This window comes from Rheinheimera sp. UJ63 (assembly GCF_021568285.1).
Classification (GTDB): Bacteria; Pseudomonadota; Gammaproteobacteria; order Enterobacterales; family Alteromonadaceae; genus Alishewanella; species Alishewanella maricola.
Genome location: NZ_JAKGTQ010000002.1, coordinates 576,717 through 633,975, shown reverse-complemented (window position 1 = coordinate 633,975; position 57,259 = coordinate 576,717). Strand labels below are relative to the sequence as shown.

The 57,259-nt window shown below is 46.1% G+C and carries 63 protein-coding genes and 3 pseudogenes (2 of these 66 only partly in view); 7 read left to right on the top strand and 59 right to left on the bottom strand.

The window, feature by feature from the left end; translation table 11 throughout:
* The 23 genes and pseudogenes from L1N97_RS09010 to L1N97_RS08900 all read right to left on the bottom strand — a co-directional run.
* A protein-coding gene (locus L1N97_RS09010; RefSeq protein ID WP_236129546.1) for a GNAT family N-acetyltransferase crosses the window boundary here: on the bottom strand, positions 1-311 show its 5' portion. It extends 202 nt beyond the left edge of the window; 311 of the gene's 513 nt are visible here — the first part of the coding sequence; the start codon lies at positions 309-311; the stop codon falls past the left edge of the window.
* A 59-nt stretch (positions 312-370) separates the two neighbouring features.
* The gene (locus tag L1N97_RS09005) at positions 371-616 is read right to left on the bottom strand and encodes a DUF6868 family protein (protein WP_236129545.1); all 246 of its coding nucleotides are present in this window, start codon (positions 614-616) and stop codon (positions 371-373) included.
* A gap of 121 nt (positions 617-737) precedes the next feature.
* Complete coding sequence (locus tag L1N97_RS09000; protein WP_236129544.1) at positions 738-1,133, bottom strand: ACT domain-containing protein; 396 nt, start codon at positions 1,131-1,133, stop codon at positions 738-740.
* Positions 1,134-1,343: 210 nt separating this feature from the next.
* Positions 1,344-2,273 carry an exopolyphosphatase gene (locus L1N97_RS08995; protein WP_226752120.1) on the bottom strand — a complete coding sequence of 310 codons (930 nt, stop codon included), beginning with the start codon at positions 2,271-2,273 and terminating at the stop codon, positions 1,344-1,346.
* A gap of 482 nt (positions 2,274-2,755) precedes the next feature.
* A pseudogene (locus L1N97_RS08990) lies at positions 2,756-3,828 on the bottom strand (cation:proton antiporter).
* Positions 3,829-4,051: 223 nt separating this feature from the next.
* Positions 4,052-4,282 carry a lipopolysaccharide assembly protein LapA domain-containing protein gene (locus tag L1N97_RS08985; protein WP_236129543.1) on the bottom strand — a complete coding sequence of 77 codons (231 nt, stop codon included), beginning with the start codon at positions 4,280-4,282 and terminating at the stop codon, positions 4,052-4,054.
* Positions 4,283-4,366: 84 nt separating this feature from the next.
* A complete protein-coding gene (locus L1N97_RS08980; protein WP_236129542.1) occupies positions 4,367-4,705 on the bottom strand; it encodes a zinc ribbon domain-containing protein YjdM in 339 nt (112 codons plus the stop codon).
* Between the two features lie 215 nt (positions 4,706-4,920).
* On the bottom strand, positions 4,921-5,337 hold the full coding sequence (locus tag L1N97_RS08975) for a VOC family protein (protein ID WP_229585759.1): 417 nt from the start codon (positions 5,335-5,337) through the stop codon (positions 4,921-4,923).
* A gap of 110 nt (positions 5,338-5,447) precedes the next feature.
* The gene (locus L1N97_RS08970; protein ID WP_229585760.1) at positions 5,448-6,044 is read right to left on the bottom strand and encodes a glutathione S-transferase family protein; all 597 of its coding nucleotides are present in this window, start codon (positions 6,042-6,044) and stop codon (positions 5,448-5,450) included.
* 2 nt (positions 6,045-6,046) lie between these two features.
* Complete coding sequence (locus tag L1N97_RS08965) at positions 6,047-7,276, bottom strand: serine hydrolase domain-containing protein (RefSeq protein ID WP_236129541.1); 1,230 nt, start codon at positions 7,274-7,276, stop codon at positions 6,047-6,049.
* Between the two features lie 65 nt (positions 7,277-7,341).
* Positions 7,342-7,836 (bottom strand): nuclear transport factor 2 family protein, encoded by a 495-nt coding sequence (locus L1N97_RS08960; RefSeq protein WP_236129540.1) that lies wholly within the window; start codon positions 7,834-7,836, stop codon positions 7,342-7,344.
* Positions 7,837-8,079: 243 nt separating this feature from the next.
* On the bottom strand, positions 8,080-9,450 hold the full coding sequence (locus L1N97_RS08955; protein WP_236129539.1) for a DEAD/DEAH box helicase: 1,371 nt from the start codon (positions 9,448-9,450) through the stop codon (positions 8,080-8,082).
* Between the two features lie 286 nt (positions 9,451-9,736).
* Positions 9,737-10,039 carry a DUF6172 family protein gene (locus L1N97_RS08950; protein WP_229585763.1) on the bottom strand — a complete coding sequence of 101 codons (303 nt, stop codon included), beginning with the start codon at positions 10,037-10,039 and terminating at the stop codon, positions 9,737-9,739.
* 222 nt (positions 10,040-10,261) lie between these two features.
* The gene (locus L1N97_RS08945; RefSeq protein WP_236129538.1) at positions 10,262-10,693 is read right to left on the bottom strand and encodes a PH domain-containing protein; all 432 of its coding nucleotides are present in this window, start codon (positions 10,691-10,693) and stop codon (positions 10,262-10,264) included.
* Between the two features lie 85 nt (positions 10,694-10,778).
* Positions 10,779-11,096, bottom strand: coding sequence for a quaternary ammonium compound efflux SMR transporter SugE (sugE, locus tag L1N97_RS08940; RefSeq protein ID WP_226752129.1), 318 nt, complete (start codon positions 11,094-11,096; stop codon positions 10,779-10,781).
* A 541-nt stretch (positions 11,097-11,637) separates the two neighbouring features.
* Positions 11,638-12,264: a hypothetical protein gene (locus L1N97_RS08935; protein ID WP_236129537.1), complete on the bottom strand. Its 627-nt coding sequence runs from the start codon at positions 12,262-12,264 to the stop codon at positions 11,638-11,640.
* A gap of 143 nt (positions 12,265-12,407) precedes the next feature.
* The gene (gene map / locus L1N97_RS08930; RefSeq protein WP_442967228.1) at positions 12,408-13,190 is read right to left on the bottom strand and encodes a type I methionyl aminopeptidase; all 783 of its coding nucleotides are present in this window, start codon (positions 13,188-13,190) and stop codon (positions 12,408-12,410) included.
* Positions 13,183-13,389, bottom strand: a complete 207-nt coding sequence (locus L1N97_RS08925) for a ParD-like family protein (protein ID WP_229585769.1) — start codon at positions 13,387-13,389, stop codon at positions 13,183-13,185. Before L1N97_RS08925 ends, map begins: the two co-directional genes overlap by 8 nt.
* A gap of 331 nt (positions 13,390-13,720) precedes the next feature.
* Positions 13,721-14,161 carry a GNAT family N-acetyltransferase gene (locus L1N97_RS08920; protein WP_236129536.1) on the bottom strand — a complete coding sequence of 147 codons (441 nt, stop codon included), beginning with the start codon at positions 14,159-14,161 and terminating at the stop codon, positions 13,721-13,723.
* A gap of 121 nt (positions 14,162-14,282) precedes the next feature.
* Positions 14,283-14,621: a hypothetical protein gene (locus tag L1N97_RS08915; protein ID WP_236129535.1), complete on the bottom strand. Its 339-nt coding sequence runs from the start codon at positions 14,619-14,621 to the stop codon at positions 14,283-14,285.
* A 105-nt stretch (positions 14,622-14,726) separates the two neighbouring features.
* Positions 14,727-14,935 (bottom strand): annotated as a pseudogene (locus tag L1N97_RS08910) (Txe/YoeB family addiction module toxin).
* A 45-nt stretch (positions 14,936-14,980) separates the two neighbouring features.
* Positions 14,981-15,103 (bottom strand): annotated as a pseudogene (locus tag L1N97_RS08905) (type II toxin-antitoxin system Phd/YefM family antitoxin); the annotation flags it as partial.
* Positions 15,104-15,130: 27 nt separating this feature from the next.
* Positions 15,131-15,310 carry a hypothetical protein gene (locus tag L1N97_RS08900; RefSeq protein WP_229585772.1) on the bottom strand — a complete coding sequence of 60 codons (180 nt, stop codon included), beginning with the start codon at positions 15,308-15,310 and terminating at the stop codon, positions 15,131-15,133.
* A gap of 189 nt (positions 15,311-15,499) precedes the next feature.
* On the opposite strand from L1N97_RS08900, the gene L1N97_RS08895 reads away from it, so the two are divergent.
* Complete coding sequence (locus tag L1N97_RS08895; protein ID WP_229585775.1) at positions 15,500-15,745, top strand: type II toxin-antitoxin system CcdA family antitoxin; 246 nt, start codon at positions 15,500-15,502, stop codon at positions 15,743-15,745.
* The gene (locus L1N97_RS08890; protein ID WP_236129534.1) at positions 15,745-16,062 is read left to right on the top strand and encodes a CcdB family protein; all 318 of its coding nucleotides are present in this window, start codon (positions 15,745-15,747) and stop codon (positions 16,060-16,062) included. The genes L1N97_RS08895 and L1N97_RS08890 overlap by 1 nt, the downstream gene beginning before the upstream one ends.
* 66 nt (positions 16,063-16,128) lie before the next feature.
* Here the strand turns inward: L1N97_RS08890 and L1N97_RS08885 are convergent, their stop codons facing one another.
* Both L1N97_RS08885 and L1N97_RS08880 read right to left on the bottom strand, forming a co-directional pair.
* Positions 16,129-16,854 (bottom strand): hypothetical protein, encoded by a 726-nt coding sequence (locus L1N97_RS08885; protein ID WP_236129533.1) that lies wholly within the window; start codon positions 16,852-16,854, stop codon positions 16,129-16,131.
* A 162-nt stretch (positions 16,855-17,016) separates the two neighbouring features.
* A complete protein-coding gene (locus tag L1N97_RS08880; RefSeq protein WP_236129532.1) occupies positions 17,017-17,526 on the bottom strand; it encodes a hypothetical protein in 510 nt (169 codons plus the stop codon).
* Positions 17,527-18,135: 609 nt separating this feature from the next.
* Between L1N97_RS08880 and L1N97_RS08875 the strand changes: the two genes are divergently transcribed.
* Positions 18,136-19,290 (top strand): IS110 family transposase, encoded by a 1,155-nt coding sequence (locus L1N97_RS08875; RefSeq protein ID WP_226752477.1) that lies wholly within the window; start codon positions 18,136-18,138, stop codon positions 19,288-19,290.
* Between the two features lie 574 nt (positions 19,291-19,864).
* Here L1N97_RS08875 and L1N97_RS08870 read toward each other — a convergent pair.
* From L1N97_RS08870 to L1N97_RS08835, 8 genes are all read right to left on the bottom strand, one after another.
* Entirely contained in the window at positions 19,865-20,389 is a 525-nt protein-coding gene (locus L1N97_RS08870; RefSeq protein WP_236129531.1) for a hypothetical protein, read from the bottom strand.
* A gap of 181 nt (positions 20,390-20,570) precedes the next feature.
* Positions 20,571-20,834 (bottom strand): Txe/YoeB family addiction module toxin, encoded by a 264-nt coding sequence (locus L1N97_RS08865; protein ID WP_236129530.1) that lies wholly within the window; start codon positions 20,832-20,834, stop codon positions 20,571-20,573.
* On the bottom strand, positions 20,827-21,081 hold the full coding sequence (locus L1N97_RS08860) for a type II toxin-antitoxin system Phd/YefM family antitoxin (protein WP_236129529.1): 255 nt from the start codon (positions 21,079-21,081) through the stop codon (positions 20,827-20,829). The genes L1N97_RS08865 and L1N97_RS08860 overlap by 8 nt, the downstream gene beginning before the upstream one ends.
* A gap of 164 nt (positions 21,082-21,245) precedes the next feature.
* Complete coding sequence (locus L1N97_RS08855) at positions 21,246-21,680, bottom strand: hypothetical protein (protein WP_236129528.1); 435 nt, start codon at positions 21,678-21,680, stop codon at positions 21,246-21,248.
* Between the two features lie 87 nt (positions 21,681-21,767).
* Positions 21,768-22,160: a hypothetical protein gene (locus L1N97_RS08850; protein WP_236129527.1), complete on the bottom strand. Its 393-nt coding sequence runs from the start codon at positions 22,158-22,160 to the stop codon at positions 21,768-21,770.
* A gap of 147 nt (positions 22,161-22,307) precedes the next feature.
* Complete coding sequence (locus L1N97_RS08845; protein ID WP_236129526.1) at positions 22,308-22,514, bottom strand: hypothetical protein; 207 nt, start codon at positions 22,512-22,514, stop codon at positions 22,308-22,310.
* Between the two features lie 100 nt (positions 22,515-22,614).
* Positions 22,615-23,013: a hypothetical protein gene (locus L1N97_RS08840; RefSeq protein ID WP_236129525.1), complete on the bottom strand. Its 399-nt coding sequence runs from the start codon at positions 23,011-23,013 to the stop codon at positions 22,615-22,617.
* A 96-nt stretch (positions 23,014-23,109) separates the two neighbouring features.
* Positions 23,110-23,556, bottom strand: coding sequence for a hypothetical protein (locus tag L1N97_RS08835; protein WP_229585786.1), 447 nt, complete (start codon positions 23,554-23,556; stop codon positions 23,110-23,112).
* Between the two features lie 65 nt (positions 23,557-23,621).
* Between L1N97_RS08835 and L1N97_RS08830 the strand changes: the two genes are divergently transcribed.
* Positions 23,622-23,801 (top strand): hypothetical protein, encoded by a 180-nt coding sequence (locus L1N97_RS08830; RefSeq protein WP_236129524.1) that lies wholly within the window; start codon positions 23,622-23,624, stop codon positions 23,799-23,801.
* Between the two features lie 2,265 nt (positions 23,802-26,066).
* On the opposite strand, the gene L1N97_RS08825 is transcribed toward L1N97_RS08830, so the two are convergent.
* The 4 genes from L1N97_RS08825 to L1N97_RS08810 all read right to left on the bottom strand — a co-directional run bounded on the left by L1N97_RS08825 (position 26,067) and on the right by L1N97_RS08810 (position 28,598).
* The gene (locus tag L1N97_RS08825; RefSeq protein WP_236129523.1) at positions 26,067-26,594 is read right to left on the bottom strand and encodes a GNAT family N-acetyltransferase; all 528 of its coding nucleotides are present in this window, start codon (positions 26,592-26,594) and stop codon (positions 26,067-26,069) included.
* Positions 26,595-26,698: 104 nt separating this feature from the next.
* A complete protein-coding gene (locus L1N97_RS08820) occupies positions 26,699-27,235 on the bottom strand; it encodes a hypothetical protein (protein ID WP_236129522.1) in 537 nt (178 codons plus the stop codon).
* Positions 27,236-27,342: 107 nt separating this feature from the next.
* Positions 27,343-27,819, bottom strand: coding sequence for a DUF4265 domain-containing protein (locus L1N97_RS08815; RefSeq protein WP_236129521.1), 477 nt, complete (start codon positions 27,817-27,819; stop codon positions 27,343-27,345).
* A 458-nt stretch (positions 27,820-28,277) separates the two neighbouring features.
* Positions 28,278-28,598: a hypothetical protein gene (locus L1N97_RS08810; protein WP_236129520.1), complete on the bottom strand. Its 321-nt coding sequence runs from the start codon at positions 28,596-28,598 to the stop codon at positions 28,278-28,280.
* Between the two features lie 236 nt (positions 28,599-28,834).
* On the opposite strand from L1N97_RS08810, the gene L1N97_RS08805 reads away from it, so the two are divergent.
* Positions 28,835-29,806: an integron integrase gene (locus L1N97_RS08805; RefSeq protein ID WP_329605545.1), complete on the top strand. Its 972-nt coding sequence runs from the start codon at positions 28,835-28,837 to the stop codon at positions 29,804-29,806.
* A 337-nt stretch (positions 29,807-30,143) separates the two neighbouring features.
* On the opposite strand, the gene prpF is transcribed toward L1N97_RS08805, so the two are convergent.
* The 19 genes from prpF to yceD form a co-directional block, all read right to left on the bottom strand.
* Positions 30,144-31,334 carry a 2-methylaconitate cis-trans isomerase PrpF gene (gene prpF, locus L1N97_RS08800; RefSeq protein WP_236129713.1) on the bottom strand — a complete coding sequence of 397 codons (1,191 nt, stop codon included), beginning with the start codon at positions 31,332-31,334 and terminating at the stop codon, positions 30,144-30,146.
* Between the two features lie 265 nt (positions 31,335-31,599).
* Positions 31,600-34,185 (bottom strand): Fe/S-dependent 2-methylisocitrate dehydratase AcnD, encoded by a 2,586-nt coding sequence (acnD, locus tag L1N97_RS08795; protein WP_236129519.1) that lies wholly within the window; start codon positions 34,183-34,185, stop codon positions 31,600-31,602.
* Positions 34,186-34,372: 187 nt separating this feature from the next.
* Positions 34,373-35,500, bottom strand: a complete 1,128-nt coding sequence (gene prpC / locus L1N97_RS08790) for a bifunctional 2-methylcitrate synthase/citrate synthase (RefSeq protein WP_236129518.1) — start codon at positions 35,498-35,500, stop codon at positions 34,373-34,375.
* 40 nt (positions 35,501-35,540) lie between these two features.
* Entirely contained in the window at positions 35,541-36,422 is an 882-nt protein-coding gene (prpB, locus tag L1N97_RS08785) for a methylisocitrate lyase (RefSeq protein WP_236129517.1), read from the bottom strand.
* Position 36,423: 1 nt separating this feature from the next.
* Positions 36,424-37,110, bottom strand: a complete 687-nt coding sequence (locus L1N97_RS08780) for a GntR family transcriptional regulator (protein WP_236129712.1) — start codon at positions 37,108-37,110, stop codon at positions 36,424-36,426.
* A gap of 508 nt (positions 37,111-37,618) precedes the next feature.
* Complete coding sequence (locus L1N97_RS08775; RefSeq protein WP_236129516.1) at positions 37,619-38,410, bottom strand: TatD family hydrolase; 792 nt, start codon at positions 38,408-38,410, stop codon at positions 37,619-37,621.
* A gap of 40 nt (positions 38,411-38,450) precedes the next feature.
* A complete protein-coding gene (locus tag L1N97_RS08770; RefSeq protein WP_236129515.1) occupies positions 38,451-38,777 on the bottom strand; it encodes a PilZ domain-containing protein in 327 nt (108 codons plus the stop codon).
* 257 nt (positions 38,778-39,034) lie between these two features.
* Positions 39,035-39,958 (bottom strand): DNA polymerase III subunit delta', encoded by a 924-nt coding sequence (holB, locus tag L1N97_RS08765; RefSeq protein ID WP_236129514.1) that lies wholly within the window; start codon positions 39,956-39,958, stop codon positions 39,035-39,037.
* Complete coding sequence (gene tmk, locus L1N97_RS08760) at positions 39,955-40,581, bottom strand: dTMP kinase (RefSeq protein WP_236129513.1); 627 nt, start codon at positions 40,579-40,581, stop codon at positions 39,955-39,957. The genes holB and tmk overlap by 4 nt, the downstream gene beginning before the upstream one ends.
* A gap of 1 nt (position 40,582) precedes the next feature.
* Positions 40,583-41,620, bottom strand: a complete 1,038-nt coding sequence (gene mltG, locus L1N97_RS08755; protein WP_236129512.1) for an endolytic transglycosylase MltG — start codon at positions 41,618-41,620, stop codon at positions 40,583-40,585.
* Positions 41,614-42,414 carry an aminodeoxychorismate lyase gene (gene pabC, locus L1N97_RS08750; protein ID WP_236129511.1) on the bottom strand — a complete coding sequence of 267 codons (801 nt, stop codon included), beginning with the start codon at positions 42,412-42,414 and terminating at the stop codon, positions 41,614-41,616. The genes mltG and pabC overlap by 7 nt, the downstream gene beginning before the upstream one ends.
* Positions 42,415-43,336: 922 nt before the next feature.
* Entirely contained in the window at positions 43,337-44,575 is a 1,239-nt protein-coding gene (gene fabF, locus L1N97_RS08745; RefSeq protein WP_236129510.1) for a beta-ketoacyl-ACP synthase II, read from the bottom strand.
* An 81-nt stretch (positions 44,576-44,656) separates the two neighbouring features.
* Entirely contained in the window at positions 44,657-44,893 is a 237-nt protein-coding gene (gene acpP, locus L1N97_RS08740; protein ID WP_027670184.1) for an acyl carrier protein, read from the bottom strand.
* Between the two features lie 127 nt (positions 44,894-45,020).
* On the bottom strand, positions 45,021-45,767 hold the full coding sequence (fabG, locus tag L1N97_RS08735) for a 3-oxoacyl-ACP reductase FabG (RefSeq protein WP_226749978.1): 747 nt from the start codon (positions 45,765-45,767) through the stop codon (positions 45,021-45,023).
* Between the two features lie 10 nt (positions 45,768-45,777).
* Positions 45,778-46,713, bottom strand: a complete 936-nt coding sequence (fabD, locus tag L1N97_RS08730; protein WP_236129509.1) for an ACP S-malonyltransferase — start codon at positions 46,711-46,713, stop codon at positions 45,778-45,780.
* Between the two features lie 15 nt (positions 46,714-46,728).
* Positions 46,729-47,688, bottom strand: a complete 960-nt coding sequence (locus L1N97_RS08725) for a beta-ketoacyl-ACP synthase III (RefSeq protein WP_229588012.1) — start codon at positions 47,686-47,688, stop codon at positions 46,729-46,731.
* Positions 47,689-47,694: 6 nt separating this feature from the next.
* Positions 47,695-48,693, bottom strand: a complete 999-nt coding sequence (gene plsX, locus L1N97_RS08720) for a phosphate acyltransferase PlsX (RefSeq protein ID WP_229588036.1) — start codon at positions 48,691-48,693, stop codon at positions 47,695-47,697.
* 65 nt (positions 48,694-48,758) lie between these two features.
* Entirely contained in the window at positions 48,759-48,923 is a 165-nt protein-coding gene (rpmF, locus tag L1N97_RS08715; RefSeq protein WP_226749982.1) for a 50S ribosomal protein L32, read from the bottom strand.
* 15 nt (positions 48,924-48,938) lie between these two features.
* Positions 48,939-49,466: a 23S rRNA accumulation protein YceD gene (gene yceD, locus L1N97_RS08710; protein ID WP_236129508.1), complete on the bottom strand. Its 528-nt coding sequence runs from the start codon at positions 49,464-49,466 to the stop codon at positions 48,939-48,941.
* Between the two features lie 117 nt (positions 49,467-49,583).
* On the opposite strand from yceD, the gene L1N97_RS08705 reads away from it, so the two are divergent.
* Positions 49,584-50,186, top strand: a complete 603-nt coding sequence (locus L1N97_RS08705; protein ID WP_236129507.1) for a Maf family protein — start codon at positions 49,584-49,586, stop codon at positions 50,184-50,186.
* Between the two features lie 6 nt (positions 50,187-50,192).
* On the opposite strand, the gene L1N97_RS08700 is transcribed toward L1N97_RS08705, so the two are convergent.
* Together L1N97_RS08700 and rluC are read right to left on the bottom strand one after the other, a co-directional pair.
* Positions 50,193-50,840, bottom strand: coding sequence for an HAD family hydrolase (locus L1N97_RS08700; protein WP_236129506.1), 648 nt, complete (start codon positions 50,838-50,840; stop codon positions 50,193-50,195).
* A gap of 1 nt (position 50,841) precedes the next feature.
* A complete protein-coding gene (gene rluC, locus L1N97_RS08695; protein WP_229588006.1) occupies positions 50,842-51,795 on the bottom strand; it encodes a 23S rRNA pseudouridine(955/2504/2580) synthase RluC in 954 nt (317 codons plus the stop codon).
* 511 nt (positions 51,796-52,306) lie between these two features.
* Between rluC and rne the strand changes: the two genes are divergently transcribed.
* Positions 52,307-55,702 (top strand): ribonuclease E, encoded by a 3,396-nt coding sequence (gene rne / locus L1N97_RS08690; protein WP_236129505.1) that lies wholly within the window; start codon positions 52,307-52,309, stop codon positions 55,700-55,702.
* Between the two features lie 467 nt (positions 55,703-56,169).
* On the opposite strand, the gene L1N97_RS08685 is transcribed toward rne, so the two are convergent.
* A protein-coding gene (locus tag L1N97_RS08685) for a DcaP family trimeric outer membrane transporter (RefSeq protein WP_236129504.1) crosses the window boundary here: on the bottom strand, positions 56,170-57,259 show its 3' portion. 80 nt of this gene lie beyond the right edge of the window; the window shows 1,090 of its 1,170 coding nt (coding positions 81-1,170); its start codon lies beyond the right edge, outside the window — the gene reads right to left on this strand; it ends in the stop codon at positions 56,170-56,172.

Below are 57,259 nucleotides of genomic sequence, written 5' to 3'. Positions count from 1 at the left end.
AGCGAAGCATCTAACCAAAACGACTCTAAATAAAACCAATTGCCAAAAGTGCGACCGGCTAACGCCGCTAATAACTCGCCGTTACGGCCAACCTGCTTTAAACCCAGCGGTTGCCGCTGACTGGCATCCCAATGCAGCGCGTTAAATTCAATAATTTTTTGTTTTGCGATTTCAGCAAAGGCATCGTTGTGTTCACAAATAAAGGACATAGGTTCTGATATTCGTTCAGTAGGATTATGACTGCAGTATGCCAAGGCTGCCGCTTTTAGCAAAGTGGCACAGCGGCTGATCATCAAATTATGTTGCTGCAATCAGCCGATACACCTTGCGATGTATTCATTATCAAGCCGCAACGAATGCGTGTTGGCCCCTAAAAACCCATAGTTTTTAACGCCAGATAAGGGGCAACGAAAAACGTCAGCGTTATCACCTTATAGTGGCTTAAAAAAGCATAAAATTTGAGTTGTAAAGCGGCGGCATCTAAATCAAAGAACTTTTGATGTAGGGCGATGGCAAGATTGCGACCTAACATCAGCATCAATGAAACGAAGGTTAAATAGGCCAAATTCAGCAAAGCTGCCCAACCGAGCAACTCTGTAAGCTGGGATAACGTCATACCAATGCTCCTTGTTAACGACAATGATCGGGCGTTACCCCCTCAACCTGAGCAAGCAGCCCGAAGTCAAAAACGGTGTTGAGGGATCTCAAGCATAAGTCATTTTATGCAAACCGCCAGCTTAAACCGTTAATTCGTTTAAAGCCGCTAAAGCCGCTGTCGCTTTGCTGGTTGGCACAAAAATATGATCATGGTAATAAGCCGCCATAACATTAGCGCTAATGTCTTTTTCGGTTAATTTGGCGGCAACGGCAGCGGTAAGCCCCACCGCGTCTAAACTGGAATGCACCGTTAGAGTAATTTGTTTAAAACTACCGCTGTAGGCTAAACCGGCTTGATCTGCCGTCGTTTTTTTTAACACTAAGGTTAAGCCTTCAGGTTCCAGAAAGGTCGCAAGGGGTTCGAGCGTCAAGAAATGGGCTAAAGGTTGCGTCACCGTACAAAACACCCATTCATCAGCCATAAGCTGAGGTTTCAATCCGGCCAATAATTGTTTTAATTCGACAATAGCAGTCATATATTACCTTTAAAAATAGGGAGTTATGACAATAAGCGACACCTTAGAGGCGCAGAATATCCCAATCAGGGATCAGGTAAGCAAGGGACAATCGCTTGTAAAAACGGGCGATACAAAACCACGTTTTTTGTATCACCCTTGATGAGCACTTAAACGCTGACACAACCCAGAGGAAGAACCAGCGTTGTTGCAGCTCAGTTTGTAACCCGTTTAGCCATCAGCATTAATTTGTTTAATTAACGCTTGTAAAGTAGTGAGCGCTTCATTTTGTGGGATCTGGCAAGTCCCCGCAGCCTGATGCCCCCCACCGCCGTATTTCAACATTAACTCACCCACATTGGTTTTTGAGCTACGATCGAAAATGGATTTACCGGTAGCGAACACAATATTTTGCTTTTTAAAGCCCCACATGACATGAATAGAAATATTGCATTCAGGGTATAAAGCATAAATCACAAACCGGTTACCGGCATGAATGATCTCTTCGTCTCTTAAATCCAGCACCACCAAGTTTTTGTGCACTTTAGCACAACGACGTAACTGTTCTTTGAACAAGACATCTTGTTCAAAATACAGCTCTACCCGCTCATACACGTCAGGTAACGCCATGATTTCAGTAATAGTATGGGTTTTGCAGTAATCAATCAGATCTAACATTAAGTTGTAGTTAGAGATGCGGAATTCACGGAAACGACCCAAACCAGTACGGGCATCCATTAAGAAATTAAGTAAATCCCAACCTTGTGGATTTAACACTTGTTGCTTGGTAAATTGCGCCGAATCTCCGCGATCTACCGCTTCCATCATATCATCCCACTCTGCAGGAAAAGCATCATGCCCGCCATAATAATTCCACACGACACGCGCGGCGGAGGGGGCATCCGGCTCAATAATATGATTATCCATTTTTTCATTACGGATAGTTTCAGAAAGGTGGTGATCAAATGCCAGATGAATACCGGGTACAAATGGCAAATTGGTTGAAATATCATTGCTGGAGACTTCAATTTTGCCATCTTGCATATCTTTAGGATGTACGAAGGTAATGTCGTTAATCATATTGAGATGCTTTAACAGCACGGCACATACCAAGCCATCAAAATCACTTCTCGTGATTAAACGGTATTGTTTTTCTGACATATTTTCCTCTTCGATCTCGAATAAACGGACTAATTCTGATTAGCGCCAAAATTGTTCGGCATCCCCGCAGGCATGTTTTTTTAAAGCTCAGGTCGGGGCATTGAATCGTAAACACTTTATGCTGTTCTCTATCATTACACACTGGGCGAAAAAAGCCATGCTATAAACCCGTGTAATACAAAACTTCTTTAATTTGTCAGTGAGGTTGCTGCAGTTTTAAACGATACGGACAAGTTCACAGGCCGAGCCTTGCCGTTCAATTTACTTGAATAGGACAACAAGCTGCAAGTTTTGCGCTTACCATCACTAAAAAGTATTAAGTACAGCCTATTGTTGTCAGCCACGCTGAAAACGCAGCCCTAACCTCTCATGCAATATATTACATATCAACGGCGGTTTGCACGCTGATAACAACGGGCTTATTAACAACAGAGTCAACGCTACCAAGCCGCGTATAACGCTTAGCCTAAATGCTGGCGTGTTTATTTTGCTAAAGGGATACGCCGAAGTAACACAGGTAAACCCAGCATCGTAAATAACACCGTCATAAAACAGGCTAAAATCATAGCGCTAAACACGCTTTGGCTGACACCCGCCTCTAAGCCTTTTTGCATCACTACCATCGCAATCTCCATGCGTGGCACCATACTTACGCCAAGTAACAAGGCGGCGCCAAAGCCCAAGCGAGGCCAGGCAGGTAACATCACCCCGAGTATTTTACCCAGTATGGCAAACAACACTAACACCGCCGCAGGCCAGATCAGGCCATCGAGACTACTGATATCAAACAACATACCGAGACTGATAAAGAAAAACGGCGTTAAAAAATCGTATAAGCCATTTAATACCGGCTGCTCATGCATGGCACTGGGATCACGTGAAAATGCTAACCCCGCAATAAAAGCCCCCACTGCCAGCGATAAACCCGACACTTCAGCTAATGCCGCAACAATAAAGCCTACGGCAACCATAAAGACCACTAATTCATGCGACAAGGCATTGCGCACAATCACGCGGGTTAGCCGTGGTTCAATGCGCAATGAAAAAAACCACGCTACCACGGCAAATGCGGTTAATAACAGCACGATATACCCAAGATTAAGGACCACATCCAAGGGTTGAATAGCGGTGCCACTAACATAGCCACTAAACAAATGGTACTAAGATCATCTAACTCTGCAACATCGAGTAGCAAGGTACCTTGTGGCGTAGTTAACTTACCGGCATCAGACCATAAACTCACCGTCACGCCAACACTGGTTGCGGTAAATGCAATGGCGATAAATAAACTGGTCACTGCATCTAACGACAGGATCCAATAAGCAGCAAGAAAACCTAAAGCACCACTGACAACCACATTCCAAAGCCAGATCCAAGAGGCATTAGGAAGTTGCGTACGCAAACCTTTTAAATCGGCATTAATACCGACTTTAAACAGCAGCATAATCAACCCGGCTTCACCTAGCACGCTCAAAATAGCGCGCATTGACAGATGGCTAGTCGCCATATTGCCATTCACCACTTGTCCCACCACGATACCAATCAGCATAAACATTAACATCGGTGGGCACCATCGACGGTTCACAAACAAGCGCACCAGCAATATCGCCAAGAAGATGACTCCAAGCACAAAGATGGCGTAAAAAGTATGTTGTTGCTCCATCAGCGGGCGATCCTTTTCATTGGCGAGTGCGGCGAAGTAACGCTTCGTTAAGTAAAACGGTTTAGCGCTAAAAGCGAATATACTTGGCTTGCAGACAAAATTAAGCCGAATAAATTTAGTCGGCTGTAGTCAAATCAGTGGTTTTTTTGCCCTTGCGCATAAACCAACGCGTAACCAAAACACCCAAAACAAAACCCATCAGTAATAAGAATAACATCATGAAGATACGTGACAGCGCAAAGCGCCAAAACAAGAAACTGATCTCCACAGTTTCAGTATTTTGCATCACAAATATCACGGTGCAACTAAGCAAGATCAATAACATTATCGCTTTAAATTTTGACATAAACAGGCCATTCCTTATGATAGAACCTAATGAGGTTTGTACTGGGCTGAACCTTTGCTCATCAATGGCTGAGCCAGGTTAACCCTAAGCTTTTTTCACAAACTCTGACTTTAATTTCATGGCACCAATACCCTCTATTTTGCAATCAATGTCATGATCGCCACTCACCAGTTTAATATTTTTTACTTTCGTACCTACCTTAACCACTAACGATGTGCCCTTCACTTTCAAATCTTTAATAACGGTAATGGTATCGCCGTCTACTAACTTATTACCATGTGCATCTTTAATATCAAGCTCATCCAACACGGCAATATCATCACGGGTTTGCCATTCATGTGCACACTCAGGACAAATGAAGAAGCCTGCATCTTCATAGGTATAAGGGGAATCACACGTCGGGCAGTTGGGTAAATCACTCATGATAGCTTTCTCAATGTCTTCATTTAGCTAATGGCATGCCAAATCTAAAGGCGTGATATACCCCCGACTTGCATCATTTAAGTTTAAAATAGCTTTAGTTTACAACCTGGTGCCAGTTTACAACGGATAGCCTAATAATACTTTGATTTACATTAGGTTTTGCACTTTTACTTGTCTTGATCTAAAGCCTGCATCTCACTGTGAGCGTGATAAGCCTAAGCTTTAAACACCTCAGTCTCATCGCTAAATGATTTAAACTCTAGTGGATTACCACTGAAATCTAATACAAACATGGTTTGTTGCTGGCCGCTTTTACCCGCATAACGCAATTGCGGTTTTACGATAAAAGTCACCTTCGCTTGTTCAAGTTTTTGCGCTAAGCTCGTAAATTGCTCGGCAGTTAATAAACAACCAAAGTGTGGGATCGGCACGGCTACGCCATCAACTTGGCCACAGTAATCCAGTGCACTCTCCACTACACCCACATGCGCTGATAGTTGATTACCATAAAAATCAAAATCGACCCAATGTTCGGTCGAGCGCCCTTCTGTGCAACCTAATATATCGATATAAAAAGCCCGTGTACTGGCCAGATCTTTGACTTTAAAAGCATAATGAAAAATATTACTCATAAATTACTCTGCAAATAAGATGACAAATAAAAGCGTTATCGCCCAAACTAGCAAGCTCGCGCGGCTTATTAACCGTTACTGTTAGCTTGCATACCACCATCAGTACAGTTTTACGCCATAGCCTTATAATGAGGCAACTGTGTTATCCGTTTTAACCATGCCTGTATAGCCGGATAAGCGGCTAAAACAAAGCCTCCCTCATCGGCAACATGCGTATAAGCGTAAAGCGAGATATCGGCAGTCGTAACTTGCGACCCAGTAAGAAAAGGCGTTTTAACTAATTGCTGTTCCAGCACCGCTAAGGCTTTATGCCCACCCTGTTGTTTCGCCGAGTACTCCGCCGCTCTGGCTGCAGGTAAGCCTAAATATTTATTAATAAACCGCGCAACGGCAATATAAGGTTCATGGCTATATTGTTCAAAGAACTGCCATTGCAACACCCGAGCGTGCGCTAATGGCTCAGTTGGGTAAAGCGCGCTGCCATGAGCTAAGTAATTTAAAATAGCGTTAGATTCTGACAAGGTCTGCCCGTCATCCAGCACTAACAGCGGAATTTTGCCATTAGGGTTAAGCGCTAAAAAAGCGGCGGTTTTCGTATCACCTGCCAGGATATCTACCACCTGCCATTGATGCGGGATCTGCAACAAACTACAGAGTAATTGCAGTTTATAACAGTTGCCCGATTGGCTATCACCATAAATTTTCAAGGTTAATCCTTCACGGAGTTTGAGTCGAAGTGCGCAGATAATGCCTTGAAAAAGGTGTATTCGTCCAGCCCCGCCATACCCAGCGGCTTAGATTGCGCACTCCACATGGCCACCACCAAGTTTTTATCGGGGTCTACAAACACGTACTGACCAAATATGCCTTCTGCGGCATAACTGCGGCCATGCATAGGCCAAAACATATAGCCATAATCGATAGTCTCGCCCGCAATCACTTGGCGCGAGCTCGCTTGAGCCATCCAGCCTTTGGGTAAAATACGTTGCTGATTAATCACACCATCATTTAATAAAAACAAACCAAAGCGACCATAATCGCGCAAAGTGGCCGATAAACCACTGCCGCCAATTTCTAAACCATCTGGCGATTGCAGCCACCAGTTTGCCTCTGCTTGCATGCCCATTTTCGACCAAATTTTTTCGGATAAATACTCGGCAACAGGCTTACCGGTGGCAGCGGCAACTAAAGCGCCAGCCAGTTGTGTTTCACCCGTGCTGTAATTCCAAACACTGCCAGGCGCAGCCGCGCGCGGTAATGAGGCCATCAAATCTAAAATGGCCCCAGGTTGCTGGCTTAATTGCGCTTCAAGCATGCGCCGTCGATCGGAGTTGGGATCGGTGTATGTTTCATTCCACGCCACTCCCGAACTCATTTGCAGTAAATGTTTAACCGTTACACCCTCGTAAGCGCTGCCTTTAAAGCGCGGCAGATACAGCACGATAGGATCATCAATACTGTTAATAGCGCCGTCTTGGATCGCCGCACCGATCAGGGTGGCGGTGATTGATTTAACGACCGACATCGACATCCAGCGGGTCTGGGCATCGTTACCCAGTGCATAGTGCTCAAATGCAATCTCACCGTTGTGAATAATTAACATGCCACTGACCCGATTGATCGAGAGCACATCAAACATGTCGTACTGTTCGCCAGCGACCTGATAACTAAAATCGGTCAGCGGTGTCTTACTCAGCGGTAACGCACTTACCGTATCGCCACGAGCAACCGCGCGCGTCGGAAACAATCTGTCGATATTGCGAAAGGTATTAACCTGCAGATCAGGGTAGAGCTTGCCATCATACACTTGCCGTACACTGCCAATAGGCTCAGAGGCATGACGGTACGGCTGTTCAGTTGCGCTAAGCACACCACTTAGTAGCAACAGCGCCAAACTGCAGCAAACGGTTAATTTCGCTTTAAAAAGTGACCATAACATCAGATAAACTCCCGGTTTAATCTCGCTCATAGCAAATAACCCCAAATAGCTTGTGCCAACACTTGTTATTGCGCGTTGCTCACAGCCCGATGGCCATAGCTTAGCACACGGGTGATTTGCCATTTCCCATCATGGAAACGCCAAACCATGGTAAAATCGGCTGCGCCCTCACATTGACCACTAACAAACTGACAAAAACGATGTGAACCTTGTGAGATAGCACCAAAGTCTTTTATGGGGTGAACAAGCAAGCTGCCAGCAACTAAGTGGCGGCTAAAATGACCACAGGCATACTGTTTAGTATTGGCTAGCATCTCATCGCGAGTGAACGTCACACCGCCTGTATCATGATAAAACTCAATGTCTTCAGCAAAAAAATTGGCATGTTTCTCCAATTGTGTCGGCTCACTACACTGATTAAAAGCCTCAAACACGGCGGTATCCAGCGTCGAAATCGTTACGTACAAGCGGTCTTCCTCAGGGAGCGTTGTGGCGCTAAGCACAAAGGTTGGCGCCAGCATAAGCAACAGCAGTTCTGGTAAACGAAAGCAACTTCTCATCATCATTCCTCGAGTGATCTATGGCTGGCCGTTTTCAGCTAGGCTTACATTAAAGCACATTCTTTAGCTTGATAAAGGGCTTAAGGCTATTTAGCCGCAAACCACATCTTGCTCTGTCGGTTTGCAGTGATGCTGCGGCCGCCAATATAACACCACGGCGAGCAAGCCGTGTTGGCCTTTAAATGCAAAATGCCGCCGAAGATGGGCATCTTCGGCGGCATTATTCAGCGTAACAAGCGCGGTTTATTTGGCGCGTTTGCTTTGAGCGCCTGCTCTTTTTGGCTTGTTGGCAGTCGCGCCACTGGATTTTTTCACACTGGCCGGTTTTACCGTATTGGCATCTGCTGGCTTGGCAGTGCGCGCTTTACTCTTGGGCTTAGCTTTGCCTGCAGCATCCATCTCAATGGTGGTTTCACTGGCTTTATTGGAGCGGCCTGACAGTACTTTGCGTGAGATACTTTTTAGTAAAGACGCGCGGTTACTGACTTCAAAACCAGGCTTGATAATGCGCTCAATCTTGGCACCAATCAGCTTTTGAATACGCTCTAGTGTTTGCTCTTCTTCACGGCTGACAAAGGATATGGCATCACCCGCCGCACCAGCGCGGCCAGTACGACCAATCCGGTGCACGTAATCTTCTGGCAAGTATGGCAAGTTAAAATTCACCACATAGTCTAAGCCTTGAATATCTAAACCACGCGCTGCTACTTCGGTGGCAATCAGCACTTGTAACTTAGCCGCTTTAAAATCTGCGATGGCGCGACGTCGAGCGCCTTGGCTTTTATCGCCATGACACACTGCCGCGTCTATCTTACTCATTTGTAAGCCGGCTAATAACCGATCAGCTTGCTCTTTGGTACTGGTAAAAACCAACACCTGAAACCAGTTTTTCTCGGCTAACAATTGCTCAAACAATTCAATTTTTCGGTTCTCTTCAACCGAATACACCACATGGTTTACGGTATCGGCGGTACTATTTACCTTCGCAACGCGAATTTGCTGATGATTATGCAAAATTTTATGCGACAGTTCATTGACGGCTGGCGATGTGGTTGCCGAAAACAACATAGTTTGACGATGTTTTGCGGTCATTTGCATCAGCTTTAAAACATCAGTAACAAAGCCCATATCCAACATACGATCCGCTTCATCTAGCACCACAAACTCAACGTCGCTTAGTATCACGTGACCCAGCGCTAAGTGTTCCAGTAAACGACCCGGTGTGCTGATCACCATATCCATGCCGGCTTTTAACTTATTCGCTTGGCCACCCATCTTCACACCGCCATATAAGGCAGTGACTTTTAAAGCGGTAAATTGAGCATAGCCGCTGATCGCATCGGCTAATTGCTCAGCCAGCTCACGCGTTGGCGTTAAAATTAAAGCACGAGGGCGCTGTGGTGCCGTGTCTTTGGGTTTATCCAACATGCGTTGTAAAATAGGCAAGGCAAACGCCGCCGTTTTGCCCGTACCGGTTTGCGCGGTTACTTGTAAATCTTTACCGCGACGCGCTGGCACTATGGCTTGCGCCTGAACCGGCGTCATATTGGCATAACCCATTGTTTCTAAGGCGCGTTGTAACTCTGGCGCTAAATCTAAAGATGAAAATTGCATAAAGGATCCTCTGTAGAATAGCTACAGTCAAAAAATAAGAGGCGGAATATACAGTATTTTAGCGGTTTAACAGAGGATTGTTTGTTATTGCGTCAATTTTACTAAGTAAAAACGGCTGAAAGCTTGGCGTATTAAGCCAATATAACACTAATCTATCTAACCCTGCGTTAGCTAAGCATCTTAAATACTTAGCTTAAACGTTTTTGCCGCTGGCAAATCACAGCACGGACATATCACTCCCGTGCTTTTCATATCCTAGCACTCACTCAGTGCCAGTACTGGGCGTTTATTCCAGATCTTCGTCAGCACGTGGCGCGTGCTGGCAGGCTTTAGCCAATATTTCCACGTAAAAAGCGTCGAGCTGTTGCTCGACGGCCGCATCAATATGTTTATTGATTTCAGAAGTGAAAATCTTTTTTGCCACGTCTTGTGTTGCGCCAAAGCGGCAATCAAAGGTCCAATAGTCAGCACCCGCAGGCAGTTGCTTGCGCCGCTCTCTGGCTAAATACTTTTTAATATCGTGTTTAATAGCGTCCACCAAACGAGCAGGTTGCAATTTTGGATGAGTTAACGCGAATGTCTTTTTCATAAATTCCTACAGAGGTACACTAAAGAGTCAAAGCTAAATATGCTTTTGGCCGCGTATTCTACATGGATGAGCGACAGATAACCGCTTCTATCTGCATTTTTTGTTAAAACTCTTTGTAAGCAAGGCGACCATGCTCGCCAAAACCAAGCCATTGCCGTTAAAAGTTTTACTAATGACACTGTCGTGCCCAGGCTAAACCGTTAGCGATTAATGTCTTCTTGTTTATTGTTGGCTAAGTGGGTTTTTATCGGCTCGAAGTAGCAACAAGGCTTGTAGAAACTGCTGTTGCTGCTTTGGCGAAATCATCAGCGAGCGACCTTGGCCATAATCAATCCGCAGTCGATCTAGTGACAACGCTGGGCTCGATAAAGGATTAATCGTTGGGGTAATGTTGCTAATTTGCACAATGGGGATTTGCCACTGAAAAGGGCCACTTTTCACCAGCAATTGCTGCTCTGTTAGGGTATAGCGAGTACTGTTAATCAGCCAAATAGGTAACCCTGAGCTTACCAGCAGCGCGAATAACGATGCGACAATATCAGCATTGTCGCCGCTATTTAAAGAATGGATGACACCATAAAGTGCCGCAAGTGCTGCAGCAACCAGCACGATCCCCAGCCAAGTATCCACTTTTGATCTAAAAACCTGTGTCATATCGCTGCTCCTGCTGCTGTATTTAACAGCAGCCAAAAGGATTAAACCTCAAAGCGTCAACGTTAAGGTTGAAACGACCATGAGGTTAAACATGTGCCATTTTAAGACCCACAATACCGATACAAATCAGTGCCAAACTCGCTAATTTAAGCGCGCTAACAGACTCGCCAAACAAGAAAATACCAAGAATAGCCGTACCCACCGCACCAATTCCTACCCAAACAGCATAAGCCGTACCAACGGGTAAGGTTTTCAACGCTATCCCCAGTAAAAAAAAACTGGCGATTAACGAGCATACGGTGGCGACAGTCGGCCCAAGCTTGGTAAACCCATCGGAGTATTTCAAACCAACGGCCCAAGCAATTTCCAACAGCCCAGCGACAAATAAGACAAACCAACTCATAACAACCCCTTTTTAAACTCTGGGGTCGTCCCCGAACACATCGAGCGGTGAGGTCGTCCTCACTTCAAGTTGTTTAGTACCTGATAAAAGAGCCTTTACAACAGCGAACTACTGCGGTTATGCCTAATGCAATTTACTATAAATCAGTCGTTGTAGAAATGGATAGCCGAAAAATTCATAGAAAACGAACTTGAACAGCTCTACTGGCACTAAAGGCATGAATCATGGCATGTTGATGTGAGTAAACCGCGTCATGCTAAACGCTAAACTTTGCTTGAAGCCTCAACTTTTAATGCAAAATGCTTATAACTGCAACTCGGAGGCTGATTCAACGATAATCTCTTGCGCTAACCCCATATTGCCTCCGTAATGAAATTTGCTAACGCATTCGCCGTTGGCTGCACGGCCCTGTTCGGCCTGCTTACTGCAACAATTATTTTATTCATACTGAATCATGTTTTTAGAAAAACATACCAAGCCTACTCTTAGCACGCTGCTTTCTTTACCGACCATGGGATTTGATAGAATTACTGAGAACTGTTCACTCATCCCAACCCAATTTTTTTCGAATACGCTTAGCCCATCCAGGTCTTTGCATCTTGTAACTATATATATTGTCGGGAACCATGATGTTCGGATTGGCTAAAACAAGTGCCTCGAAAAAAGCGCGTCGATCAAACCCTCGATAATTCCCGTACATCAGTTGCTTTTGCTCTCCGTTTTTCAGCACCAGCACATTCGACAAAAAGTTTTGCTGGGCATCACTAACTTGCTTTAATTGCGCTATGTCTGCCATCTTGACTTGCCAGCCCACATCACTAAAAGTAGGGTCAAAATAGCTCAAGGTACTTGGCGTAACGCAAACCCTAATTTGCTTATTTTCAAGCCAAAACCACAGTGCTAATCCAAGTAAAACGGCTTCAATAACCCAAATAGCGATATCCAGCACATTAAGAAGCTGTGTTAGTGCATCCTTATCACTTGTTAACTGAGGCAGATAGTGGTGTGCAGCCACATATAAAAGGAAGGCCACGCCAGCATTAATAACAAGTAGCCGTGCTGAAGCCCGTTGCTTGCGTGTAAAAATGAAGTACGTTTTCATATTTTTACCTTCCTGAACATCCAGTACTTTCGCGCTACAGCCATCGCTGAGAACACAGATGAGCATACTGCTTAGCCTGCGTATAATACCAAGATTGCCGGAATGACAACTAGAAAGGGTTTATTCCCAAAGCGGCCTTATCACCCAACAGCCGCACCTGCGGCTACCGCATAAAAGCGCAGGCACAACCTAAGCTAACGTTACGGTACTTAACTTGGTTTAATGCGCTCTTCAGCTCTAAGCGTTAAAACCTCGTACCCCTCTGAGGTGACAGCCACGGTATGCTCCCACTGAGCAGATAACTTCTTGTCGCTGGTAACAACCGTCCACCCATCTTTCTTCAACTTAACCTTGGCCTTACCTTGGTTAATCATCGGCTCTATGGTGAACACCATTCCTTCTTGCAGCACTAACCCTTTGCCGGGTTGACCATAATGCAATATCTGTGGCTCTTCATGCATTTCGCGGCCAATGCCATGCCCGCAATACTCGCGAACAACAGTGTAGCCATATTTCTGAGCATGACGCTGGATAGCATGACCAATATCCCCGAGAGTGGCACCAGGCTTAACACTATAGATCCCTTGCCACATGGCCTCATAGGTTATATCGACCAGTCGCTTAGCGGCTGGCATTACGTTACCTATCATGTACATTTTGCTGGAGTCAGCGATATATCCGCCCTGCTCTAAGGTGATATCAATGTTGATAATATCCCCAGATTTCAGCTTTTGCGTAGTTGAAGGAACCCCGTGACATACCACCTGGTTTACTGAACTATTCAGAACATATTGATAGCCATACTGGCCTTTACTTGCTGGACGAGCTGACAACTGTTCAGTAATAAATTGTTCCGCTAGATCATTGATCGCCATTGTTGAAACACCCTCGACAATCAAATCATCAAGGTAAGCAAACACTGCCGCCAAAAGCCGGCCAGACTCGCGCATAACAGTTAATTCTTCGGCACTTTTCAGTTTTATGCTAGCCACCGACAACCATCCTTACCTCTACCTGAGCCTGCTTCATTTGCTCGCGCATGATGTCAGAAAAAGACATATTAGGATTCGCCTCGGCAAGCATACCCACCTTTATCCAAAACTCAGCCTGAGCATTAATAGAGCGAACCATCACGGAACTCGCCTTGCGAATTTCTTCGTGTAGCTCGTCATCAATTTTTACAATTCCCATAGCCAACCCTTATATATGATTCATATACGAATCATATATTGCCAATAACAGCTTTGCAATCTGCTCAAGTTATTTAACCTGCTCTACGCCCGCTTCAAACGCCATTATTACGCAGCCGAATACCCAAAAATTTTTCAATTGCCATTAAAGGCAGCAGATCATAGGGCTTTAAAAGATGGCATTCCTACCGAGCGTTCCAGTCGACATTAAGATGGTAATAATGCATAAGAGCACTTTGAATGGTGGTTTAGCTTCGCTAGTTTTCACATAACGCTATACTGCTAACGAGTTTAGCAGCTGCAGGCCGCTTGGTTTTAAGTGTTGGTGATGCCTAAACTACTAACCTTTTTAAAAACACAATTTTGTCCTCTGAACCACAAACACTTTTATCTAGGCCAACTATTTCATAGCCGTTTGATGTCAGCATCTTAAGCATGCTAGGAAAGCGATCCATGGATTTCACCTTAATTTGTTTGTAACCTGCATTCCAAACCCATTTTTCTTGATAATTAAGCAGCTGCGTTGCAACACCATGCTTTCTATGCTCAGGAATAACGCCACCTAGCCAACTATAAAAGGTATCTTCAGTGAATTGATAACCCACTTTATAGCCAATAAGAGCCCCTTGACACTTTGCTACTAAAATTAAACTAACGACTCCAGCAAGCCTACTCTCTAATTGCTCAAAAGTTGTGGCTTGCTCAAACTCGGGTATCAGTTTGCTTAGGGCTACAATATCTGCAGTACTGCCGATTTCTATTATAATGCTCATAGCTCATTTAAAGGCTTAACGCCTAACTATGCTGCGGCAAGCTGCGCAGCGGGTTGAAGACCCATCCGGGGCAACGTGTTGTTATTCGAGCACCCAAAGGGCGCGTTTTTGATGGATATCGTTAGTTGCCAAAGCTGATTTTAAACCACAGATAAGCGACATATAAAACAACAGCTATATATACGGCGGAAATCACCAGATTCAATCTCCAAAGATTTAACCAGAAATGACCTTTAAAGTAATTACGTTGTCTTACTGCGTTGTTAAACAAAGCAAATGAAGAAGGTACTAACATTAACGCAGACCAACCAAGCATGGGTAACACCATAAATATAATGCCTATACCTGCGCCTCCTGCTGAAGCTTCTGATGTTTCGCCATCAATAGGGGCCAGCATCACGTAGCCTAAAATAAACCCAGCAATCGCAAATATAAAACCTAAAAGTTGAAGTGTTCTCAAAATCGTCCTTAGCAAATCGCGCTTTACTTACCGGTAAGTGACGAGCGACAGCGAGTTATGTTTTCGATGCAGTAACTTGTTAGCAGCCCTGCACAAGGGCCCCATTTAATCGTGATAACGACACGAGATTATCGTAATCGTATTGTCATCAACTGCCAAGACTAATCGATTCGTATCGTCTATACGTCGGGACAAAAACCAGCTAAGTTTTCCTTTAATGGCTCTGGCTTACCAATACCTTCAAACGGTGAGCGTTTAATGTCATTTATAAGCTTGTTTATTCGTTTGAGCGTGTTTTTTCTTGGGTTTGCCAATACAGATAATCGCTGCAAGATTGGTCAGTCCATGACAGTAGACGACTACTTATCTATCCCGTCTTTGTAGGCGACTTTACCTGCTTTGAATTGTTTAATTGACCGATTTAAATGCTCAGTATTGGCAGGTGAACGCTGTAAGTGCAACGTCTCCATCAGACTGTTGTAGGGTTTCTTGGTGGTTTATGCACCTGACTATTTCTTCTTAAAAAATACAATACCCAAAATAATAAACATCATGCCAACACCTATTGGTGGTGGATTTTTTGATGAACCGAATATACTAGGCAGCAAGAAAAGCACCCCAGTAAGAATCCAAAGTATCGGTACAAACCTCTGTATTTTTGTTTCACTTTTTTCCATGATCTTTTTCATTTTTCGTCCCTACCTCATTTACTTGCGAAATAAATTCGAATACACATAACGCCCAAAATTAGCGCGGAAAGCCGCGCAGCGGTTTGACAACGCAGCCAGCGCTTTTTGCTGGCGATAAAAATTTGTTTGTTAAATGCCATTATTACCACTACAATTAATGCGCATAACAAATGCGCACGGAGTTGCCTTATGAGAACCACATTTAATGCACAAGCCCCAAAAAAGGCCACAAATCTTAGTTTAAACAGTGAGTTACTTGCTGAAGCTAAGCGCCTTAATATCAATCTATCCGCTACAATGGAAAAAGCTTTAGAAAAAGAGGTTTCCTCTAAATTAAAAGCTGAATGGTTAGAACAGAACGCCAACTCTATTCAGGCTTACAATGAACTTACTGAAAAACATGGTCTTTTTTCTGATTCATACCGAGTATTCTGATGTCTCAATTTACTCTTTACAAAAATCTCGACAAAAATACATCTAAAGCTTATCCCTATTTTGTTGACGTGCAAAGTGAGCTGCTAAGCACCCTAAATACTCGATTGGTCATCCCACTTACACCAATACATCTATTAGAAAAAAAAGTACCAAGCCATTTGTGTCCGACTATCCATATTGAACAAGGCGACTTTGTTGTTCTTACGCAACAAATGGCAAGTATTCCAACCAAAATATTAGTAGAGCCCCTCACAGATTTAAGCACTTTCAGAGATGAGATTATCGCTGCTATAGACTTTTTGATTACTGGTATATAACGCCCCGCGCATGCGCGCGAACTTGTGAGCGTCGCAGGGGCCGCATGCCCCAAATGACGCGGTTTGTTAAATGCCATTGTTGGAATATTGCGAAACAATACCTAACCATGTTTTCTCGATTTCAGGAACTAACTTTTGAAATGCGGCTTTTTCCGTATTAATCCTCAAATCGTCTACTGCATCAGAAGTGCTCCAGACACTGGCAGCTTTAACTTCTTGTGCAGTTGCTTCCGAAAGACCATACAAATATTCCGTTCTAACATCGAAAAAGGCCGCAGATACTGTTGTTGTTACAGTAACTTGTTTATTTTTCAAGAAGCCTAGCGAAATAACATTCAAAGGAGCGAATTTTTGTTCACCTGCATGAAACGTCGTATCAAAAGTATAGATTAAAAGAATATCTGCTTTCAGGCGTGCTGACGCTTCGCGCAACGTTTTCACAGAATCAAGATCTACTGGAAGCAAAATCCTGTTTAAAGGCGCAATACCGGCAAGTTGAGGTAATTTAGAGAGTCTAATGAAATCGTCATCAGACTCCACCTCTCTCGTCGTAATTACGCTATAACGCCCTGTACCAAAACTATTAACTTTATAAGATTGATAGCCGGGAGCTTGAACTCGTGCTACCGCAATATTGGCAGGAAAAGAGGCTGTGGGCTTTTTGGACATTAACTCATTGATATCTGAATCAGCTAATTGACTTAGCTGAACGCTCCCTCCCGGCGTTGTATAAGAAGCGCAGCCACTCAAGGTAATAGCCAAAGATAACATTACGGCCTTGTATATTTTCATTTGAACTCCTGAACTTGAGTTTGACAGCATTTAACGCTCACCTATGCGTCGCACGATTTGTTGTAGTATTTGCAATAATATAGCGCAGCGAAATACAAATTCCACAACGAATTGTGTGTCCGTACGAACGACAGTGAGTGCCATGAGGCGTTTGTTATGTGTTCATTCGGCAGACTCGTGACAATTACCATAATATTCAAACTCTACCGGAGACAATTGTTTAGTATTTTCATCCGCCTTAAATAGCTCAGCCTTGCATGATCTTGAAAACGAATGAAGTTCACCAGAAACTTTAATTTCATAACTCTCATTTGCTTTGGGACTAAATGAGGTGTAGATAGCGCAATTAATTGGGCCAGCAACTGACAAAATCATAAAAGTATATTTCTTATCTATTGACAATTTTACACCGTCTGGATTCAACTCAGAAATTAGTGGATTACCCTTGTCTAAAACCACAAGTCTTGCACCGCTATCAGAGCCAAACGATTTGCCACAAGGTTCTTCTTCTGTATGAAAATTTACAAATGTTGAGTACCCAAGAAAAGGTGCTTCAAAATCGTGTTTAAATAGTAGCTTAGAAGAGGGTGTATCAGTTGGCGGTTCTGCATAATCCGGCAAACCAGCACATCCAGCGACTAGGCATACCAATAAAACAATGTTAAATCTCAAAATAACTCCTCAGGAACACATAACGCAAAGCACATGGGCGACAAAAACGCGCCAGCGAGTTTGGCGTCCCAGCGACCGCAGGGAGCGAATGGTGCGCATTGTTATGTGCGAGTTTTATACTAATAGCCACCGCGAATTACCCTGAAAAAAAAGTCCATAACGAAAAATGTAATAACTGAATATAAAATGTTCATTATTATTGCTCTGTATTTTCTGAATAATAATGTCTTTGATAATTCCGGGTTCATTTGCCTTAATTCAAAGAGCATATTTTTACCACTCTCTGTAAGAGAGGGATTCACAAATACGGATTTGTCAGGTGCCAACATTGTCGCACTAACGTAACCTTTTTGAATGAGCTCCGAGAGTAATTCGCGAGAAATAAACTTATCGCAGGCAATTCTTACTGGAAGTGAGCCCGAATGAATATCGAATAAAGCTAGCAAGTACTCGCGTGTGTTCATTTATAAACTCTATTGCCGACGCTCATGACAACCTAAGCACATAGACATAATGACTCCCCACGAGGTGCTGACCTCCGAATTCGTGGGTTAGTTTCGCAACCAGATCCATACTGTATTTGTTGAATATACAATATCGGAGGTCAGCATGGTTAACAATAGCATAACTTTTATCGGCTTAGATACTCACAAAGAGTTCTTTGAAGTGGCCTATATCGAAGACAATCGCGAAGCCAAGCCTGTTAGTCTCGGGCGCATTAACGGCACCAAACAAGCACTGCAAAAGCTTGTCCGCCAGTTCGAATCTAAGCACCCCGGCAGTACGCTGCATTTTGTTTATGAAGCAGGCCCGTGTGGATACTGGATTTATCGCTTTTTAACAAGTTTAGGCCACTGTTGTTATGTCGTGGCACCGTCGTTAATTCCTAAAAAAGCCGGTGAGCGCGTTAAAACTGACAAACGTGATGCCGTGAAATTAGCATTACTGCTGCGCTCTGGCGATATGGCCCCTATCTATGTCCCAGAGCCTGAGGACGAAGCCATGCGCGATTTATCACGCGCGCGTGAAACCGCCATGAAGGATTTAAAAGACGCAAAGTATCAGCTTAAAGCCATGCTGCTGCGCAACAATATCCGCTGTGACATACAAGATAATTGGTCAGCCAAACACCTACGCTGGCTTACCGAATTGATATTGCCGCATCCTTCGCAACAGATTGTTTTGCAGGAAGCGATACAAACCATTACCGAGCGTATCCGACGCCTTGAGCGACTGGATAACGAACTCAGTTACCATGTGAAAAACTGGCGTTACTACCCTGTTGTGAAAGCCATTCAAGCCATGCGGGGGGTGCGCTTATTAGTGGCTGTCGGCGTGATTGCCGAGCTGGGTGATTTATCCCGCTTCGACCACCCGAGAAAACTCATGAGCTATCTCGGCTTGGTCCCCTCTGAGCATTCCAGTGGCGGTAAACGCAAGCAAGGTGGCATTACCCGAACGGGGAATACCCGTGCCAGACGCTTATTGGTCGAAGGTGCGCATACTTATCGCTATGCCGCCAACGTATCAACGGAGCTGCAAAAACGACAGGAAAGTCTCAGCAAGGAAATCGTTGATATCGCTTGGCAAGCACAGCTTAGATTATGCCGACGGTATCAACGTTTAATGAAGCGTGGCAAACACTACAACTTAGTCGTTACCGCCATTGCCAGAGAGATGATTGCCTATATCTGGGCCATCTCCAGAGAAGTCGTGCTAACACCCGTGAACCCCGCTAAGCGGTTAGCAAGGGTGCCAGCATGAAAAACGAGTTAGAGTTAATGCATTGGATCAAGCAGCGGGTGTGGCACAACCACCGACGGCGTTAGGATGGCAACAGCCTCACGGCTGTTGAACCTCGTACATAGACTGAAGACAGGTGCCACGGCGGATCAAGTAAAGTAGGCTCTGTTAGCGAAAGCTAATAATCCACGGGTACCACCGGGGCGACGCTTCGCCATGACAACCGACGAACATTACCAGCTTCATCTGATGCATTAACTCGCTTTAACAGCAAAAAAAGGGTTCTTTAATGAGCAGGATTTTACTCAATCTGCTTGACGTGGGGAGTCATACCAACGCTTATTCGGCGGGTCGACCCGCTTTTAAACACGGGTTAACCTGCCTTTGTAAATTTAATGTACGAAACATTACACCGCTTCTTTTAAACTTACAATGACTTATAGGTACAGCTGGTATTTGTGCCAGCAACAAATACGGGTTAACCCGTCTAACAAAGCGTGAGTTAGGCTTGGGCATTATGTGCATACAAATACAGCGGTTTTCGGAAACTAAATACCAGAACGAATATCTGCTTTTGGTACAAATCTGCCATCCCCTACTTGCTTTTTAACCCCACTGCTGCCAGCTGCTGCAATTGCTCAAGCTGCAGTTCGGTAATACCAAACTGCTTTAACCGCAGGGTTTGCTTAAGTTCCAGGCTTTCTATACGAAATGTTAGTACTTTGCGGTTGGGGTTTAGCTTGAAGCCGCTGATATTGTGCCAGGGGTAAAACTCGCTGCCGGCGATGCCATCGCTTAGCGTGATGCCATCAAGGCTAGCACTAAAGGTTTTCGGCTGCCTTGCGCCTATAGCAATAGAACAAAACAGTGCTAACAGCGGTGCAATTGCCAGCAGCGCCATTAAACGGCCGCTGTGGCGCGGTTCCAGCGCTATTAACGCTGGCAGGTACTTATAGCCAAAAAAGGTGGCACTTAAGATAATGCCATTAACCAGCAGGATCTTATAAAGCTTGTGTGTGCGGCTAACAGAACTTTGCTGCAGTATCATTGTTATAGTAATGGGTTGAGCCTTATTTAATAACCAGCTACGGTGTAACAGCACGCTAACGATTTTCGTCATGTAGCAACAGTATTTCAAGCGATAATGTCGCCGGTTTTATCATCCAAATCAACCAACACATAACGCCAAGCTTACCGGTGGAATAATTTGGCGCGGCTTTTTGCGTTTCTTTGCAAAAACCGCGACAAATTATGGAATCCGGTAGAGCGCCTTGTTAGCAGCTTTATTTGGTGCATGCACATTAGTAATGATACCTGCACGTTATTATGGTTAGCGTTTTATCATCAACGGCATAAACTAAACGATTGGTGTCATCAATTCGGCGTGACCAGAAACCTGACAAATTTTCTTTAAGAGGCTCAGGCTTTCCAATACCCTCAAATGGTGAACGCTTAGTGTCACTGATTAATTTGTTTATACGCTTTAATGTCTTTTTGTCCTGGCCTTGCCAGTAAACGTAATCATTCCAAGCTTCATCAGTCCAACAAAGTAGCCTACTACTCATCGACTATATCTCTTTGCGTAGTTTTACCACTTTTATATTGAGCTATTGATTTGTTTAAATGTTCTGCATTTGCAGGAGACTTTAATAAATGAACTGTTTCCATCAAACTATTGTAATAATCTAATGACATCACTACCGCATCATCTGAATCTCGACGCGTTATAACAGTGGTGTCTGCATCATTAACGACAGAGTCTAAAACAGCTTTTAATCCATTTCTTGCTTCAGTAAAAGATACAACTCTCATAAATCACCTATATGTACATTTTATTGAATAACTATAACTCAGTTACTTTATATGTACAATATATGGTACATGTATTTTTTTGCTGCTAACGCAAAGCACACGGGCGACGAGCCGCGAAGCGGGTTGGCGTCCCAGCGACCAACGGGAGCGAGTGCTGCGCATTGTTATGTTTCATTTGCTAGGACCGCTTTTAAACCCACATTATTAATTACCAAAACCCGAGATAAGCCTTTAATAAAACGATCAAATGTGGCTGGTTCTACCTTAAATGATAACGAAGCCACAAAACATACCTTCTCTCGGGGATAACGCGTATCTCTGGATACAATTTGTATTGCCGCCAGTATGCGCCCGGAACTATCGATGCAAGAGAACTCAATATCGAAGTGAGACAATTGATCACTTTCACCAGAGCAAAACCGAATGCTATCCTCTCGTTTCTTGGGAAAGCCAACTAGTTGTGCGCAAAACGCTTGAAATTGGTCTTCGTTAACGTAGCAATCGGCAGTACCGGCAAAGCCGCTACTTTTGCCCTTAACTCTTAGTTTCAGCAGATCATCTATTTCGGATAATTGCTCAAATTCCAAATATTCAATCATGACTGACCTGAAACATAACGCTCGCCACAAACGCGAGCAACTTGTTGCGAGTCGAGCGCCCAAAGGGCGCGTTTTTGATGGCGATTGTTATACATGCGGCATATCACCATTACTTAACTGATCATTTAATTTAAAGTCTTTCTTCAGCTCCACCATTATAACCACTGAAATCAGAATCCATACTAATGCGCCCGTTAACGCCGAAAAACCATGAAACGCTAAATTAACCACAGCCAAAGAAATAACCATTAACATCTCTAAAGCACCTAATTTATAGGCCCATTTCTTTCGATTGACTAGGCTGTAAGCGATCACAGCATTAATTGCTGCAAGCAGAAAAAAAATTATAGAAGTAACACTAAGTGATATATCTGGATAAACGTTAGTTAATACTCCGGCTACTAAACCTATAGCTGCTAATGTGCCAATAATTACAGAGATTAATGTAAGAAAACCAAAACAAAACACAACATTTCTCATATCTGAATCCAATGCTGGTTAGCAGGTATAACGCCTCGGTAAGGGGCGTGAAAATGCGCAGCATTTTTGCGTCCCAGCCGAAGGCGACTTAACCGACTTGTTATGTGCCTTGACTAAGACTGTGTTACTTGAGGCTAGATACACTGTTTAAATATCCTTCTCAAACGCAATGATGATCCCATTTGCTAGAACTGCTACCGCCACGAGTAGAGCTGTCCACCAAAAGCTAAAATCTGTGTACCAGGAAATCAGTGCACTAACCATAAAAACGATCGAAACTGAAAGCACAAAAATTTTAAGATCAATGATATTCCTGATCTTGTCTCTAAGTGATGTGCGTTCATGATCGGTCATAGCAAAAGCCTAATTTGGCACATAACGCATAGCACATGGGCGGCGAGCCGCGCAGCGGGTTGACGTCCCAGCGACCAACGGGAGCGAATGGTGCGCATTGTTATACATCTTTATTACTCAACGGAAATTGAAAATACAATACAAAAAAAAGCCCAATTGATAAAACGTTCATTATTTTCAGATAAGCAAAATCCATTTCGGAACCATCAAAAATGTTTGAGATAAAAAAGTAAATTGATGCAAGTGCAGTAGACGAAAATGAAAACAGTAGCGCGCAAAAATATTTATTTAGTGATGACAACTTAAGCGCCGTATATGCTGCTACGGCGGCAATAACCAAAGGTAGTATTGCAAGCAAGTGAGCTAACTCAATTAAACGTGAAGCGTCTTCAACCTTTCCAGACTGAAAAAAAATGAAAATAATTATTGCCGGAAGCACTAAGAGTACAAACTTCGCAGTAGCTTTAAGATTTTTTTCAAATGCACTTTGAAAGTTCAATCTAAACTCCAAGATGTATAACGCAAAGCACACGGGCGACGAGCCGCGCAGCGGGTTGGCGTCCCAGCGACCAACGGGAGCGAGTGATGCGTATTGTTAGGCATTTTTTACACCTAAAACTGACCACTGCTGCCAAGAACCTAGAGCAAACAGGCCGCCAATAAACAAACATATACCAGAACTAATTAACCAAAACGTTAAACTGTTTTCTGGGAACATTGGCATTAACCCGACGAAGGAAACGCCACGAAGTAAAAATATACTGGCGATGAGGATTAGCGCTAATTTTGTCAGTGGTAAACGTTTAATTGCACCTGCGCCAGACAAGCCATAAAGCGCCCAAACCAAAAGCACCATGACAATGACAGAGGTTACAATTGTCGGATACCAAAGCCCTTGCTCTGCCATCCGAGCCATCTGTTCGCCTGCACCAAAGAAACGATACCAATCGCCTCCGAACACAATACAACCGAGATGAGCAAGTGCAGCAGCGAAACAACATATCGCCGCAGCCAGAAGATACTTATTACTAGCAGAATGCATCGTTCCTCCGTGAATGCCTAACGCTGCCAGCAGGCGCGCCGCTGTTTGGCGTCGCTTGCCTGGCCTTGTTAGCAGCCCACACCGAACTTGCGCGGCTTGCCGCACTGGCAAACCCGAACAACGGCAGGCTGCTTTTAATTAAAACTGAACCGGTAAGCTGCGATACGGCGAGCAAACAGGAACCTGTAAAACTATTGAGCGAAGCCAAGAAGAACAACGCGACCACCCTTGCCGCCAGCGACTAACCCACAAACTGGCGGACTTTAAGTTTTGGCTTTGCCGCTAAGAAAACCAGACGCGAGCCGAGCCAGAACAGAAAGCCTTTACACCCCTAAACACCCTGAAAGCGGCTAACGCCCAAAGCAGCTGCGCGGTACGCGTCAGATGCCTTTGCTTGTTAGCAGCCTACACCGGACTTTCGCGGCTTGCCGCACTGGCAAACCCGAACAATGGCACGGCTGCTTTTATTAAAAACTAAACCAGCCAGCTGCGATACGGCGAGCCAACCGGAACCTGTAAAACTGTGTAGCGAAGCCAAGAAGAACAACGCTACCGCACCATCAGGGATTGAACCTAACCGACAAACTGGCGAACTTAAACTTTTGGCGCTGCCGCCAAGAAAACCACACGCGAGCAAGGCCGAAAAAAACTACTGACTAAAACCGTTAAAACCAGAAAGCCTGCTAACGCTCAAAGCAGCTGCGCGGTACGCGTCAGATGCCTTTGCTTGTTAGCAGCCTGAACCAGACTTTCGCGGCTTGCCGCACTGGCAAACCCGAACAACGGCAGACTGCTTTTAATTAAAAACTAAACCCGTTAACTGCGATACGGCGAGCCAACCGGAACCTTTAAAACTGTTAAGCGAAGCCACGAAGAACAACGCTACCGCTACCACCGTTTGCAGCAAACCCACAAACTGGCGAGCTAAACCTTTTGGCGCTGCCGCTAAGAAAACCAAACGCGAGCACAGCCGAACAAAACTACTGACGAAAACCGTTAAACCCCCGAAAGCCTGCTAACGCTCAAAGCAGCTGCGCGGTAAGCGTCAGATGCCTTTGCTTGTTAGCAGCCTACACCGGACTTTCGCGGCTTGCCGCACTGGCAAACCCTAGCAACGGCACGGCTGCTTTTATTAAAAACTAAACCAGCCAGCTGCGATACGGCGAGCCAACCGGAACCTGTAAAACTGTGTAGCGAAGCCAAGAAGAACAACGCTACCGCACCATCAGGGATTGAACCTAACCGACAAACTGGCGAATTTAAACTTTTGGCGCTGCCGCCAAGAAAACCACACGCGAGCAAGGCCGAAAAAAACTACTGACTAAAACCGTTAAAACCAGAAAGCCTGCTAACGCATTGCTCACCGGAAAATGACGAGCGCCAGCGAGTAATTTTTCCGGTGCAGTAACTTGTTAGCAGCAAACACCACAATTTCGCGGCTTGCCGCCACGCGATGTTTACCAAAGCAACTGCACCCATAAATTAAAAACCTAACCAGCCAAGTGCGATACAACGAAATGACTGGAACTTAAAAACCTGTTGTAAGCGGAGCCCATGAACTAAAGGAACAACGCTACCACCCTCGCCGCCAGCAGCTAAACCACAAACTGGCGGACTTTACGTTTTGGCTTTGCCGCTAAAAGAACTAAACGAGAGCAATGCCAGTACGAAAAACCGTTACAACCCTAAACACCCCGAAAGCTGCTAACGCAAAGCACATGGGCGACGACCGCATCGCGGTTGGCGTCCCAGCGACCGCAGGGAGCGAATGGTGCGCCTTGTTAGCGGCGACAAACACTCTACCCTCGCGGCACTGCCGACAAAGCGATGCCGAACAGCAGCAACCCTGTGCAAATTAAAAAACTAACCAGCCAAGTGCGATACAGAGAAATAGCTGGTGCCTAAAAACTTTAAAGCCAGCGGAGCCAATGAACCCAAAGGAACAACGCTACCACACCATCAGAGATTGCACCTGACCAACAAACTAGCGAACCTGATAGAATAAATTAACAATTGAGATACAACTTAACGCAAGCAGAGCCGAAAAGTAAAACAGATTTTGTACCTAAACTTTCTCGACAGCCAGCTAACGCTCAAAGCAGCTGCGCGGTACGTGTCAGATGCCTTTGCTTGTTAGCAGCCTACACCGGACTTTCGCGGCTTGCCGCACTGGCAAACCCGAGCAATGGCACGGCTGCTTTTATTAAAAACTAAACTAGCCAGCTGCGATACGGCGAGCCAACCGGAACCTGTAAAACTGTGTAGCGAAGCCAAGAAGAACAACGCTACCGCACCATCAGGGATTGAACCTAACCGACAAACTGGCGAATTTAAACTTTTGGCGCTGCCGCCAAGAAAACCACACGCGAGCAAGGCCGAAAAAAACTACTGACTAAAACCGTTAAAACCAGAAAGCCTGCTAACGCTTTGCTAATTGGCTGCCGTAGCGCAGCGTAGGCAGTCCAGTGGAGGCCATGTTGTTTGTGGCCGGAACGAAATTAAGCAACTTGTTATAAAGTCGATTTGCATAGGTGGTAAATGTAATCATCAACAAGTTGCCCCTTAATTAAGGTATTTTTCTTTAAGCACGCTTCTCGAACAAACCCCAGCTTTTCCAGCACTTTAAAAGAACCAACATTACTGACCGAGCATGTTGCAACTAACTTATTTAAACCCAGCTCGGTTAACGCAAAATCTCGAACTAACTTTAAAGCTTCAGCAGCGAAGCCTTTACCCTGAGCATCTAGCTTAATCATAAAGCCGACTTCAGCGACTTTTGCTTCATCGTCAACCATTTTAAGTCCAATATTTCCAAGTTTTTCAGTTGACGCTAAGTCAGATATACCAAAGGAAAGCCATCCTGTGCCATTACTGTCCCAGAGCTGAGCTTTGACTTCAAATGCAGCTATTGCCTCTTCATATGTGCAAGGCTCATATACATGAGTCATCATTTTCGGACACATAGATATTTGAATAAACAGCTCTCGATCAGAATTATCGAGTGGCGACAGCTTTACCCTATGACCTATGAGATCCACAATATTACCTAGACTTTATAACGCTTAGCACACGGGCGACGAGCCGCGCAGCGGGTTGGCGTCCCAGCGGCTGCAGGCCGCGAGTGATGCGTATTGTTAGGCATTTACTCACCATCTGTAAGAGTTGCATTAACTGAAACAGTAAATGCAGGCCAAGACAAATTAATTTCTGAAACTACTAAGTTTCTGAACTCTCCACTCACATTGGCGTTTTCAATAAATAGCTTTAATGCTTTGACCTTTAGATCTGTAACTTTATAAGACGCTAATTTTGATTCAAAGTTATTTAATGAAAATGCCAAAACAAAATCATCGCCCTTATTTTTAGTCCATTGTCTAACTTCAGCAGGGAAGAACATATATAAGAACGGCTCAGGAGATGGTGTGACGATATAAAGAAATACAATGAATCCATCTGTCACATATTTACTAGGAATAGAAATATTTGATCTTTTACTTTTTGATAGAGAGCGACCTTTACATTGAATACGACAAAATTTAACGCCATCATTCATTTGAGAGAAAGCTAATAAGTCTGTTCCTAAAACATCAAATTTTGGTTTGGCAATAAGCAAATCACGCCGATTCAAACGACTTGCAATGAAATCTTCGGCTTCAAGTTCAAGTTGAGATGTATCCATACTTTCCTAAATGCCTAACGCCCTGTTAATGGGCAAAATTATGTTGGCTAAAATGTGAAGCGGAGCGAAACCAAGCCAACGTAATTTTGTCCACTTTAAACAGTTTGTTAGGCATCGTCATCCGGCTCAGCATCGAAGGATCCTGGAATTTGCTCGTCACATGTTTCATAAGCAAAAATATCTTCCGTATCCCAGATATCAAACTGTTCGATTACATCTAAATAGCAAGCAGATTTACGAACATTGACAGTTAAGTATGTTTCATCCCATCTTTCCAATGAACAATCCAAATCGCGAATTTTTTCGATATAAAAATCTTGTTTATTTCTATCAATTGATTTGTCAAAAATTATTCTGAGAGTGCGGTTACCACTTCTTGCTATGACATTTTCAATTTCCAAAATGCCGTTCTCGTCCTCAAAAGCTTTTACTTCATCCTTGAAATTTAACGAGTATGAAAAGAATGGAATATTTTCAAGCCGATAAATATTATTCCCTAGCGGCTCTGCCCACATAGACTCGCCACCAATCATCCAGTGATTGGGTAAAGATACGTGAACCTTAACTAATCCTTCGTTGCTCATTTAGATGCCTAACGCAAAGCACATGGGCGACGACCGCAACGCGGTTGGCGTCCCAGCGACCGCAGGGAGCGAATGGTGCGCCTTGTTAGCGGCGACAAACACACTACCCTTGCGGCACTGCCGCCAAGCGATGCCGAACAGCAGCAACCCTGTGCAAATTAAAAACCTAACCAGCCAGGTGCGATACAGAAAATAGCTTGTGCCTAAAAACTTTAAAGCCAGCGGAGAGACTGAGCCAAAAGGAACAACGCTACCGCACCATCAGAGATTGCACCTGACCAACAAACTGGCGAACCTGACGGAATAAATTAACATGTGAGATACAACTTAACGCAAGCAGAGCCAAAAAGTAAAACTGATTTTGAAACTACAACTTCTCGACAGCCGGCTAACGCCGCCAGCAGCGGCCGAGTGTAACGAGGTCCAGCGACCGAAGGGAGCGATGTTGGCTGGCCTTGTTATATGGCAAACTCTTCATTAGGCTCCTCCAATTGCTCAACTTCATCTAGACCGCAAATTCCATTACCGCCAGTTAAATAACGCAGCCCCAAATAGACTTGGTCCCCAGCTTGTTCGGCCTGAATTACAACTGCAGGCGTTCTCTCTCCAGTATCTTCATCGATCTGAATAACACATGTTGGCAACATTGCATTCAGTGCAAAACTTCCTTCAGGGATGTAAAAAACAGCAACACCATTTTTCACATCGTCTTCGGTCGCAACTCTACCAGACAAGTGAGGCAAGCTTTCCCAATCACTTGGATCGAACGATTCCCACATAATCACCTTGCCTTATAACGCTTATTCGACAGAAATTTCCGTATTTAAACACGGACTTCTCCGCAAATGTAAATTTAATGATTTACACATTAACCACAAAAACCCCTGCAGACAATACTTTGCAACATTAAATTTATAGAAGCATGTAACAAATACGGAACAATCCGTCTAACAAGAGCGACTTGACATTTCAAAAATAGCTGTATACTTAAACAGTATTAAGCCGGAGGTGTAAGATGACTATGCAATCGCCTTTTTTAGACTTTGTCGCAGAAGAAATGTACAAACGCCGCTATGCCAAGCGCACAGTGGAGACCTATGTATACTGGATCCGCTTTTATATTTTATTTCATAAAAAGCAGCACCCTAAAGACTTAAGTGAGGCGCAGGTTGAACAATTTTTAAGTTACCTTGCCGTGGAACGGCATGTTGCAGTTCAAACACAAGCACTTGCGTTGAACGCCCTCAGCTTTTTGTATAAAGAGATTTTTCAGCGCCCGCTCGCTCTTAATCTCAACTTTAATCAATCCAGTAAGCCAAGAAAGCTTCCTGTTGTATTAACAAAAGACGAAATTAAACGCTTATTAAAAGAAATTGATCCGAGCTATCTCTTACTAGCTCAATTGTTATATGGCAGCGGCTTACGTTTAATGGAAGCGGTGCGTTTACGGGTTGCCGCTATTGATTTTGACTATCTGTCGATTATGGTGTGGCACGGTAAAGGCGGTAAACATCGGCGCGTTACTCTAGCTCCAGAACTGGTCCCGGCATTAAAACGCCAAATTGCTATAGTTGAAGCTTACTATCATCAAGATCTGGCAACTGGAGATTATGCGGGTGTTTGGTTACCATTTGCATTGGCACGAAAGTACCCAAATGCACCAAAAGAGCTTGGCTGGCAGTATTTATTTCCATCCGGCAAACTCAGCATTGATCCTGATTCTAAATTACTGCGTCGTCATCATATAGATGAGTCGGGTTTGCAAAAAGCGGTGAAAATTGCAGCTCGTAAAGCGGCTATCAACAAGCATGTTAGCTGTCATACATTGCGACATTCCTTTGCAACCCATCTTTTGCAAGCCGGTATGGATATACGTACTGTGCAGGAGCAACTGGGCCATACCGATGTAAAAACAACGCAAATTTATACCCATGTCTTAAAACAAGGGGGAAATGCTGTGCAGAGCCCGTTATCTCAGCTGCTTTAAATAAACCGTGTGATTGCAATTATCTGAATAAACTCTGTTATATCAATCTATTTTATGTCGGTTGTGTAAGCCCTCATTGCTGTATGGTTTGAGGTTCTGCTTAGCGCTTATTCTTGATCTAGCGGTTTTACCTGTGAAAATAAATTAGAGGAATCATGTTATTTACAGCGGCGGTCATAATCTGTAGTGAGTATTGGCGCTAGCAGGCGAATTATGCGAGCACAGTTTTTTAACCGCTACAATGTCGAACTCGTTTTTGTCTGTGTGCTTCACGCCAGCCTGACGAAAAAAACAGAGCGCCTAAAGCGCCCTGTTTGGTTTGTATCCATTGCCTCTACTAAAAGCAATCGCCTGGCACTCTTACCCAACCTTCCATTAAAACGCGCGCACTGCGGCTCATAATGGCTTTGGTTACTGTCCACTCGCCCTCTACTTGCTCTGCGGCAGCCCCTACGCGCAGCGTACCTGACGGGTGACCAAAACGCACTGCATCTCGATCACCGCCGCCGGCAGCTAAGTTTACTAACGTACCCGGTATAGCCGCCGCTGTGCCAATGGCAACCGCAGCGGTGCCCATCATGGCATGGTGTAACTTGCCCATCGACAGCGCTCGCACCAGTAAATCAATATCACTGCTGTCTACCTGCTTACCACTGGATGAAACATAGCTCTGCGGTGGTGCCACAAACGCCACTTTGGGCGTATGTGCTCTGGCGGCGGCTTCACTCACATCGCTAATTAAGCCCATTTTTATCGCGCCATAGGCACGAATGGTTTCAAAGCGCGCCAGCGCAGCAGGGTCACTGTTAATCGCTTCTTGCAGTTCCATACCGCTGTAACCAATATCGGCGGCATTAACAAAGATAGTTGGAATACCGGCGTTAATTAATGTGGCTTTAAACTGGCCAACACCCGGCACCGCTAACTCGTCTACCAGGTTACCGGTTGGAAACATGGCACCGCCACCTTCGCCTGCATCAGCAGCGGGGTCGAGAAACTCAATTTGTACTTCCGCCGCCGCAAAGGTAACGCCGTCTAATTCAAAATCGCCGGTTTCTTGCACTTCACCGCCTGTTATCGGCACATGGGCAATAATGGTTTTTTTGATATTAGCTTGCCAAATGCGCACGGTACAAATGCCATTGGCCGGAATGCGCTCTGCATCCACTAAGCCATTGCTGATCGCAAAAGAGCCAACCGCTGCGGTCAAATTACCGCAGTTACCGCTCCAATCAATAAAGGGCTTATCAATGGCTACTTGGCCAAACAAGTAATCCACATCATGATCGGTTTTACTGCTTTTACTTAAAATCACCGTTTTACTGGTGCTTGACGTCGCGCCGCCCATACCATCGGTATGCTTACCGTAAGGATCCGGGCTGCCAATCACTCTAAGCAGCAGGTTATCCCGCGCTTTACCCGGCACTTGCGCAGCAGCGGGTAAGTCGTCCAGTTTAAAGAACACGCCCTTAGAGGTTCCGCCACGCATATAGGTAGCAGGGATCTTAATCTGTGGTGCTATCATAATTTCTGCCTCAAAAGAGTCTTAATTCAACACATTAAATAATGTGAGAAATATCTGAGTTCAATTACGTAGGTCGGAATCCCCACAAAAGTCGACACAGAGTGTCTGAGCGAGCGCCACAGCAAGGTGACAAATTCGTCTGGAACGAATTTGAACAGCCTTTAAGGCTGGCCTTCGGCGATGGGCAGGAATGCCCATCGTAATTGCTGTGGCGAGCTTTTTGGGGTGTTGCGACCGGAGTTAAAGGTTGGCTAGAACTCAAAACTCATTACACCGCTCCTTGCAGGAAATCCTGCGCAAAGCGCTGCAATACACCGCCTGCTTCATAAATAGACACTTCTTCAGCCGTATCTAAACGGCAGGTTACCGGCACGTTAACCGTTTCACCATTGGCGCGGTGGATCACTAAGGTTAAGGTTGCACGTGGCGTACGCGCCCCCACCACATCATAGGTTTCGGTGCCATCTAACTGCAGCGTTTTACGGGTGGTGCCCGCAGCAAACTCTAGCGGTAACACCCCCATACCAATTAAGTTAGTACGGTGAATACGCTCAAAGCCTTCAGCCGCAATCGCTTCTACCCCGGCTAGGCGTACGCCTTTGGCCGCCCAATCGCGTGACGAACCTTGGCCATAATCAGCGCCCGCCACAATAATCAGCGGTTGTTTACGCTGCATATAGGTTTCAATGGCTTCCCACATGCGGGTCACTTTACCTTCTGGCTCTAAGCGGGTTAACGAGCCTTGTTTTACTTTGCCATCTACCACCGCCATTTCATTAATCAGCTTCGGATTTGCAAAGGTGGCACGTTGGGCGGTTAAGTGATCGCCGCGGTGCGTGGCATAAGAGTTAAAGTCTTCTTCCGGTAAGCCCATTTTATGCAGGTATTCACCTGCGGCGCTGTCCAGCATAATGGCATTAGAAGGCGATAAGTGATCGGTGGTAATATTATCACCCAGCACGGCTAACGACCGCATACCGGTTAGGCTACGCTCACCGGCTAAGGCGCCTTCCCAATAAGGTGGGCGGCGAATATAAGTACTTTGTGGCCGCCAGTCATACAGTGGGCTAATTTGCTCACCGTAATCCACGCTTACTTCAAACATGGGTTCGTACACTTTGCGAAATTGCTCAGGTTTTACGCTGGCTTTTACTACCGCATCAATTTCTTCATCACTTGGCCAAATATCTTTTAAGGTAATGGCTTTGCCATCATGGTAGCCCAACACATCTTTTTCGATATCAAAACGGATTGACCCGGCAATCGCATAGGCCACGACTAAGGCTGGCGAGGCTAAAAAGGCTTGTTTGGCATACGGATGAATACGACCGTCAAAGTTGCGGTTACCCGACAATACGGCCGTAGCGTACAGATCACGCTCAATCACTTCTTGCTGAATAACCGGATCCAATGCGCCACTCATGCCATTACAGGTGGTACACGCAAAACCGACAATGCCAAAACCCAGTTGCTCAAGCTCGGGCAGTAACCCCCCCTCTTCTAAATACAGTTTTACCGCTTTTGAGCCGGGCGCCAATGACGATTTAACCCAAGGCTTGCGCGTTAAGCCCATTTTATTGGCATTACGCGCTAACAAACCGGCAGCAATGACGTTGCGTGGGTTTGAGGTGTTGGTACAGCTGGTAATAGCCGCAATAATCACTGCGCCATCGGGCATTTTGCCCTCTTCTTGCACATAGCTTGCGGCAATGCCGCGCGCCGCTAAATCGCTGGTGGCTAAGCGTGCATGCGGGTTAGATGGCCCGGCCATAGTGCGGCCTACGCTAGATAAATCAAATTTTAATACCCGCTCATATTCCGCTGTTTTTAAGCTTTCAGCCCACAGCCCAGCGGTTTTGGCATAGGTTTCAACCAATTTAACTTGCTCTGGCTCACGGCCGGTAAGCGTTAAATAGTCTAAGGTTTGCTGATCAATGGCAAACATGGCCGCCGTTGCGCCATATTCTGGCGTCATATTCGAAATGGTGGCCCGATCACCTAAACTCAGGCTGTCAGCCCCTTCGCCGTAAAACTCTAAGTAGCTTGATACCACTTTTGATTTACGTAAAAATTCGGTCAGTGCCAGTACAATGTCAGTAGCCATAATGCCTGGCTGGGCTTTTCCGGTTAACTCTACCCCAATAATATCGGGTAAGCGCATCCAGCTAGCACGGCCTAACATCACGCTTTCCGCTTCTAAGCCACCCACACCAATCGCAATCACCCCTAACGCATCTACATGAGGTGTGTGGCTGTCGGTACCCACCAGCGTATCTGGAAAGGCCACACCATCTTTAGCATGGATAACCGGCGACATCCGCTCCAAGTTTATCTGGTGCATAATGCCATTACCCGGCGGGATCACATCCACGTTTTTAAAAGCTTTTTTAGTCCAGTTAATAAAGTGGAAGCGATCGTCGTTACGGCGATCTTCAATGGCGCGGTTTTTCTCAAACGCATCCGCTTCAAAACCGGCATGTTCTACCGCTAACGAGTGGTCAACAATCAATTGCGTGGGTACCACTGGGTTAACTTTGGCCGGATCACCGCCCTTTTCAGCGATGGCATCCCGCAAGCCGGCTAAGTCGACTAAAGCGGTTTGGCCTAAGATGTCATGGCACACGACGCGTGCCGGAAACCAAGGAAAGTCGAGATCACGTTTACGGTAAATAAATTGCTTTAAGGCTTCGGTTAGCAGCGCTGGATCGCAGCGACGTACTAAGTTCTCGGCATGTACCCGAGAGGTGTAAGGCAGTTTGGCATAGGCGCCCGGCTCAATGGCATTCACAGCCGCTTCGGTGTCGAAGTAATCAAGCTGGGTACCCGGTAATTTTTTGCGGTATTGGCTATTCATGGTCGGCCTCTATCTGCTTAACAGTGGAAATTGATAACGAGTTACATCAAAACGAGAACCGGATGATGCTAAACCAAGTCTCGAAGGCATGGATGCCTAAGTGAAGCCTACAGGGAGGTATTCACGGCGCCTTGGTGTGCATCATCCGGTTCGATGTCATGGCTTAATGCCCTGTCGTTAACACGAATTATCTTTCAGCAATCGGCGTTACCGTGCGCGGCTCAACACCTACGTAATCCGCACTTGGCCGGATGATACGGTTATCAGCACGCTGCTCCATCACATGCGCGGCCCAACCGGTTAAGCGGCTGCACACAAAAATGGGGGTAAACAACTTGGTTGGAATACCCATGTAGTTGTAAGCTGAGGCATGGAAAAAGTCGGCGTTACAAAACAGTTTCTTCTCACGCCACATGACGGCTTCGCAACGCTCAGATACATCATATAAGCGGGTATCGCCATTCGCATTGGCCAGCTTTTCTGACCATGCTTTGATCACGGCATTACGTGGATCTGACTCTGAGTAAACCGCATGGCCAAAGCCCATGATCTTTTCTTTGCGTTCCAGCATGCCTAATAGTTTGCTTTCAGCATCATCGGCATCAATCATGCCTTCAATCAGTTCCATTGCCGCTTCATTAGCACCACCGTGTAATGGGCCACGTAAAGAGCCAATTGCGCCGGTAATACAAGAGTGCATATCACTTAAGGTTGAGGCACACACCCGTGCGGTAAAGGTAGAGGCATTAAACTCATGCTCGGCATACAGGATCAACGACGCTTCCATTACTTTTACATGCAATGCCGACGGTTTTTCACCGTGTAACGTCCACAAGAATTGCTCGGCGATTGAATCGGCGTCGGTTTCAACGGCTACCCGCTTGCCATGGTGGCTGTAGTTATACCAATAGTTCACCATGCCTGGAAATAACGCCAGCATCCGATCGGTTACATCCTGCTGTTGCCCAAAATTATGTTCCATTTCTAAGTTACCCAGCATCGAGCAACCTGTGCGCATCACATCCATTGGGTGGGCTGAAGCCGGGATCCGCTCAAGCACATCAACCAGTGCTTGTGGCATGGCGCGTAAGCCTTTTAGTTTGGTTTTATAAGCGTTTAGCTCGGCTTGAGTAGGTAATTCGCCTTTTAAAATAAGGTACGCGACTTCGTCAAAGGTACAGTTTGCGGCTAAATCTTTTACATCGTAACCGCGATAGGTTAAACCCGAACCGGTTTTGCCCACGGTAGATAAAGCGGTTTTTCCTGCTACTTGGCCGCGCAGACCGGCACCGGTCAGTTGTTTGCCTGTTGCCATTATCTTGCTCCTGTATTTATGATTATTTAATTTAAAAATATTATTTTTTGGTACTGAATAAACTGTCTAGCTTTTGCTCAAAGCTGTGATAGTTCAAGAAGTCATACAGCTCAGCACGGGTTTGCATGCTGTCTACTACCGCTTTTTGATCGCCATTGGCTAAAATAGATTCATACACATTTAACGCCGCTTTGTTCATCGCTCTAAAGGCACTTAATGGGTACAGTACCATTGCTACGCCCACACTGGCTAACTCGGCTTTGTTAAACAACGGCGTTTGGCCAAACTCGGTAATATTGGCCAATACTGGAACTTTAAGCGCTTTAGTAAAGGCGGTGTATTGCTCTAAAGTGTGCACCGCTTCAGCAAAAATGGCATCGGCGCCGGCCGCTTCACAGGCTAAGGCGCGCTCAATGGCCGCCTCTAAGCCTTGTTGTGCTAAGGCATCGGTGCGCGCCATAATGAAAAAGCTTTCATCGCTGCGCGCATCGACACTGGCTTTTACCCGATCAACCATCTCTTCTAAAGACACAATTTCTTTATTAGGGCGATGACCGCAACGCTTTTGCGCCACCTGATCTTCAATATGAAAACCCGCCGCACCCGCACGGGTCATTTCTTTTACGGTACGCGCGATATTAAAGGCCCCACCCCAACCGGTGTCGGCATCAACTAATAACGGCACACTGGTGGCAGCAGTAATGCGGCGAATATCTTCACATACATCATTTAACGACGTCATGCCCAAATCAGGTAAGCCAAACGAGGCATTCGCTACACCCGCACCTGACAAATACAAGGCTTGATGCCCGGTACGCTCAGCCATCATCGCCGTGTAGGCGTTAATGGTGCCAACAATTTGCAGTGGTTGATTGGCGCTGATCGCAGCGCGGAATTTTTGTCCGGCAGTTAAAGTAGTCATATTAGTTCCCCGTTTGTTCACGTTCTAAAAGTGTTGGTTCAATATTGCGGCGCGACGCGGCAACATGGCGTCGCATCAGTAAATCGGCGAGTTCGCCATCACGGTTAGCAATGGCATTAATAATGGCTTTGTGTTCATCAAAAGCGCGTGATACCCGGGGGCCGTTCATACCCAGCTGTACCCGATACATGCGCATTAAATGGTATAGCTCATCGGTAAGGATATTGATCAGATACGGGTTTTTACTTCCCAAAATAATCCGGTAATGAAAATCCAGATCACCGGCTTCTTGATAGTAGCTTTCACCTTCGCGTACGCGCTGTGTCGAAAGATGTTGATCAAGCAAGGCCTGCATTTCGGCAATTTCTGCATCGGTCATTTGTGTCGCGGCCAGCCGACAGGCCAAGCCTTCAAGCTCTTCGCGCAGCTGATACAGTGATAACAGCCCCGCTGTCGACAATTTCACTACGCGCGCGCCGGCGTTAGGAATGCGTTCAATCAAATGACAGCGCTCTAACCTGGCTAACGCTTCACGCAGCGGTGCCCGGCTTAAATCAAAGCGTTTCGCCAGCTCAGGCTCACTGATTTTCGAACCCGGCGCAATATCACCCTCGACAATAGCGCGCTGCATTTCTTGCAGTACGCGGTCGGCAGCGGTTACAGGGATATTTTGGCGGCTTGCATTCATCATATTGTCGACATAATAAAACAGTTGTGTAGTTTTAAGCCGTTTTGGCGCTATTGTCAAGCTAACAAAAACAAGATTGTCGACAATCCGTCTAAGATAGGGGCATATTGAGGGATAGATTAAACATTTTTGCCGTGTGCAGTGCCTCTTTAAGCCACTGCACTACAATAGCTGATTATTTTTTAGACTTTTTTAGACTAAAAAAAGTACTTTATAGACAATCAATGTCTTAAGAATAAATGTAACGATCAGGCTACACAGTGCGGTTTGTTTATAAAGCCAGGGTTTTTGTTGCAGAATTGGAAACTGCTTTTGTTTCACAACACGCGAAGTGGCAAAAAAAATATTAGCGGTATGGCAGGTAAATTACTGTGTATTAACTACACTCAAATTACATCATGACTTTTCGATAGCGCACGGCTCATTCCCTATGAGCCATTCCCCTAAGCCCAGAACAAGATAATTAGTTCTGGGCTTCTTTTATGCAGCAATGCCTAATTAACTACCGTTACGCCACTAAACGACGGCGCTGCGCCAAAGGAAATAATCGATAGAAGTTTTCAGTGGTTGCGCTGGCTAATTCAGTAATACTGACCGCTTTAACTTCTGCAATGGCAGCAGCAACATCAGTAACATAAGCCGGTTGATTGGTTTTACCACGGTGCGGTACCGGCGCAAGATAAGGCGCGTCGGTTTCAATTAACAGACGGTCAAGAGGAAGTTTTTTGACCACATCCCGTAATTCTGCGGCATTTCGAAAGGTCATAATGCCCGAGATCGAAATATAAAAGCCTAAATCTAAGGCCGCTTTTGCCATCTCATAGCTTTCGGTAAAGCAATGCAAAACGCCACCGGCGTTTTCAGCCTGATGTGACTTTAATAATGCAATGGTATCAGTGCGCGCATCACGCGTATGAATAATCAAGGGTTTAGTTAACTGGCGAGCCACACTAATGTGTTTAACAAAGGCATCTTGCTGCGTCGCTTTACTCTCTGGGCTATAAAAATAATCCAGACCGGTTTCCCCCACCGCCACAACACGCTCAGCACTGGCGAGCTTCAGTAACTGCAGCTCATCAACGGTGCCTTCTTGATGCAGCGGATGCTCGCCACATGAAATCGATACACCTGCAAAAGGTTGCACTAAATCGGCCATCGCATCGAATTCAGCTAAGGACACACTGACACACAGTAAATGTTCAATTTGCCGTTTTTCGGCTGCAGCAATCACCTGCTCTAGGCTCATACCCAATTTGTCGAGTTCTAACCGATCTAAATGACAATGCGAATCTATAAACAAAACAACCTCGAAAATACTGCTGTTATTCAAGTGAATAACGTTACATGGTGTAAGTGGCTTCTGCACTTCCTAACATGCCACCTAATAATTTTTCAATACGATCACTTAAGCCATGTTTATCATCAATAAAGGCCACACCGACACCCGCCGGATTAGAGCTTTGCGCACCTAAAGGCGATACCCAGGCTACTTTACCCGTCGCTATAATAGGTTCAAGTGTATCAGGCAAGGTTACGCTAAGGGCTAACGATTGGCCCATTTTAAATACTCTAGCCGAGCGGATAAAAAGCCCACCGTTTTTTAAAAACGGCATGTAGCACTTATATAACTCTTTGCCATCATTGAAATTTAATGCAACTTCTTCCATTTTCGCTCCTCTGCTTATTCAGCAGACTATTAGGGCTTGTTGAACTTTTATACGGGTTTTATCGCATCGTCGCCAGTATTAATGTAGCGTTTGGCTGCTAGTAGGGCATTTCACTACTCAACTACCGCTTGCCAAAAGGCGCGCGGCTAAACACCTTGTGCGTTAATTCAACTTACGATACCACAAGGTATGCGTTGTTGGCTGCTAGGCGGCATCGAAGCCAAAATAAACACCACAAACGTATAACAACAATTGGCTTAGCGGCGGCGCATGATACTTTTAAATTCAAGCAATAAGGCGGTTAACGCCAGTGTTTTATTCTGCCCTAAAATCTGTTGCTCGTCACGACGCCAACGATAATACACTAGTTGCAAGCGTTGCAGTGCTTCAGGCGCCACATCTGAATGCTGGTTACACCACTGCGTTAAGAAATAACCCAATATTTGCGCACAGTCGGTACGGCCTTCTAAGTTTTTCACTAGCGTACTTAAGCCCGACTCATCCTGCAATAGCAGCGACAGTGCGGCCAGTAACTCTTCAATTTCTGCCGCCGTATTGCCTTGCAACAACGCCAACGCCTGTAACGGCGCACCACCACTAAAAGCAAACAAAAAACGTGGCAAACTGCCTTGATACTGCTGACTTAACCAATCAAACAAGTTGGCTTCATTTAAGGTGGGTAAACTCCAGCGCTGACAACGGCTGAGCAAGGTAGCTTTTAAACGCTGGGGCTGGCTGGTTTGCAGCACCAGATAACAGCCTTGTGGTGGCTCTTCTAAGGTTTTAAGTAAGGCATTCGCCGCCGCTTCCGTTAGCCGCTGCACTTCGGATAGCACAATCACTTTATTGCCGTGTTGTTGGGCAGCGCCTTGCGTAAAGTCGATTAGACGGCGAATTTCATCCACACCAATACTGTTATTATCTTGGTTTAAGGTTAATAAATCAGGATGGTTACCCGCCGCTAACAGCAAGCAGCTTTTACATTGGCCGCAAGCCATGTCTGCTTGCCGATTTTTACATAACAGTAATGCGGCTAACGCTTGGCTTAACAGTTGTTTGCCTGTGCCAGGGGCACCGGTTAATAAAATAGCATGGGCTAAATGCTGCTCACTGGCCAATCGAGCCAGTTGCGCTAAGGGCGAAGCCAACCAAGGCATAGCACTTAACGGGATATCACTCATAACATGGCCTCAGCCAAGGCGTGCTCTAAAGCTGTGGCCACTTGCTCAATCGATTGCGCCGCATCAATAATCACAATACCCGGCTCACTGTGCGCAATGGCTAGGTATTTTGCACGGGTGCGTTCAAAAAAAGCCAGTTGTTCCTGCTCAATACGATCGAGTTGCCCACGATGCGCAGCCCTGCTTAAACCAATAGCCGGATCAATATCTAAATACAAGGTTAAATTGGGCTGCGTGTTACCCAGCAGCGCTTTGCGTAGGTCGTTAATCAATTGTTCGTTTAACTGCCGACCCCCGCCTTGATAAGCACGTGAAGATAAATCATGCCGATCGGCTAAAATACACTGGCCAGCGGCTAAAGTCGGTTCAATGACATTACGTAATAATTGTACCCGGGCCGCATACATTAACAACAGCTCGGTCTCGGCGGCAATCTGCTCAGCCGGATCCGCGTGTTTGACTAACGTTCTTAATTGTTCGGCCAGAGGTGTACCACCGGGCTCACGAGTGCACACCACCTGGTGGCCATGCTTTTCTAACCAGCGTTTTACTGTGGCCATTGCCGTACTCTTGCCGGCGCCTTCAAGCCCTTCGATGACAATAAACTTGCCTTGCTTAGTCATGTTATTTTCCAAGAATATATTTTTTAACCGCAGCATTATGCTGCTCAAGTGATTGTGAAAACACATGCGAGCCGTCACCACGACTGACAAAATAAAAGTAATCGCTTATCTCGGGTTGCGCAGCGGCAATTAACGCGCTGCGGCTGACTAATGAGATCGGGCCAGGCGGTAAGCCATGATGGCGATAGGTATTGTAACGATGTGGATCACGTAAATTAGCGCGGGTGATACGGCCACTGTACTCGGTTAAACCGTAAATAACGGTCGGGTCCGTTTGTAAGCGCATATTGCTTTGTATGCGATTGATAAACACAGAGCTGACCAAGGCGCGCTCACTGGCGAGGCCGCTTTCCTTTTCAATAATAGAGGCCATAATCAGTAATTCGTAGGGGTTTTGCAGCGGTAAAGTGCTTTGGCGTTGCTGCCAATAACGCTCTAGCTCCGTTTTTAAAGCTTGATGCGCTCGGCGCCAAATGTCGCTGGCTTTACTATTGGCGGTATAAAAATAGGTATCGGGATAAAACAGGCCTTCTAACTCTTGCTCTACCCGGCCGGTTTGCGCCAATGTGCCCCAGGCTTCAGGCCAACTGATCAGCTCAGCGAGTTTATCACTACTGTCAATATCTTGAATTAAATACGGCAAATCGGCAAAACGCTGCCAACTTTGCGCTAGGGTTTCACCTTCAATTAAAGTGACGCTAAATTGCGCCACCTTGCCACTTCGAAACAACGCCAACGCTTCGCTAAGAGAACTTTGGCTAGGGACTCGATAAACGCCTTGTTGTAACTGAGCGATCTGCGGCTGCTGTTTAACATACAATTTTAAAACGTAACAATCTATGGCGGTTAATTGCTGTTGGTTTTGCCAATCGCGGCATAAACTACGCACTGATGTACCCGCTTTAAGCGTATAAAGGCTGTCACTGAAGGTCACCGTCTTTGCTAAAGTTGTGGTGGTTAATTGCTGCCAACCTGAATAAAGCAGCACGATGATTAACACTACCAACAGTGGTAGCCAGGCCAAAACTCGTTTTAACATAGCATCTCTTGCTGTAATTGCTGCACAGGTTCAAGCGGTAACGCTCGACCAGACAATTGCCGCACCGGCGCCACACCTAGCAAGGCGTTACAAATAAACATCGCTTCAACTTGGTCTAGTTCGGCTAAAGACAAGCAGCGTTCTTGAAACTGCGCTTGTTCGCTTAAAATATGCTGACGCATCACACCTGCGACTCCAGCCAAATGCAGTGGCGGTGTATACCACTGGCCCTTTAGTTGATAAAACAGATTGGCGGCCGTTGCTTCGGTAAGCTGTTGTTGTTGATCGGCCACGAGCAAATCATCAAAGTCAGTTTTCGCCAGCTCTTGTTTTAACAACACTTGCTCAAGCCGATTAGTATGCTTAAGCCCAGCCAATGCCGGTTGAATGGCTAAGCGTAATTGCGCGATGCCAACACGGATCCCTTGTTCTCGCCAGCGATGATAATCGGGCATCGGAGCATGATACAAATACACCAAGGCTGAACTATGCGGACTTGGTGCATAACCTCTCCCGCCAATGCCTCGGGAGATCAATAATTTAATTACGCCATTACTGTTTTGCTTGGCCGCTTCTGTCAACACCGCTTGTGTTAAGCCGGACCAATCGATGGCGGGCATCGCTAATCGTGTTACCGATAACTGTAAGCGCGCTAGGTGCAGTGGCCATAGTTGTGGCTGACCTTGCTTAATCGCAATGGTAGTAAAGACGCCATCACCGTATTGCAACGCTCGGCAACCTGCGGCGATCTGCAATTGTTCAGTGTCTTTAATCAGAATAATGTCAGCCGACATAGCACGCCTGCACAGAAAAATATGCGCAAGTATGCCTTAATCTGTCATTAAAACAAAGCGCTCAGCGGGCAAAACAGCGCCGTGGGTTTACCGGCTATTATTTTAAAATGTCGGTTTAATTAAGCGATATCGCTTTCAGTGCATAGGGCAACGAAGATCCCGCAGTTTAGTAGGTAAAAGAATGTGGTACTCAAAACCACTGGAGAAAATGCCTTTACCAAGGTGGCTGGTACACAGAAAAAATTGCCCTTCTTTCATATAGCGCAGTGCATTCAGCGAAAAACGCGCCGCACAACTTTGCCGGGGCACGCTGTGAACCCGTCTAGGTCACTTGCATACTTCATCCTGAAGTGTACCCTTCGGGCCAGCGTACCGTTGTTCAAATTTGTTCCCGACAAATTTGTCTGTTTTTCATCCCTGAAAAACACGGTTCTGGACAAAGTGTACTGCGTGCCATCTGCCTCAAAATGTTCATGAGAATGCCATCTAAACTTGAAAGCTTGCGGTGATTTTTGCAGACGCATTGGGGTAGCGTTTTCGTAACAGCAGCAGGGATGCTGCGCAGGCTGAAAGGGCACAGGGAGGTGATCCTTGAAGCCGGTGGAGAAAATGTCTACCCCAAGGTGGCTAGCACACAATAAAATTGCCCTCCTTGCATATAGCGCAGTGCATCCAGCGACAAGCGCGCCGCACAACTTTGCCGGGGCACGCTGTGAACCCGTCCCTGGGCACTCCTCTTTGGCATCCATGCCAAAGACGTCCCCAGACAAAGTGTCCTCTGCACTTTTCGCTTCGTTAAATACCATTTGAACCTTTAGATAACGTAATACTTAGCAGGTCGATATGAAACTCAACGATTTAACTAAAAGCCAATCATAAAAAACCGCGCTATAAAGCGCGGTTTTTCAACAAGCACAGCGGGTTAGATCTTCTTGAACAGAATAGAACCGTTAGTACCACCAAAACCGAAAGAGTTACATAACGCATACTCTAACTGGGCTTGGCGACTTTCATGCGGCACATAATCTAAATCACAACCGTCACTTGGGTTGTCCAAGTTAATGGTTGGAGTCACCAACTGATCTTGCAGTGACAACACCGTAATAATCGACTCAACTGAACCGGCGGCACCTAACAAGTGACCGATCATTGATTTCGATGAACTGACCATCACTTTATCAATGTTACTGGCAAACACAGATTTAATGGCACTGGTTTCGGCCAAATCACCGGCCAGCGTTGAAGTACCGTGTGCATTGATGTATTGCACTTGATCCGCATTAACAGCCGCATCATTTAAGGCGTTTTGCATCGCCCGAGCGGCACCGGCACCGTTTTCTGGTGGTGAAGTCATGTGATAAGCATCACCGCTCATACCAAAACCGACTAGCTCTGCATAAATTTTCGCACCGCGAGCTTTAGCGTGTTCGTACTCTTCCAGTACCATCACACCTGCGCCATCACCTAACACAAAACCATCACGGTCTTTATCCCAAGGGCGGCTGGCTTGTTGTGGCGCATCGTTGCGAGTTGACAGCGCACGAGCGGCACCAAAGCCCCCCATACCCAATTCCGTAGAGGCTTTTTCAGCGCCCCCGGCCACCATCACATCGGCATCACCATATACAATCATTCGCGCGGCTTGGCCGATATTGTGGACACCCGTAGTACAGGCAGTAACAATACTGATATTCGGGCCCTGCAAACCAAGCATAATAGACAGCTGACCGGCGATCATATTGATAATGGTAGACGGGACAAAGAAAGGCGATAAACGCTTCGGACCGCTGTTCATTAACTTTGTATGATTTTCTTCAATCAAGCCTAAACCACCAATACCTGAGCCGATAGCGGCGCCGATACGGTGAGCGTTTTGCTCGGTAACTTCCAATCCGGAGTCACGAAATGCCTGAATAGCCGCAGCAACACCGTATTGGATAAATAAATCCATTTTTTTAGTGTCTTTTGCTGGGAAATACGGCTCTACGTCAAAGTTTTTGACTAAGCCGGCAAATTTAGTTGTATAAGCGCTGGTATCAAAGTGCTCAATTAGACTAATACCGCTTTTCGCTTGCTGCAGTGCTTGCCAGCTGCTTGCGACATCATTGCCTAATGGCGTCAGCATACCTAAACCTGTTACCACTACACGACGTTTTGCCACCGTGTCCTCCGTTAGTACCTGTTTTTCTGATTCTTAAAACGAAAACGGGTAGCCGCGCTACCCGTTTTGCAAACCTTTAGCTTATTCAGCGTGGGCTTTGATGTAATCGATGGCTGATTGCACCGTAGTGATTTTTTCAGCTTCTTCGTCTGGAATTTCAGTATCGAATTCTTCTTCTAACGCCATCACTAATTCAACAGTGTCCAGTGAATCAGCGCCTAAGTCATCAACGAATGAGGCTTCGTTTTTAACTTCGTCTTCTTTAACGCCCAGTTGTTCGATAATGATTTTCTTAACGCGATCTTCGATGTTGCTCATCTTTTCTTCCTTTTTCTCATATAAATCGCAACAATTCGTGCAATTTGGTGTGGCGCTAGTTTATTCGTAAGCTTAGGTTGTTGCAAGCAATGCGATAGGCATTTTTTGCTGGTCAAACCTGATTCGCTTACACCATATACATACCGCCGTTAACGTGAACTGTTTCGCCGGTGATATAAGCTGCGTGCGTAGAAGCCAAAAACGCCACTGTTGCTGCTATTTCTTCTGGCTGCCCTAAACGATTAGCCGGCACTTGCGAGAAAATAGCGGTTTTTTGCTCTTCAGACAACTCTTTCGTCATGTCTGTATCAATAAAACCTGGCGCAACCGCGTTTACGGTAATTCCGCGTGATGCAACTTCTTTTGCTAACGACTTAGTAAAGCCTAAAACACCGGCTTTGGCTGCAGCATAATTGGTTTGACCGGCATTACCCATTGAGCCAACAACTGAGCCAATAGTAATGATCCGACCGAAACGTTTTTTCATCATGCTGCGTAACACGGCTTTGCTTAAGCGAAATACCGATGTCAAATTGGTTTGCATAATATCAAACCATTCATCATCTTTCATCCGCATTAGCAGGTTATCGCGAGTAATACCGGCATTATTGACTAAAATGTCGATTTCACCAAATTGATTTTTAATTTGCTCAAGGCAAGCGTCAACCGAAGCGGTATCGGTGACGTTAAGCACTAAACCCGCACCCTGCTCACCAAGATACTCACCAATGGCAGCCGCGCCTTTTTCAGTGGTTGCCGTGCCCACAACTTTAGCGCCTAACGCGGCTAATTGCTCTGCAATAGCTCGGCCAATACCACGACTTGCGCCAGTAACTAACGCAACTTTGCCTTCTAAACTGATAAAATTATTCATTTAAATACCCTTATTCTGCTGCTAGCGCGGCGGTAAGCGACGTTGCATCATTAACTGAAGCGGTTTTCAGCTCTTTATTAATGCGTTTAATTAAGCCACTTAATACTTTGCCTGCGCCTAATTCCAGCACCTCGGTAACACCTTGCGCGGCGAAGTACTCAATAGTTTCAGTCCAACGCACTGGGCTGTATAGCTGACGGATCAGTGCATCTTTGATCTCTGCTTGCACATTCGTTGCCATGACATCAACGTTATTGACCACAGGCGTACTAGGCGCAGCAAAGTGCAGTGCCGCTAAATCTAAAGCAAGTTGCTCCGCAGCGGGACGCATTAAGGCACAGTGTGACGGAACGCTGACCGGTAAAGGTAAAGCACGTTTTGCGCCAGCGGCTTTACACGCTTCACCAGCACGCTCTACTGCCGCTTTATGACCGGCAATCACCACTTGACCAGGAGAGTTGTAATTAACCGGTGAGACCACCTCACCTTGTGCCGCTTCTGCACAGGCTTTGGCAATGGCTGCATCGTCTAAACCAATAATGGCTGACATAGCCCCCACACCGGCAGGTACCGCCTGTTGCATATAGTGGCCACGCTTTTCTACCAGCTTAACCGCATCGGCAAGTGACAACACACCGGCACAGACTAAAGCAGAATACTCACCTAATGAGTGCCCTGCAAAATACGCCGGAGCCGCACCGTTTTGTTGTTGCCATAAACGCCATACCGCAACAGATGCCGCTAATAAGGCCGGCTGTGTACGATGCGTTTCATTTAATTCTGACTCAGGGCCAGTTGAAACTAGCGCCCAAAGATCATAACCCAAAGCAGCAGAGGCTTCGGCAAAAGTGTCTTGAACCACGGTATGTTGCTGATACAGCTCGTTAAGCATACCCACGCTTTGTGAACCCTGACCGGGAAACACGATGGCAAGTTTAGTAGTCATAGTGATCCTGAAAAATTAATAACGAATTAACGCAGACGCCCAAGCGAAACCACCGCCGAACGCTTCTAGTAATAAGGTTTGGCCACGTTGAATACGACCATCACGGATCGCTTCATCCAAAGCAGTGGGCACGGTGGCGGCCGACGTATTGCCATAACGATCAAGGTTAATCACCACTTGATCCATCGACATATCTAACTTACGCGCTACCGCAGCAATAATACGTAAATTTGCCTGATGCGGCACCAGCCAGTCAATATCAGACTTCTGCATATTGTTGGCCTCTAACGTCTGCTCAACCACTTGCGACAGCTTGTTAACGGCCACTTTAAACACGTCGTTGCCTTTCATGCTGCCCCACGATTCGTGTACCGATTTTTCATCGCCACGGATCGGATTATTGACGTACAGCAGCTCTGAATATTTACCATCGGCATGAATATGGGTCGATAAAATACCGGGTTGCTCTGAAGCTTCTAGCAATACCGCACCGGCGGCATCACCAAATAAAATCACCATAGAGCGATCTTCAGGGCTGACTAATTGCGATAAACAATCTGAGCCAATCACCAAGATCCGCTTTGCCATACCGCTTTTAATATATTGATCGGCAATACTTAAGCCATAACAAAAGCCGGCGCAGGCCGCAGCTATATCAAAGGCGGGAATGCCTGGAATGTCCAGATCGCGCTGAATTTCACAAGCCGAGCTCGGTAATGAACGCGCCGAGCTGGTGGTGGCGCAAATGATCAGATCAATGGTGTTTTTATCGATGCCGGCAGCTTCAATCGCTTTGAAAGCAGCAGCAGTACCCATACTGGCGACTGATTCATCAGGGCCAATAATGCGGCGCTCTTTAATGCCAGTACGCTCGATAATCCATTCGTCTGTGGTTTCTACCATAGACTCTAGGTCCGCATTGGTGCGAACCAGTGACGGGAAATAACTCCCGGTACCAATAATTCTTGAGTACATGCTACCCTATGCTTTATCAATAAGAACTTGTTCCAACCGATCTTTTATTTTGGCTGGCACTTGGCGTTCAACCTCGCGCACAGCTTGTCGGATGGCACTTAAAAATGCGTCTTTTGTCGCATTGCCATGACTTTTCACTACGATGCCGCGCAATCCTATCAGACTTGCACCATTATAGTGGTCGGGGTTCATTCCCTGATAAAGACTTTTTAGCACAGGTTTAAACAACCAGCTTAATAAAGCGGCTAATGGCCGTTGTTTAATACTCTGTTGCGCCCGCTTAATAATCAGCTTGGCAACGCCTTCACAGGTTTTCAGCGCGACATTACCCACAAAGCCGTCACAAACAATCACATCAGCCTTGCCAGAAAAAATATCATTGCCTTCAATATAGCCGATATAATTCAAACCGTTGCATTCGGTTAATAATTGCGAGGCACGTTTTATTTGATCTGAGCCTTTAATTTCTTCCTCGCCCATGTTCAGCAAGGCCACCCGAGGGGCTTTAATACCAATAACTTGCTCGGCCATCACCGCGCCCATCATGGCAAATTGAAATAACGTATCCGCATCACAGTTTACCGTAGCACCTAAATCCAACATATAAACTGGATTACCTTGGCAACTGGGCAAAGCACTGATTAATGCTGGCCGCTCCACGCCGTTAAGCATTTTTAACACATAATGTGCGATTGCAATTAAGGCACCGGTATTGCCGGCGGAGACACAGGCGTGGACTTGTTCTTGTTCAACCAGTTCTAAGGCATGACGCATGGCACTTTCACGTTTGCTGCGTAACGCTAACGCCGGCTTGTCGGCCATAAGTACTTGCTCAGTACTGTGCACAAAACGAATACGCGGTTCGTCGACCACACCAGCAAGCTTTAACGCTTGTTCTAGTACTGGCTGATCACCACATAAGACTAGTTGAAGATGAGGGAATTCTTGAAGCGCTGCCAGAGCGGCAGGAATAGTAGATTGGGGGCCGAAGTCGCCCCCCATCATATCTAAAGCCAAAGAAGGCTTTAGCTGCTGCACGTGCTTACCGGTTAGGATAAGTGCGTCCAGACTTATTTTACTTTACGGCCTTTGAAGTAACCATCGGCAGTAATGTGGTGACGACGGTGAGTTTCACCGGTAGTTGCGTCAACTGACAGCGTAGGGCCAGTTAATGCATCATGTGAACGGCGCATGTCACGACGTGCACGAGATTTTTTGTTTTGCTGAACAGCCATTGTATTTCTCCTAAATCACTTTTTTTTCAATTCTTGCAGTATAGCGAATGGGTTGGGCTTTTCTGGCTCTGGCCCGATATCACCGAAGCTAAGTGAGTCAGGATCAACCTGACAATCAACCGCATCATGCATCGGAAACAGTGGCAATGCCAGAATGAGTTCATCCTCAATCAACTGCCGTAAATTAATCTCGCCGTGCTCATCACGCTCGACCACGTCATAGCGCTCAGGAATCAATTCCAAAGCCGCGTTATCATCCCCTTTAACAGGAGTATATGCAAAACTTACGTCTAGTGTGAGTGGTATGGGTTCACCACAACGTTCACATTTAACACTTACCTGGCAATGCGCTGTACCGTTTAACACAGTAAGGTTTTGCTGGTCAATTTCGCATTCAATTCTGACTGTTACGTCGTCTTGGTACGCCATTAACCCGTCTTTAAGACGGATTAAGGTGTTTAGTGGCACTATACCGGAGTAACCGGAACGTTTTTGTGCTGCTTTAACCGGATCGAGCGTAACAGGTATTTTCAATTTTTGCATAAGGCGCGCATCATATAGAAGCAGCCCCTTGCTGTCAAAGGGTTCTGCAGGTTTTTCAACATTTTTGTCAGCAGGCTATTATAGTGTGCACCCTGTTGTTTATAAAAGGACTATTTTGTGACTATTGCCGAACGCCCTTCATTATATTTAGCTTCAACCTCGCCCTACCGTCGCGCGTTGTTAAGTAAATTAACTGAAAACTTTCAATGTATTGCCCCCAACACTATTGAAACACCCCGTGTCGGTGAAAGCGCCGCAGCCTTGGTACAGCGTTTAGCAACAGAAAAAGCACACGCCGTGGCCAGCACGTTAACGAGTGGCTTAGTGATTGGTTCAGATCAAGTGGCAGTATTTGGTCAAGACATTATTGGCAAACCGCATACGGAAGAAAAAGCCTGCGCGCAATTACGTCAATTTAGCGGCCATGCGGTGCAATTTCTTACGGGTTTAGCCGTAGTTAATGCCGCAACAGGTGAAACACAAACCACACTTGATTGTTTTAATGTGCATTTTCGCACATTGACTGAGGCAGAGATCCGCTGTTACGTGGCACGCGAACAACCGCTCGATTGCGCTGGAAGCTTTAAAAGCGAAGGCTTAGGCATTTGTTTATTCAGTAAATTAGCAGGCGATGACCCTAACAGCTTAATCGGCTTACCACTGATTAAGCTGTTGCAACTGCTGCGCCAAGCTGGCCGAGATCTGTTACTTGAGCCTTAACAGCGCTTAGCGCACCCAAGCGGGTAAATCAGCTAGGCGATCGATAATGGCTAATGGCGCATATTGTTGCAACACAGCAACGTCATGGGCGCCATGGCTCACCCCAATCCTTGGCATGGCAATAGCCTGCGCCATTTTCAGATCATGACTGGTATCCCCCACCATAATCGCTTCATTGGCGGCTACACCAAGCTGTTGAATAATTTGCTGTAACATATCGGGATGGGGTTTCGATTGTGCTTCATCGGCACAGCGACTGGTGGCAAAATAGCGTGCCAAGCCGGTTTCGGCAAACATTCGATCTAAGCCTTTGCGCGCCTTTCCCGTGGCTACGGCTAATAGCACATTACGCTCAGCTAATTGCTGTAACACCTGCTCGGCATCGGCAAATAACGGTGTCGGCGTGGTGTCGTGCTGCACATATTGATCGCGATAATGCTCAAATAGTTGCTGCCGCTGCGCGGGATTAGCGCTTGGAAACAACATATCAAACGCCGGATCTAAGCTTAAGCCAATAATATGCCGCACCGCGGCCGTACTTGGCACAGCAATACCGGTATGCAAGGCAGCAGCTTGCATCGACGAGACAATTCGCCCAACGGAATCCATGACGGTGCCATCCCAATCGAAAATCACTAACTTGACTGCTGACATCTTATTTTCTCGTTAATTGGCTCATGGCTTGGTTTAACTGCTCATCCAGCGGGGCTTCAAAGCGCATGGTTGTCTCGGTGCCGGGATGCATAAAACTTAAACTGTAAGCATGTAAAAATAACCGATTAAGCCCAATTTTATTCATTTGGCTACTAAAGGTGTTATCACCGTATTTATCATCGCAGGCTATCGGGTGACCTTTACAGGCGGTATGAACCCGAATTTGGTGGGTACGGCCTGTTACCGGAAAGGCTTCCACTAGGGTGCCTTCCTGATAACGCTGCAAAATACGAAAACGCGTTTCCGATTCTTTACCTTCTTTAGCATCGACCCGCACCACTCGCTCACCCGATTGCAGCGTGTTTTTCTTTAACGGCTCGGTCACTTTACGTATTTTGTTGTCCCAATCACCCGATACTAACGCCCAATATTTTTTCTCAACGGTTTTATCACGTAACTGAGCATGCAAATGCGTTAACACCGAACGCTTTTTAGCAATCATTAAACAGCCCGAGGTATCACGGTCTAAGCGGTGAACTAATTCAAGATGTTTCGCCAAGGGCCGCAGAGCCCGTAAGGCTTCAATAACGCCAAACTGCAAGCCACTGCCGCCATGAACCGCCATACCTGAAGGTTTGTTTAACACGATTAAATCAGCGTCTTCAAACAAGATATGCTGCTCTAAATCTTTTACCATGCTCAGCTTAACAGAGATAGCATCCGGCTCTGCCGCAACGGTAAACGGCGGTACACGCACCACATCGTCAGCTTGCAGCTTGTATTCAGGTTTGATGCGTTTTTTGTTGACCCGCACCTCACCTTTTCGCAAAACCCGATAAATGACACTTTTAGGTACGCCACGCAGCCGGGCAATCAAAAAGTTATCTATGCGCTGACCAATAAAATCACTTTCGATTTCAATCATTTGCACCGGCAATTTTATTTCATCAGTCATGGCTTTAAATTACTCTGCTAATATTACAATTCAGTTGCTATCCAAGGCGGAATAGTGGGATAATCACCCCGCTAATTCTGCCGAGTTTCGGCAATTAGGGCGCTCACAGTGACATAAGAGACGTTGTGCGGCACCGTCAGGGGATGTGATCATACCGAAATCGTGGTGAAAACCAATGTTTTTTATACCCCCGGCGTTTACTCACTGCCATTTGCCTGAGGTAATGTTGCGTAATTTGTTACCAACAACGGCAAAACACAAGATCCGGTCACCGAGCAAAAATAAAGATTAGCCAGAACGCAGCGCTTTATGGCGATGTGTGTCAGATTTAAAAACGAAGACAGTTTAGCCTGCCCCAACAATACGTGTAGGCTCGCTACTGTAACGAGTAAAAAATTAGGTTCCCTCAAGCACCCAGTCGGGAGACTGCAGCATTATGTGTTTGATAACGTCTGAACACCCAGGTGCCCGGAAAAGTTGTGTTGTGGCTGCATAAATGAGTCACCCAACAATGAAAAGAATGTTAATTAACGCAACGCAAGAAGAAGAAATTCGTGTTGCATTGGTCGATGGCCAAAAACTGTATGACCTGGATATCGAAAGCCCAGGCCATGAACAAAAAAAAGCGAATATTTATAAAGGCAAAATCACCCGTGTTGAACCCAGTCTAGAAGCGGCCTTCGTCGATTATGGTGCTGATCGTCATGGTTTTTTACCGCTAAAAGAAATTTCCCGTGAATATTTCCCCTCTGGTTATAGCTTCGATGGCCGTCCTAACATTAAGGAAGTGGTTAAAGAAGGTCAGGAAGTCATCATCCAAATTGATAAAGAAGAACGCGGCCAAAAAGGCGCTGCGCTAACGACGTTTATCAGTTTAGCCGGTTCTTACTTGGTATTAATGCCCAACAACCCGCGTGCGGGAGGGATTTCTCGTCGTATTGAAGGTGACGAGCGTCAAGAGTTAAAAGATTCGTTAGGCCAACTAGAAATGCCAGATGGCATGGGTTTAATCGTGCGTACTGCCGGTGTGGGTAAATCTTACGAAGAGCTGGATTACGACTTAAAAGCGTTATTAAAGCATTGGTCAGCCATTACCGAAGAAGCTAAAAAGCGCACGGGTCCGTTCTTAATTCACCAAGAAAGCAACGTGGTTTTCCGTGCGATCCGTGATTATTTACGTCGTGATGTTGGCGAGATCTTAATTGATAGCCAGAAAATCTTTGAAGAAGCTAAAGTGTATATCCAACAGTTCCGCCCTGATTTTGCCCACCGGGTAAAAATGTATCAGGGTGAAGTGCCGTTGTTTATGCATTATCAAATTGAAAACCAGATTGAAACCGCCTTCCGCCGCGAAGTGCGTTTACCTTCGGGTGGCTCTATTGTTATCGATAGCACCGAAGCGTTAACCGCCATTGACATTAACTCGTCAAAAGCAACCAAAGGCGGCGATATCGAAGAAACCGCCTTTAATACCAACCTAGAAGCGGCCGATGAAATTGCTCGCCAATTACGTTTACGTGACTTAGGTGGCTTAATTGTTATCGACTTTATCGACATGACGCCGGTGCGCCATCAACGTGAAGTAGAAAACCGTTTAAAAGATGCGGTAAAACAAGATCGCGCTCGGGTGCAAATTGGCCGGATTTCGCGTTTTGGTTTGTTAGAGATGTCACGCCAGCGTTTACGCCCTTCACTAGGTGAATCAGCCGGACACGTCTGCCCTCGTTGTCATGGCCGTGGCACTATCCGCAGTATTGAATCGTCTGCCTTATCAATCTTACGTTTAATTGAAGAAGATGCGATTAAAGACAACACCAGCCAGATCCATGCGCAGGTACCGGTGTCTGTTGCCACGTATTTAATGAACGAAAAGCGTGAAGGTGTGCGTCGTATTGAACAGCGTAATGGTATTCGGGTGTTTATTATCCCGAATGAGCATTTAGAAACGCCGAACTACGAAGTGACACGTATTCGTATCGACGAAGAAATCGAAGATGCCAGCTACACTCTGCCTAAAGTGCCAGAGCACAGCACTAAGCTGTATCAGCCAAGCAGCGAAACAGTTAAAGAAAAACCTGCGGTTTCTGCGTTAAGTTTATCACAAGCGTCTGCTCCGGTAGCTGCACCGGTTGCGCCAGCAGCGGCGCCAGCCAGCCCTGCCCGTCCTGCTGCTGCTACGCCAACAACACCAGGTTTAGTCAGTCGGTTGGTCGCTTGGTTAAGCAGTGTATTTGCACCAGCAACTCCCCCTGCCGAAACCACGCCAGTGACTAAGGAGCAGAAAACCAGCAACACGAAAGAGCCGCGTAACGAGCAACGTCCTGATCGCAACGACAACTCACGTCGTCGTAACAATCGTCGTCGTCGCCCGGATCAAGATAAAACAGCAGATAAAGCGGTTGAAAAACCCGTTGAAAAAGCAGCGGCTGTTGAAGAGAAAGCGCCTCGTCCAGAGCGTAATCGTCCACAATCGCAAGATAAACCTGCTCGCACTGCGGAACCTCGTAAAGCCGCAGCTGAGCCACGTGCTGAAAAAGCGTCGGCAGAAACAGCGGATGAACCAAACAGCCGTGCCGCAGCCGCTGAACGTCGGCAACGTCGCAATCTGCAACGCTCTGTACGTTTAGCTAAAGCGGAAGCTGCCGACACGTTAGTACCGGCTGCCGTTGCGGTTGACGCTGCCAAAGCAGAAACGACTGCAGCAAGCCAAGCGCCAGCAAAAGATCAGGTTAACGCCGTTGAAACCGCAACCGTTACTACGGCGCCAGCCGTTGTTGAAACCGCCAGCCCTGCAGCTGACGTCAAGGACTCGAGCGTGACAGAGCCCGTGGTAGTCGCCGAGGCTTCGCCAATCAGCGAAACCAAACCGGCTGCTGAAACGGCTATCGCAACTGCTGAAAGCATTGCCACGGACAGTAACGAAACAGAGGCAGAAACAGCCACTACAACTGAAAGCCACTCTGACACAGAAAGTGCTGAGCCTCGCAGTCGCAGTCGTCGTTCGCCACGGCATTTACGTGCCGCCGGTCAAAAGCGTCGTAAAGAACAAACCGACACGACAGCTACCACTGAAGAGCCGGTTGCCACAGAAAGTACTGAGGCGAATGCTACAGAGAGTACTGAGGCGAATGCCACAACTGACGCGGTAGAGCCTATCACGTCAGAGCCTGTAGCGGATGTCGCTGATACCCCTGCGATTGACGCTGAGAAGCCAACACGCAGCCGTAGCCGTCGTCGCCCAGCCAAAGCCAGTGCTGACACAGTGAAAGCAGATGAGACTGCAGCGGCCACTGTTGCAACCGATGAAGCGGCATCAGCCCCTGTGGTAACTGAGCAAAGCCCGCAACAGCAAAAGCTAGAATTAGCTGAGCCTGAAGCGACGCCTGCCGCGGTGGTTGTACCTACTGAGCCGGTAAAAGCCCCTGCTACAGTAGCAAAAACTGAAGAAGTGACGACTGAGGCTGTGCCCGTGGCAGCCAAAAACAGTAACAAGGCTACCGCCGAAGTAACGCCAGTTGAAGTAGCAACACCGGTTGTCGCTGAAGCGACTGCACCGGCTGAAGCTGACGTTGCGGCCCCAGCGGCTGCGGCTCCAGTTGCAGCTGCGCCGGCTAAAGAGGAACCGACTAAAGCCGCTCCTGCTAAAGCTGAAACGGTTACAGCCGCCCCTGTTGTCGCAGCTCAACCTAAAGCAGCAGCAAAAGCTACAGGTAGTCGCTTTGGTAGCATGGTCGTAGCAGAAATGACGAAACCACAAACCGTTACAGAAGAAGCCAAAACAGACGTCGTCACGGCAGTCACTGCTGAGCAACGTCCGGTTGTTAGCTCTTCTAGTCGCCCGGCAGGCTCGGCGTTTGCGCGTCAATCGGCATCAGCACCGATGACTAAACCAGGTAAACCCGAGTAAAATTGTCGTATCTGAGTTAAAAAGCCGGCCTTGCCGGCTTTTTTATTGGCTGTTTTTTAGTGCATTATTTTATGCAGCTTGTTTTATTAAGCATGGCTGTAAAATGTGTTTTTTATTCGCTAACCTAGGGTGCGACTAAGCTAACATCGCTGCAGCTTGTACTGGCATTATCTGATCCAACCCCGCGCTTGAGTCGACACTTGCAACGGTTTACTGGCAAAGGTTTGTAGTGCCAGCCAGCAAAATGTTATGTCGCAACGGCTTATTGAGCGAGGCAAAATGGCGTAAACAGTCAGTCACCTCAGAATGTTGTTGCGCTTGCTGGGCGGGCTAAAACGGAGCGGGCGTCATGTTGGCAGTTGAGCGCCTACAACACGTTTTTATTGCAGCTGAACCTTGGCAGTAAGTATTGCGGCCATAAAAAACGCCTCATAAAGAGGCGTTTTATAGAAAGCTAACGGTTTAACTTAGAAGTCGTATTTAGCGCTGAACTGCACACGGTGCATATCACCATCTAAACCACTTTCGATTTCACGATTAGCATACTTGTATTCAACACCCATCATAAACTTGGTATTGAACTGGTATAACGCATTGACACTGTAGCTCTGCATGGATTTATTCGCTGAGGTACCGGTCAAGCTGGTGTCATTATCAACATTTAACGCTGAATATAAGAAGGTTGAACGCCACTTGTCATTCCACAGGTGACGATACGCCACGGAGAAAGACGTTGATTTAATGGTTTCAAGTTCAGCATCACTTGTCGTGCCGGTTAATACCGCGCCATTGGAAGCGTTTAAACCGACATAACGGCCTAAACCTTCACCGGTGTTAATGGTAAAACGGATATCATCTTTATTAGCAAGGTTAAATTTACCGCTGAAAGACACACCGTAAGACGCCACGCTGTCATCTAATACGCCGTTTTCGATAGCAATTTGTCGAAGCAAACCGGCCACCCGGAAAGAGGCATTTTCAGTTTTAAAGTTGTAACCTACCGTAAAGTCTGGAGTGGCATTGTCATCTGTGGTGATACGAGTGCCGCCACCAAATGGCGTAACCGTACTTTCTGGGTTTTCTACCGCAATAGAGAAATTACCTGAAGTGTAACGAACCTGAGCTTGACGAATAAAGATAGCCGCATCAGCATTACCGACGAAGTCTAAGGTATCCGGTAAAGACTGTAAGTCCATAAAGTTTGACCAGGTTTGGCCAACTGTCCAATTTTTGTAATTAACAAAAGCATGGCGCATGACGGGGCTGTAACCGTTGGTGGTACGCTCATCGTTACCGTTATTACTGGTTTGAAAATCAAATTCAATACGCCCTGTCATCTTTTCACCGTTACCTAAATCGGTAGAGGTGCTAAAGAAGAAACGCGTTTGACGAGCATGCATATCAAAACGTGTTGTGCTGTCGCCATTTATCGGTGTGACAGAGGGTACATAAAAATCACGCCCAATTGACGCGATGTCTCCGTCTGCATCACTCACCATCATATCAAGTTTGACGTAACCACCGTAACTTACTTCGGTGTCGCCCACTTTAAAGCCG

Coding starts and splice junctions, on each gene's coding strand:
- L1N97_RS08780 (WP_236129712.1), bottom strand. CDS start 37,110: ATGAATGCAAGCCGCCAAAATATCCCTGTAACCGCTGCCGACCGCGTA.
- fabD (WP_236129509.1), bottom strand. CDS start 46,713: ATGACTACTAAACTTGCCATCGTGTTTCCCGGTCAGGGTTCACAAAGC.
- fabG (WP_226749978.1), bottom strand. CDS start 45,767: ATGAATAATTTTATCAGTTTAGAAGGCAAAGTTGCGTTAGTTACTGGC.
- L1N97_RS08885 (WP_236129533.1), bottom strand. CDS start 16,854: ATGAAAATATACAAGGCCGTAATGTTATCTTTGGCTATTACCTTGAGT.
- L1N97_RS08835 (WP_229585786.1), bottom strand. CDS start 23,556: ATGCATTCTGCTAGTAATAAGTATCTTCTGGCTGCGGCGATATGTTGT.
- L1N97_RS09000 (WP_236129544.1), bottom strand. CDS start 1,133: ATGACTGCTATTGTCGAATTAAAACAATTATTGGCCGGATTGAAACCT.
- prpC (WP_236129518.1), bottom strand. CDS start 35,500: ATGGCAACAGGCAAACAACTGACCGGTGCCGGTCTGCGCGGCCAAGTA.
- mltG (WP_236129512.1), bottom strand. CDS start 41,620: ATGTTAAAACGAGTTTTGGCCTGGCTACCACTGTTGGTAGTGTTAATC.
- tmk (WP_236129513.1), bottom strand. CDS start 40,581: ATGACTAAGCAAGGCAAGTTTATTGTCATCGAAGGGCTTGAAGGCGCC.
- L1N97_RS08700 (WP_236129506.1), bottom strand. CDS start 50,840: ATGTCAGCAGTCAAGTTAGTGATTTTCGATTGGGATGGCACCGTCATG.
- L1N97_RS08870 (WP_236129531.1), bottom strand. CDS start 20,389: ATGACGAAAATCGTTAGCGTGCTGTTACACCGTAGCTGGTTATTAAAT.
- L1N97_RS08860 (WP_236129529.1), bottom strand. CDS start 21,081: ATGAGAGTTGTATCTTTTACTGAAGCAAGAAATGGATTAAAAGCTGTT.
- L1N97_RS08965 (WP_236129541.1), bottom strand. CDS start 7,276: ATGTTATGGTCACTTTTTAAAGCGAAATTAACCGTTTGCTGCAGTTTG.
- L1N97_RS08945 (WP_236129538.1), bottom strand. CDS start 10,693: ATGACACAGGTTTTTAGATCAAAAGTGGATACTTGGCTGGGGATCGTG.
- L1N97_RS08975 (WP_229585759.1), bottom strand. CDS start 5,337: ATGAGTAATATTTTTCATTATGCTTTTAAAGTCAAAGATCTGGCCAGT.
- L1N97_RS08810 (WP_236129520.1), bottom strand. CDS start 28,598: ATGTGGGAATCGTTCGATCCAAGTGATTGGGAAAGCTTGCCTCACTTG.
- L1N97_RS08980 (WP_236129542.1), bottom strand. CDS start 4,705: ATGAGTGATTTACCCAACTGCCCGACGTGTGATTCCCCTTATACCTAT.
- pabC (WP_236129511.1), bottom strand. CDS start 42,414: ATGTCGGCTGACATTATTCTGATTAAAGACACTGAACAATTGCAGATC.
- rne (WP_236129505.1), top strand. CDS start 52,307: ATGAAAAGAATGTTAATTAACGCAACGCAAGAAGAAGAAATTCGTGTT.
- L1N97_RS08855 (WP_236129528.1), bottom strand. CDS start 21,680: ATGATTGAATATTTGGAATTTGAGCAATTATCCGAAATAGATGATCTG.
- L1N97_RS08895 (WP_229585775.1), top strand. CDS start 15,500: ATGAGAACCACATTTAATGCACAAGCCCCAAAAAAGGCCACAAATCTT.
- L1N97_RS08925 (WP_229585769.1), bottom strand. CDS start 13,389: ATGGGAATTGTAAAAATTGATGACGAGCTACACGAAGAAATTCGCAAG.
- L1N97_RS08845 (WP_236129526.1), bottom strand. CDS start 22,514: ATGACCGATCATGAACGCACATCACTTAGAGACAAGATCAGGAATATC.
- L1N97_RS08955 (WP_236129539.1), bottom strand. CDS start 9,450: ATGCAATTTTCATCTTTAGATTTAGCGCCAGAGTTACAACGCGCCTTA.
- L1N97_RS09005 (WP_236129545.1), bottom strand. CDS start 616: ATGACGTTATCCCAGCTTACAGAGTTGCTCGGTTGGGCAGCTTTGCTG.
- L1N97_RS08920 (WP_236129536.1), bottom strand. CDS start 14,161: ATGAGCATTATAATAGAAATCGGCAGTACTGCAGATATTGTAGCCCTA.
- L1N97_RS08850 (WP_236129527.1), bottom strand. CDS start 22,160: ATGAGAAATGTTGTGTTTTGTTTTGGTTTTCTTACATTAATCTCTGTA.
- L1N97_RS08985 (WP_236129543.1), bottom strand. CDS start 4,282: ATGTCAAAATTTAAAGCGATAATGTTATTGATCTTGCTTAGTTGCACC.
- L1N97_RS08900 (WP_229585772.1), bottom strand. CDS start 15,310: ATGAAAAAGATCATGGAAAAAAGTGAAACAAAAATACAGAGGTTTGTA.
- acnD (WP_236129519.1), bottom strand. CDS start 34,185: ATGAATAGCCAATACCGCAAAAAATTACCGGGTACCCAGCTTGATTAC.
- rluC (WP_229588006.1), bottom strand. CDS start 51,795: ATGACTGATGAAATAAAATTGCCGGTGCAAATGATTGAAATCGAAAGT.
- L1N97_RS08805 (WP_329605545.1), top strand. CDS start 28,835: ATGACTATGCAATCGCCTTTTTTAGACTTTGTCGCAGAAGAAATGTAC.
- rpmF (WP_226749982.1), bottom strand. CDS start 48,923: ATGGCTGTTCAGCAAAACAAAAAATCTCGTGCACGTCGTGACATGCGC.
- L1N97_RS08865 (WP_236129530.1), bottom strand. CDS start 20,834: ATGAGTAGTAGGCTACTTTGTTGGACTGATGAAGCTTGGAATGATTAC.
- yceD (WP_236129508.1), bottom strand. CDS start 49,466: ATGCAAAAATTGAAAATACCTGTTACGCTCGATCCGGTTAAAGCAGCA.
- prpB (WP_236129517.1), bottom strand. CDS start 36,422: ATGACTACTTTAACTGCCGGACAAAAATTCCGCGCTGCGATCAGCGCC.
- L1N97_RS08950 (WP_229585763.1), bottom strand. CDS start 10,039: ATGAAAAAGACATTCGCGTTAACTCATCCAAAATTGCAACCTGCTCGT.
- L1N97_RS08890 (WP_236129534.1), top strand. CDS start 15,745: ATGTCTCAATTTACTCTTTACAAAAATCTCGACAAAAATACATCTAAA.
- L1N97_RS08725 (WP_229588012.1), bottom strand. CDS start 47,688: ATGTACTCAAGAATTATTGGTACCGGGAGTTATTTCCCGTCACTGGTT.
- L1N97_RS08960 (WP_236129540.1), bottom strand. CDS start 7,836: ATGAGAAGTTGCTTTCGTTTACCAGAACTGCTGTTGCTTATGCTGGCG.
- sugE (WP_226752129.1), bottom strand. CDS start 11,096: ATGAGTTGGTTTGTCTTATTTGTCGCTGGGCTGTTGGAAATTGCTTGG.
- L1N97_RS08770 (WP_236129515.1), bottom strand. CDS start 38,777: ATGGAAGAAGTTGCATTAAATTTCAATGATGGCAAAGAGTTATATAAG.
- L1N97_RS08815 (WP_236129521.1), bottom strand. CDS start 27,819: ATGAGCAACGAAGGATTAGTTAAGGTTCACGTATCTTTACCCAATCAC.
- plsX (WP_229588036.1), bottom strand. CDS start 48,693: ATGATGGGGGGCGACTTCGGCCCCCAATCTACTATTCCTGCCGCTCTG.
- holB (WP_236129514.1), bottom strand. CDS start 39,958: ATGAGTGATATCCCGTTAAGTGCTATGCCTTGGTTGGCTTCGCCCTTA.
- L1N97_RS08995 (WP_226752120.1), bottom strand. CDS start 2,273: ATGTCAGAAAAACAATACCGTTTAATCACGAGAAGTGATTTTGATGGC.
- L1N97_RS08875 (WP_226752477.1), top strand. CDS start 18,136: ATGGTTAACAATAGCATAACTTTTATCGGCTTAGATACTCACAAAGAG.
- L1N97_RS08935 (WP_236129537.1), bottom strand. CDS start 12,264: ATGCTCATCTGTGTTCTCAGCGATGGCTGTAGCGCGAAAGTACTGGAT.
- acpP (WP_027670184.1), bottom strand. CDS start 44,893: ATGAGCAACATCGAAGATCGCGTTAAGAAAATCATTATCGAACAACTG.
- L1N97_RS08820 (WP_236129522.1), bottom strand. CDS start 27,235: ATGGATACATCTCAACTTGAACTTGAAGCCGAAGATTTCATTGCAAGT.